This window comes from Microbulbifer harenosus, from assembly GCF_005771435.1.
Taxonomy (GTDB): domain Bacteria; phylum Pseudomonadota; class Gammaproteobacteria; order Pseudomonadales; family Cellvibrionaceae; genus Microbulbifer; species Microbulbifer harenosus.
In genome coordinates this window covers 115,344-173,014 of the sequence record NZ_VANI01000007.1, presented here as the reverse complement: position 1 = coordinate 173,014, position 57,671 = coordinate 115,344, and the positions used below count along the sequence as shown (strand labels likewise).

Annotated in this window: 37 protein-coding genes (2 of these 37 cut by a window edge); 25 read left to right on the top strand and 12 right to left on the bottom strand. The window is 58.5% G+C overall.

The annotated features are described in order from the left end of the window. From FDY93_RS07295 to FDY93_RS07270, 6 genes are all read left to right on the top strand, one after another. Nucleotides 1-9, top strand: partial view of a TonB-dependent receptor gene (locus tag FDY93_RS07295; RefSeq protein WP_138235095.1) — the end only. Its footprint begins 2,742 nt before the window's first position; the window shows 9 of its 2,751 coding nt (coding positions 2,743-2,751); its start codon lies beyond the left edge, outside the window; it ends in the stop codon at nt 7-9. A 495-nt stretch (nt 10-504) separates the two neighbouring features. Further along, complete coding sequence (locus FDY93_RS07290) at nt 505-678, top strand: periplasmic nitrate reductase, NapE protein (protein ID WP_342776605.1); 174 nt, start codon at nt 505-507, stop codon at nt 676-678. Between the two features lie 74 nt (nt 679-752). Next, nucleotides 753-1,112 carry a chaperone NapD gene (locus FDY93_RS07285; protein ID WP_138235093.1) on the top strand — a complete coding sequence of 120 codons (360 nt, stop codon included), beginning with the start codon at nt 753-755 and terminating at the stop codon, nt 1,110-1,112. 1 nt (nt 1,113) lies between these two features. Further along, nucleotides 1,114-3,618 carry a nitrate reductase catalytic subunit NapA gene (gene napA / locus FDY93_RS07280; RefSeq protein WP_138235092.1) on the top strand — a complete coding sequence of 835 codons (2,505 nt, stop codon included), beginning with the start codon at nt 1,114-1,116 and terminating at the stop codon, nt 3,616-3,618. 12 nt (nt 3,619-3,630) lie between these two features. Further along, nucleotides 3,631-4,119: a nitrate reductase cytochrome c-type subunit gene (locus FDY93_RS07275; protein ID WP_138235091.1), complete on the top strand. Its 489-nt coding sequence runs from the start codon at nt 3,631-3,633 to the stop codon at nt 4,117-4,119. A gap of 20 nt (nt 4,120-4,139) precedes the next feature. Beyond that, nucleotides 4,140-4,799, top strand: a complete 660-nt coding sequence (locus FDY93_RS07270) for a cytochrome c3 family protein (protein WP_220446129.1) — start codon at nt 4,140-4,142, stop codon at nt 4,797-4,799. Between the two features lie 229 nt (nt 4,800-5,028). Here the strand turns inward: FDY93_RS07270 and FDY93_RS07265 are convergent, their stop codons facing one another. Both FDY93_RS07265 and uxaC read right to left on the bottom strand, forming a co-directional pair. After that, complete coding sequence (locus tag FDY93_RS07265; protein WP_138235089.1) at nt 5,029-6,522, bottom strand: mannitol dehydrogenase family protein; 1,494 nt, start codon at nt 6,520-6,522, stop codon at nt 5,029-5,031. A 256-nt stretch (nt 6,523-6,778) separates the two neighbouring features. Further along, nucleotides 6,779-8,194, bottom strand: a complete 1,416-nt coding sequence (gene uxaC / locus FDY93_RS07260; RefSeq protein WP_138235088.1) for a glucuronate isomerase — start codon at nt 8,192-8,194, stop codon at nt 6,779-6,781. Nucleotides 8,195-8,685: 491 nt separating this feature from the next. Between uxaC and FDY93_RS07255 the strand changes: the two genes are divergently transcribed. From FDY93_RS07255 to FDY93_RS07205, 11 genes are all read left to right on the top strand, one after another. Then, nucleotides 8,686-9,651: a sugar kinase gene (locus tag FDY93_RS07255; RefSeq protein WP_138235087.1), complete on the top strand. Its 966-nt coding sequence runs from the start codon at nt 8,686-8,688 to the stop codon at nt 9,649-9,651. Between the two features lie 470 nt (nt 9,652-10,121). Continuing rightward, a complete protein-coding gene (locus tag FDY93_RS07250) occupies nt 10,122-11,114 on the top strand; it encodes a TRAP transporter substrate-binding protein (protein ID WP_421655125.1) in 993 nt (330 codons plus the stop codon). Nucleotides 11,115-11,302: 188 nt separating this feature from the next. Further along, nucleotides 11,303-11,881 (top strand): TRAP transporter small permease, encoded by a 579-nt coding sequence (locus FDY93_RS07245; protein ID WP_421655127.1) that lies wholly within the window; start codon nt 11,303-11,305, stop codon nt 11,879-11,881. Between the two features lie 15 nt (nt 11,882-11,896). Continuing rightward, nucleotides 11,897-13,198 carry a TRAP transporter large permease gene (locus FDY93_RS07240; protein WP_138235084.1) on the top strand — a complete coding sequence of 434 codons (1,302 nt, stop codon included), beginning with the start codon at nt 11,897-11,899 and terminating at the stop codon, nt 13,196-13,198. Nucleotides 13,199-13,625: 427 nt separating this feature from the next. After that, a complete protein-coding gene (locus tag FDY93_RS07235) occupies nt 13,626-15,245 on the top strand; it encodes an alpha-amylase family glycosyl hydrolase (RefSeq protein ID WP_138235083.1) in 1,620 nt (539 codons plus the stop codon). 476 nt (nt 15,246-15,721) lie between these two features. Next, nucleotides 15,722-18,925 carry a pectate lyase family protein gene (locus FDY93_RS07230; RefSeq protein ID WP_171018924.1) on the top strand — a complete coding sequence of 1,068 codons (3,204 nt, stop codon included), beginning with the start codon at nt 15,722-15,724 and terminating at the stop codon, nt 18,923-18,925. A 451-nt stretch (nt 18,926-19,376) separates the two neighbouring features. Further along, complete coding sequence (locus tag FDY93_RS07225) at nt 19,377-21,386, top strand: pectate lyase family protein (RefSeq protein ID WP_171018923.1); 2,010 nt, start codon at nt 19,377-19,379, stop codon at nt 21,384-21,386. A 197-nt stretch (nt 21,387-21,583) separates the two neighbouring features. After that, on the top strand, nt 21,584-24,619 hold the full coding sequence (gene pelA / locus FDY93_RS07220) for a pectate lyase (RefSeq protein WP_138235081.1): 3,036 nt from the start codon (nt 21,584-21,586) through the stop codon (nt 24,617-24,619). 236 nt (nt 24,620-24,855) lie between these two features. Continuing rightward, nucleotides 24,856-28,140, top strand: coding sequence for a pectinesterase family protein (locus FDY93_RS07215; protein WP_138235080.1), 3,285 nt, complete (start codon nt 24,856-24,858; stop codon nt 28,138-28,140). 561 nt (nt 28,141-28,701) lie between these two features. Beyond that, on the top strand, nt 28,702-31,305 hold the full coding sequence (locus FDY93_RS07210) for a fibronectin type III domain-containing protein (protein ID WP_138235079.1): 2,604 nt from the start codon (nt 28,702-28,704) through the stop codon (nt 31,303-31,305). A 63-nt stretch (nt 31,306-31,368) separates the two neighbouring features. Beyond that, nucleotides 31,369-34,374, top strand: a complete 3,006-nt coding sequence (locus FDY93_RS07205; RefSeq protein ID WP_138235078.1) for a TonB-dependent receptor — start codon at nt 31,369-31,371, stop codon at nt 34,372-34,374. A gap of 33 nt (nt 34,375-34,407) precedes the next feature. Here FDY93_RS07205 and FDY93_RS19735 read toward each other — a convergent pair whose 3' ends face one another. Next, a complete protein-coding gene (locus tag FDY93_RS19735) occupies nt 34,408-34,728 on the bottom strand; it encodes a hypothetical protein (protein WP_240913990.1) in 321 nt (106 codons plus the stop codon). Nucleotides 34,729-34,777: 49 nt separating this feature from the next. Between FDY93_RS19735 and pelA (FDY93_RS07200) the strand changes: the two genes are divergently transcribed. The 3 genes from pelA (FDY93_RS07200) to FDY93_RS07190 all read left to right on the top strand — a co-directional run bounded on the left by pelA (FDY93_RS07200) (nt 34,778) and on the right by FDY93_RS07190 (nt 39,241). Next, a complete protein-coding gene (gene pelA, locus FDY93_RS07200) occupies nt 34,778-35,758 on the top strand; it encodes a pectate lyase (RefSeq protein ID WP_240913989.1) in 981 nt (326 codons plus the stop codon). Nucleotides 35,759-35,833: 75 nt separating this feature from the next. Continuing rightward, nucleotides 35,834-36,589, top strand: a complete 756-nt coding sequence (locus tag FDY93_RS07195; RefSeq protein ID WP_138235076.1) for a rhamnogalacturonan acetylesterase — start codon at nt 35,834-35,836, stop codon at nt 36,587-36,589. A gap of 117 nt (nt 36,590-36,706) precedes the next feature. Further along, the gene (locus FDY93_RS07190) at nt 36,707-39,241 is read left to right on the top strand and encodes a glycoside hydrolase family 95 protein (RefSeq protein ID WP_138235075.1); all 2,535 of its coding nucleotides are present in this window, start codon (nt 36,707-36,709) and stop codon (nt 39,239-39,241) included. A 57-nt stretch (nt 39,242-39,298) separates the two neighbouring features. On the opposite strand, the gene FDY93_RS07185 is transcribed toward FDY93_RS07190, so the two are convergent. The 8 genes from FDY93_RS07185 to tal all read right to left on the bottom strand — a co-directional run bounded on the left by FDY93_RS07185 (nt 39,299) and on the right by tal (nt 48,519). Next, nucleotides 39,299-40,216 carry a pirin family protein gene (locus FDY93_RS07185; RefSeq protein WP_138235074.1) on the bottom strand — a complete coding sequence of 306 codons (918 nt, stop codon included), beginning with the start codon at nt 40,214-40,216 and terminating at the stop codon, nt 39,299-39,301. A gap of 42 nt (nt 40,217-40,258) precedes the next feature. Beyond that, nucleotides 40,259-40,819, bottom strand: a complete 561-nt coding sequence (locus tag FDY93_RS07180; protein WP_138235073.1) for an NADPH-dependent FMN reductase — start codon at nt 40,817-40,819, stop codon at nt 40,259-40,261. A gap of 78 nt (nt 40,820-40,897) precedes the next feature. Next, entirely contained in the window at nt 40,898-42,730 is a 1,833-nt protein-coding gene (locus FDY93_RS07175) for an IlvD/Edd family dehydratase (RefSeq protein ID WP_138235072.1), read from the bottom strand. Nucleotides 42,731-42,987: 257 nt separating this feature from the next. Next, nucleotides 42,988-43,167, bottom strand: a complete 180-nt coding sequence (locus tag FDY93_RS07170; RefSeq protein WP_138235071.1) for a hypothetical protein — start codon at nt 43,165-43,167, stop codon at nt 42,988-42,990. A 205-nt stretch (nt 43,168-43,372) separates the two neighbouring features. Continuing rightward, the gene (locus FDY93_RS07165) at nt 43,373-44,389 is read right to left on the bottom strand and encodes a LacI family DNA-binding transcriptional regulator (RefSeq protein ID WP_138235070.1); all 1,017 of its coding nucleotides are present in this window, start codon (nt 44,387-44,389) and stop codon (nt 43,373-43,375) included. Between the two features lie 309 nt (nt 44,390-44,698). Next, nucleotides 44,699-46,033: a xylose isomerase gene (gene xylA / locus FDY93_RS07160; protein ID WP_138235069.1), complete on the bottom strand. Its 1,335-nt coding sequence runs from the start codon at nt 46,031-46,033 to the stop codon at nt 44,699-44,701. Nucleotides 46,034-46,047: 14 nt separating this feature from the next. Beyond that, entirely contained in the window at nt 46,048-47,547 is a 1,500-nt protein-coding gene (xylB, locus tag FDY93_RS07155; protein ID WP_138235068.1) for a xylulokinase, read from the bottom strand. Then, nucleotides 47,548-48,519 (bottom strand): transaldolase, encoded by a 972-nt coding sequence (tal, locus tag FDY93_RS07150; RefSeq protein WP_138235067.1) that lies wholly within the window; start codon nt 48,517-48,519, stop codon nt 47,548-47,550. A 359-nt stretch (nt 48,520-48,878) separates the two neighbouring features. Between tal and FDY93_RS19440 the strand changes: the two genes are divergently transcribed. Continuing rightward, nucleotides 48,879-49,028: a hypothetical protein gene (locus FDY93_RS19440; RefSeq protein WP_171018921.1), complete on the top strand. Its 150-nt coding sequence runs from the start codon at nt 48,879-48,881 to the stop codon at nt 49,026-49,028. Nucleotides 49,029-49,048: 20 nt separating this feature from the next. After that, on the top strand, nt 49,049-49,702 hold the full coding sequence (rrtA, locus tag FDY93_RS07145; protein WP_138235066.1) for a rhombosortase: 654 nt from the start codon (nt 49,049-49,051) through the stop codon (nt 49,700-49,702). A gap of 3 nt (nt 49,703-49,705) precedes the next feature. Here rrtA and FDY93_RS07140 read toward each other — a convergent pair whose 3' ends face one another. Then, nucleotides 49,706-52,939 (bottom strand): DEAD/DEAH box helicase, encoded by a 3,234-nt coding sequence (locus FDY93_RS07140; protein WP_171018920.1) that lies wholly within the window; start codon nt 52,937-52,939, stop codon nt 49,706-49,708. Between the two features lie 190 nt (nt 52,940-53,129). Between FDY93_RS07140 and FDY93_RS07135 the strand changes: the two genes are divergently transcribed. From FDY93_RS07135 to FDY93_RS07125, 3 genes are all read left to right on the top strand, one after another. Next, a complete protein-coding gene (locus tag FDY93_RS07135; RefSeq protein WP_138235064.1) occupies nt 53,130-53,930 on the top strand; it encodes a DUF3298 and DUF4163 domain-containing protein in 801 nt (266 codons plus the stop codon). Between the two features lies 1 nt (nt 53,931). Continuing rightward, nucleotides 53,932-55,149 (top strand): MFS transporter, encoded by a 1,218-nt coding sequence (locus tag FDY93_RS07130; protein WP_138235063.1) that lies wholly within the window; start codon nt 53,932-53,934, stop codon nt 55,147-55,149. A 186-nt stretch (nt 55,150-55,335) separates the two neighbouring features. Next, nucleotides 55,336-57,671, top strand: the 5' portion of a protein-coding gene (locus FDY93_RS07125) for an arylsulfatase (protein ID WP_220446128.1). The gene runs 229 nt beyond the window's last position; only the first 2,336 of its 2,565 coding nucleotides appear in the window; the start codon lies at nt 55,336-55,338; its stop codon lies beyond the right edge, outside the window.

Genomic DNA, 57,671 nt, shown 5'->3' with positions numbered 1-57,671 from the left:
AATTTCTGATCCGCAGTGGCTAGTAAGGTAGTACTCTAGTGGTTGTGAAAAAACGACCGCCAGAGGCCTGCCAGGCCGGACACCGCACGCGTCATTTGGTGTGGTTTCCGGCGACGGAACAGGTATTTCGGTGCTGTTGTGTGGTAATACGGCGGCACCGACTCCTGTTGTTTGTAATTCTCATTTCCGCATATATTTTGCCGGGCTTCGGCCCGGCTTTTTTCGGGAAATATATTCCCCTACCCCTTCTTTTTTCTCGATTCGTTCTCCGCTCGCAGTCTGCGGCGTCAATTGCTTTATAGCTATTTTTTCCGGGACGGGTCTGCCTGTCTGGGCCGCGGATTTCTTGTTGTATCGAGTGCACTTTCTAAACTTAATTGAGGCGGTCAGCGACGGCGCTGCGCTATACCTGTATGAATTTGTAAGGGAACTGGCGTGTCAGCCGGCACTCGTCATATAGGTAAATTCCAATGATTTCATCTGGTTATGAGTGGAGAGGCTGGTTTGGCGCAGCAGAAGCCCGTTGTTATATCTGAGCAGCGGAGGCGGGAAACCCGCCTGGTGGTGTTCATCCTCGTTTTCCTTTTTCCCATCCTCGCGATCGCCATTGTCGGTGGCTACGGCTTTGCAGTGTGGATTCTGCAGATGATCTTCGGTCCGCCAGGGCCGCCTGGATGAAATCGCGTCTGTGAACTCGCAGGCTGAGCGTCTTTTCTTCCGGCCGGAGGCCGGACCTCGGGAGTAGATGAAAAATGTCGGAGCAGAGCACGAATTTCCGGAATCCAACCGCAGCCCCTTCACTGCATATCGTCAGTCTGATTGTGCATGTGAGACCGCAGAAACTTGCCGTGGTCAGCCGCTGGATCGATGACCGCGCGGAGCTACAGATCCATCTCGGCAACGGGGAGAGCAAGTTGGTGGTGGTACTGGAAACAAGAGATCATTTTCAGGTCAATGAAACTATCGAGACCATCAAGGATCAGCCCGGTGTACTGAATGTGGTAATGGTCTATCACGAAGAATTGGCGCTTGCCGATGCGGACGATGTGCTGGTGGAAATACCAGAAGCACGCAGTCCTGAGCAGCCGATAAAAATTGTGGGAGACCGCTGAGATGGCAATTACCCGGCGCGAATTTTCCACAGCGAGTGCGGTGGTTGCGGCTGCGACCGCCGCCGGGCTGGCGGCGCCGGCGGCAGCACAGAACCTGGTGAGCCGGGGTGGCGCCAATGTGCTCCAGTGGAACAAAGCCCCCTGCCGATTCTGTGGCACCGGCTGTAGTGTGATGGTGGCCACCAAGGACAACCGCGTGGTGGCGACCCACGGCGATATCAAGGCGGAGGTGAACCGCGGGCTCAACTGCGTAAAGGGTTACTTCCTGTCGAAAATCATGTATGGCAGCGATCGCCTTACCAAGCCAATGCTGCGGATGACCAATGGCAAATACGATAAGAACGGGAATTTTGTCGAAGTGTCCTGGGATCAGGCGTTCGATGTCATGGAGCAGAAATTCAAGCAGGCGATCGCCAACCATGGTCCGGATGCCGTGGCGATGTTCGGATCCGGGCAGTGGACGGTGTGGGAAGGTTACGCTGCAAGCAAACTGATGAAAGCCGGTTTCCGCACCAACAATCTTGATCCCAACGCGCGTCACTGTATGGCGTCTGCGGCCTTTGGATTTATGCGCACCTTCGGTATCGACGAACCCATGGGTTGCTACGACGATATTGAACACGCCGATGCGTTCGTGCTGTGGGGCTCCAACATGGCTGAGATGCACCCGATTTTGTGGTCTCGGGTGACCGACCGGCGCCTGTCGCACCCCGGTTGCAAGGTGGCTGTGCTTTCTACCTATGACCACCGCAGTTTTGAACTGGCGGATATCCCGATTATTTTCCCTCCACAGTCGGATCTTCTGATCCTGAACTTCATTGCCAACTACATCATCCAGAACAACCGGGTGAATACAGGGTTTGTTAAAAAGCATACCCGTTTTGTGCGCGGGGAAACCAATATCGGTTACGGCCTGCGGGACGAGCACCCGCTGGAACAGAACGCCAGTGGGCGCGCCCAGGCAAATACATGGAGCGATATGAGTTTTGAGGAGTACGCCGAATTCCTCAAGCCTTACTCGCTCCAACGCGTGTCGAAAGATACCGGCATTCCCCGGAAACGCCTGAACGCACTGGCAGAGCTGTATGCCGACCCGAAGACCCGGGTCATGTCCTTTTGGACCATGGGCTTCAATCAGCACACCCGCGGCGTGTGGGCGAATAACATGATCTACAACATCCACCTGCTCACCGGGAAAATCTCCAGCCCTGGCAACAGTCCGTTTTCGCTTACCGGGCAGCCCTCGGCCTGCGGCACCGCGCGCGAAGTAGGGACTTTTTCCCATCGCCTGCCGGCGGATCTTCTGGTGGCCAATCCCCAGCACCGCGCCACCGCGGAGAAAATCTGGCGACTGCCCGCGGGCACCGTTCCAGAGAAGCCCGGTTTTGACGCGGTGGCACAGAGCCGGGCGTTGAAGGACGGCAAACTCAAAGTTTACTGGACCCAGACAACCAATAACGCGCAGGCCGGCCCCAACCTGATGGGCGAGTTGCTGCCGGGGTGGCGCAATCCCGACACCTTCATCATCGTCTCCGATGTCTATCCCACTACCTCGGTACAGGCGGCGGACCTGATCCTGCCGTCGGCCATGTGGGTGGAGAAAGAAGGTGCCTATGGCAACGCCGAGCGGCGTACCCAATTCTGGCGCCAACTGGTCAAGGCGCCGGGAGAAAGTAAGTCCGATCTCTGGCAGCTGGTGGAGTTTTCCAAGCGCTTTAAGACGGATGAGGTTTGGCCCGAGAGACTACTCAACCAGGCAAAAGACTTTCGCGGTAAGACCTTGTATGAGGTGCTGTTTGCGAACGGCCAGGCTAATCGCTTCGCCAATACCGAGCGCGACAGTAATTTTGCCAACGACGAGTCGGATGCGTTCGGTTTTTATCTGCAGAAAGGATTGTTCGAGGAGTACGCGGCATTCGGCCGCGGACACGGTCACGACCTCGCACCGTTTGATCTCTACCACAAGGTACGGGGGTTGCGTTGGCCGGTCGTTAACGGCAGGGAAACACGCTGGCGATTCCGCGAAGGTTACGATCCCTATGTTAAAAAAGGCACCGGTGTGCAGTTCTACGGTAACGAGGACGGTCGCGCGCGCATTTTCGCGCTGCCCTACGAGCCGCCGGCGGAATCCCCGGACAGTGAGTATCCCTTTTGGTTATGCACCGGGCGCGTACTGGAACACTGGCACACCGGCTCCATGACCCAGCGGGTGCCCGAACTGTTCAGGGCCGTGCCCTTTGCGCTGGTGTACATGCACCCGGACGACGCACAGGCGCAGGGGTTTCGCCGCGGCAGCGAAATCAGGATCATCAGCCGGCGCGGCGACATGATCGGGCGGGTGGAAACGCGAGGGCGCGCGCGGCCGCCGAAGGGGCTTATCTATGTGCCGTTCTTTGACGCCCAGCGTTTGATCAACAAGGTCACCCTGGATGCGACCGACCCTATTTCCAGGCAGACCGATTTCAAGAAATGCGCGGTGAAGCTGGAATTGATTTCTCTGGCGTGACGGGAGGCGACGATGAATGGAAGGCAGGTTTTTTCGCTCGCCGCCGCGCTGATCGTGCTGGCGTGCGGTCTGGTAACCGTCGCGGAGCAGTTTCCGGATGCGCCCGGACCGGATGGCATTCGCAAGGGCGGTACCCTGTTTGAAGAACAGAGTGCGCCACCTCTGGCCGATCCGGTCAATGCCCAGGGGAAGCGCGTGCGCGCCTACCCCGAGCAGCCGCCCACTATTCCCCACACTATCCGCGATTACCAGATTGACAAAAACGTCAATCGCTGCCTTGAGTGCCACAACCGTATCCAGACCGGCGTGAGTGGTGCGCCGATGATCAGCATTACGCATTTCATGGACCGGGATTTCCAGGTGCTGGCAGATGTGGCACCGCGGCGCTATTTCTGCCTGCAGTGTCACGTGCCCCAGACCAATGCACAGCCGCCGGTGGGGAATAGCTTCAAGGATGTGGATATTCTGCTGCGCAACCGGAAGCAGCAGTCCGCCCAATAATGTCAGCCGGGAATCGAGCGATGGTGGAGTGGATAAAAGGCTACTGGCACACACTGAGCCGACCGGCGACGGCGTTCAGCCTCGGTTTCCTGTTGTTGAGCGGGTTTATTGCCGGCATCATTTTCTGGGGCGGATTCAACACCGCGCTGGAAGCGACCAATACCGAAAAATTCTGCATCAGCTGCCATGAGATGCGCGACAACGTGTATGAGGAACTGAAGGGCACCATTCACTGGACTAACCGTTCCGGTGTGCGCGCCACCTGTCCTGACTGCCACGTGCCCCACGAGTGGACCCACAAGATCGCGCGCAAGATGCAGGCCTCCAAAGAAGTGTGGGGCAAGATTTTCGGCACCATCAACACCCGCGAAAAATTTCTCGACAAGCGCCTGGAGCTGGCCCGTCACGAATGGGCGCGTCTGAAAGCCAACGACTCGCTGGAATGCCGCAACTGCCACGATTTCGAATTCATGGATTTCAGTGTGCAGAGTGAGCGCGCGCGCAAACTCCACGCCACCCAGCTCTCCACCGGCAAGGCCACCTGCATCGACTGCCACCGCGGTATTGCCCACCACCTGCCCAACATGGCAGACGAAGACGCCTGGGGCCCGGACAATCCCGCAGACGACGCCAGCCGCTTTGGTGAAGACAATCCGCTGAAGACCGAGGGCACTAAGTAAGAACCGCAAAAACCAGTAGCAACCCGAATTTTCGAGCGCACATAAAAAATCCCGCGGTGTTGGCCGCGGGATTGAAAGGTTGTTTCCTGCAAATACTCAAATCGAGGTTTGGAAACTAAGCGAGAAAAAAACAAATAGAAAAACAAAAAAACAAACTAAAAACTGACAAATTCAAACCGTGCCCCGAAAAACGAGGAGCTAATCAAAACAAAAATTCAGGCCGCTGCCATCAGCCGACAGAAGAAAAATGCTTCTGCACACACGCCAGGGTGCCTTCCGCATCCAGCTTGTCCAGCCAGCCGGCCACCGCACTGTGCAGGCGCTCACTGTTGCGCAGGTCTTCCCCGAACACCGGCGTGAACGCCAGGAACGCCGTCGCCAGTGCATCATTACCCTGAGGCTTGTGCTTGTCGCACAGTGCCTTCAGGTCCGCCGCCAACGGATCGGAAACCTCAATGGCGTTACCTTTCTCATCCACCGCCGCCACATAGCGAATCCAGTTCGCCAGCGCGAAACTCAGCACCTCAATGGGGCCTCCGTTTTCCAGCTGGTGGCGCAGGGTGCCCAGCCAGCGCTGGGGGATCTTCTGTGAACCGTCCATGGCGATCTGCCAGGTGCGGTGGCGCAGCGCGCGGTTTTCAAAGCGTTCGATCAGCTGCGCCTGGTAGGCCGCGATGTCGAAATCCGCCGGTACGTCGATGGAGGTGGTCGCTTCGCTTTTCATGAAGTGCAGCGCCAGCTTGTTGAACGCAGGCTCCGCCATCACATCCGCCACGGTTTCAAAACCGGACAGATAACCGCTGTAGGCCAGCATGGAGTGCGAGCCATTCAACAGGCGCAGCTTGATCAGCTCGTAGACTTCCACTTCATCGACAAACGTCGCGCCGGCCTTGTCCCACTCCGGGCGGCCGCGCAGGAAATTGTCTTCCACCACCCACTGAGCGAAGGGCTCCGCCATCACTGCCGCCTCATCGCGACAGCCAAGAATCGCCTCCAGCTCCGCGCGATCATTGTCGGTGGTTGCCGGTACAATGCGGTCCACCATGGTGGCTGGTGTGGTGGTGTTGTCGGAAATCCACGCCGCCAGTTCCGCGCTGACCTTTTCCGCGTACTGCACCAGCACACGGCCCAGCAGCTTGCCGTTGGACGGCAGGTTGTCGCAGGACAGCACGGTAAAGCCCGGCAGACCGCGCTCCTTACGCAGTGCCAGCGCGCCGACGATATAACCCAGCGCGGATTTCGGCGCTTGCGGATTCGCCAGATCGTGCACCACATCCGGGTGCTGCGGATTCAGGTTGCCGCTCGCCGGATCGTGGCAGTAGCCCTTCTCGGTAATGGTCAGGGAAACAATGCGCACGCTTTCCTGGGCCAGCAGTTCCAGTAATTGCTGTGGGCTCTCCGGTCCCACCAGCACATCACTTACCGCCCCCACGATCTGTACCTTGGTGCCCGCATTGGATTTTTCCACCACGGAATAGAGACCGTTCTGCGGCACTAGCTGATCGCGTACACCCGCGGAACGCAGGCTCGCGCCCACAATGCCCCAGCTTGTTTCACCGGCGGCAATACGGTTTTCGGTGTACCAGGCCTGGTGTGCGCGGTGGAAGGCGCCAATGCCCAGGTGCACGATGCCAGTGGTGACCTCGCTGCGGTCGTAGGCCGGTTTGATCACCTCTGCGGGGAGGTTTTCGAGAAGGCTGTTGTTGAGTCTTTCTTGGCTCATAAGTTTTTTACTCGGTTGAGCGAACGCGTCATCGCTTACGAAGTATTGTGCTCTGAAGTTAAGCGGGAGGGCCGGGGATCTGTTTTCAGAAGCGTCGCAAACATGGATGTTTGCGACGCAGTGCCCAGGGATGGGTTCACAGCGGTTCTGAAAACAGATACCCGGTGCTCCGGCGCCACTGAACTTAAAACAGAGCTCAGTGGGGTTCGCCTGCAAGCAGGCTCCTACAGGAGGAGCTTGCCGGCAGTGGCATTTGTCAGAGTTTGTAGGCTTTCTTCGCCAGGTTGTAGGCGAGGTCGGCGGCCAGTTCGAAGGCTTCGTCTTCCTGCAGGCGATGGTCGCTGACCAGCTGCGCCAGCCACACACAGTCCATGCGGCGCGCCACATCGTGACGGGCGGGGATGGATAGGAAGGCGCGAGTATCGTCGTTGAAGCCGACGGTATTGTAGAAACCGGCGGTCTCCGTCACCTGCTCGCGGAAGCGACGCATACCTTCGGGGCTGTCGTGGAACCACCAGCTCGGGCCCAGCTTCAGCGCCGGGTAGTGACCCGCCAGCGGGGCCAGCTCGCGGCTGTAGCTGGTCTCGTCCAGGGTGAACAGGATGATCGTCAGGTCCGGCTCGTTGCCCACCGCTTCCAGCAGCGGACGCAGCGCACGCACGTATTCCGTCGGCGATGGAATATCGCAGCCCTTGTCGCGGCCGAAACGCTCGAACACCACCTTGTTGTGGTTGCGGTAAGAGCCCGGGTGAATCTGCATCACCAGGCCGTCCTCGAGGCTCATGCGCGCCATTTCGGTCAGCATCTGACCGCGGAACAGCTCCGCATCCGCCGCACTGCCGTTGCCCGTGCTGACCTTCAGGAACAGCGCCTCGGCATCCGCCGCAGACAGGTTCGCGGTGGTGGCGGTGGGGTGCCCGTGATCGGTAGAGGTCGCGCCCATCTGCTTGAAGAATTCGCGACGGTTGCGCAGCGCCGCCAGGTAGCCCGCCCAGGTGGAGGTATCTTCGCCGGTGATTTCCGCCAGCTGCGCCAGGTTATCCACAAAGCCCTCGAAATCCGGATCCAGCACCGGGTCCGGGCGGAAGGCGGTGATCACACGGCCTTTCCAGTCGCTGTCGAGGATGGTCTGGTGATGGCGCAGATCGTCCAGCGGGGACTCGGTGGTAGCGATCACTTCAATATTGAAACGCTCGAACAGCGCGCGCGGCAGGAACTCCGGCTTTTTCAGTTCGCTGTCGATACGCTCGTAATACAGCTCGGCGGTCTCGCTGCTCAGCTGCACGTCGAGGCCAAACACATCATGGAACACGGTATCCAGCCAGGTGCGCGACGGGGTGCCGCGGAACAGGTGGTAGTTGTCTGCCAGCAGTTGCCAGATCTTGCGCGGATCCTGTTCGACCTCGGTGCCGTCCTGGGTACGGATGCCCAGGCGCTCCAGCGCAATGCCCTGGGAGTAGAGCATGCGGAAGACATAGTGATCCGGGCGAATCAGCAGGTTGGCGGGGTTGCCGAACGGCTTGTTTTCCGCGAACCAGGATGGGTCGGTGTGACCGTGGGGGCTGACGATCGGCAGATCTTTCACGCTCTGGTAAAGATTGCGGGCGATGTCCCGGCTTGCTTTATCGGCCGGAAACAGACGGTCGGGATGCAGGATCAGCGGGCGTGTCATTGTGGATGCTTCCAGATTTCGGGTTTGCCATTTGGGATCGGCTGATCGGGTTACTTGCACCGCTGCCGGCCCCGCTTATTGTTGTAAGGTTTCATCTCCGCCGCGAGCTTAGTGTTCTAAGCCCAAGCTCGGCCCCAACAAAGAAAAGCCCGGCTCGCCACCCGGTAAATACCGGAGAGGGAGCGGGCGGTATGCGCGAAACAAAGGCAAGGGGGTCCAAACCAGCCCCCTGTGCCCGGTGCGCCAGGCGATGGAGAAAACCGCGATGCTGATGCGAGGTGTCGATCAGCACCGGTTGTTGCCATGTTGCCAAAAATTGGTTATACCAGTCAACCATTCTGGTAAGGCATTTTGTGGCAGACAAGCTCACTCCGGTCGCAAGACGCGTCTGGGCTGCGAGAATCGAGGTATCTATTGATTCTGCGGCGGGTGTATCCTACCAAATAGTAATAAAGACTATTAGATAGTATTTTTGTATTTTGGAGAGTCGAGTGAAACTGGCAGCACTGGGAGAAGTCATGGTGGAGCTGGCGCCGCAAGCGGTGAGCCAGGGGAGTGGGCAGAAGGCGCTGCTAGCGCAGTCGTATGCCGGAGATACCTACAACACTGCGGTCTACATCGCCCGCGGTGGCGTCGAGGTCAGCTACGTCACCCTGCTGGGGGAAGACCCCTACAGTGAGGAAGTGCTCACTCGTCTTGCCGACGAGGGTATCGACACCAGCGCTATTGCGCGCCTGCCGGGTCGCTGCCCAGGCCTGTACATGATTCAGAACACCGCCGATGGCGAGCGCTACTTCACCTACTGGCGTGGTGAAGCGCCAGCGCGGGAGCTGTTCGCCGATCCCGCTCGTCGTGACGCACTGAAGGCGCACCTGAATCAGATGGATTGTCTGTATCTGTCCGGCATCACCCTGGCCATCATGAATCCGGAAGCCCGCGCCGAACTGTTGGCGTTTCTGAATGAGTATCGCGCGAATGGCGGCCGCGTGGCCTTCGACAGCAATTACCGCCCGCGCCTGTGGGCGTCCGCCGAGGCCGCGCGCACTGTGGTGGCGGAGTTCCTGCAGCAGGCGGACATGGCGCTGCTGACTTTCGAAGATGAGCAGGCGCTGTGGGGCGATGAGCGCCCGGGCAGCTGTCTCAAACGCAACAGCGACTTCGGCGTGGCGGAACTGGTGATCAAGCGCGGTGCCGAGCCGGTGTTGCTGCAGGTCGATGGTGTTCTGACCGCCATCGACGTGCCGCCGGTCTCCAGCGTGGTCGACACCACCGGTGCCGGGGATTCCTTCAACGCCGGCTACCTGGCTGCGCGCCTGCAGGGTGCCAGTCCACAGCAGTCGATTGCCGCCGGCAACCGCTGTGCCGCCCGTGTGATCGGCCACCGCGGCGCGATCATTCCGCGTGTGGAGTACTTTGCTGATGCGGCCGGCGGCGCGGTGGCGGAAGCGGCCTGCTGATACGATGCACAGAGTGGACTGGTCAGGCAAAGATGGTCGGGCCGGGTCCGCAATTGACGATCAAAAAAGCGTCAGTTTGGCGTAGCATCGATCGTTGCTTTTGTGGGGCATATCAACGTTCGCCTCGCTCTGTGCCCTGTAGGAGCCTGCTTGCAGGCGAATGGGGCAAGACTTCGGACTGTTCGCCTGCAAGCAGGCTCCTACGAAGTCCGCGCGAATTTCGGTGAGGAAAATTGCGCCAGTATGGCGCGTTTTTTACTGCAGCGCGGGCGCTTGACTACATGCGCCCGATACCTTGCATGATACCGGTATGCCATGCACCGCGTTGCAAACTGAAATCTCGGATTGCGCCACCTGACCGGTTGTTGTTAGCATGGTATGACCAGTTTGGTCTGCCATTGGCCCGGGTGCGTCCCGGGGGCATACCGACAAACCTGTACCCGATAAGAAATAGATCGCAGGTCAAGATGATGATAATGAGAAGATTCATACGGCAGCTGGGCGCTGCGGCGCTGGCGGGCGCCACTGTGTTGATGGCCAGCTGCGGCTTCAAAGAGGATCAGGTGGCCCTGAAATTGGCCCACACCCTCGACCAGCAGCATTCCGTGCACCGGGCCATGGTCTTCATGGACGAGCGCCTGCGCGAACTCTCCGGCGATACCATGCGTATCGACATCTATTCCGGCGGCCAGCTGGGCAGCGAGCGCGAGCTCATCGAGCTGCTGCAGATCGGCAGCCTGGCCATGACCAAGGTCTCCGCGAGTCCCATGGAGGGCTTCGTGCCGGAGATGAAAATTTTCAACCTGCCGTACGTTTTCCGCGATTCCGATCACTTCTGGAATGTGCTGCAAAGCGATATCGGCAAAGACCTGCTGCTCGCCTGCGAGCGCGCGCGTTTGCGCGGCCTCGGCTACCTCGATGCGGGCAGCCGCAGCTTTTACATGAACGATGTGGCAGTGCAGACACCGGCAGACCTGAACGGCCAGAAGATCCGTGTGCAGAACAGCCAGACCGCGATCAAGATGGTCAACGCCCTCGGCGGCGCTGCCACGCCGGTGAGCTGGGGCGAACTCTACACCGCGCTGCAGCAGGGCGTGGTCAACGGTGCCGAGAACAACCCGCCGAGCTTCTATCTCTCCAAGCATTACGAAGTTTCCAAATACTACACCCTGGACGAGCACACCTATGTGCCCGACCTGCTGCTGATCAGCACCGAGGTGTGGAACAAGCTCGAACCGCAACAGCAGGCGTGGTTGAACCAGGCGGTGGAAGAGGCGGTGGCCTACCAGCGCAAGCTGTGGCAGGAGTCCACCGAGGAATCCCTGGCCGCGGTGAAAGCCGCCGGTGTGGAAGTGATCTACCCGGACAAGCAGCCGTTCATCGATGCGGTGAAGCCCCTGCATGACAGCTACAGCGGTACCGAAGTGGGTGAGCTGCTGGAGCAGATCAAGGCAATCAATTGATACGAGTGCGTGCGCGCACTCTTGTAGGAGCCTGCTTGCAGGCGAACGGCCCGGAGCTCCGAAGGGTTCGCCTGCAAGCAGGCTCCTACAGGCGACGGGTCCAACAGAAAGAAAAATTGCAGGTTGGGCACAGCGTGTCCGCAAGAAATAAGAGCCCACTAGAAAAATAACAGTGGAAGGCAAAGATGATGCAGAAAATTGAAAAGGCGCTGGCTTTAGTGCTCGGCTCCCTGCTGGCGCTGATGGTGGTGGACGTCACCTGGCAGATCCTCACCCGGTTCCTGCCGATGCAGCCGAGTTCTTACACCGAAGAGCTGGCGCGCTACCTTCTGGTGTGGATCGGTATCCTCGGCGGCGCCTATGCGTTCCGCAAAAAATCACATCTGGGAATTGATCTGCTAACCAACGCGCTGCACGGCGCGGCGCGCAAGTCTGTACAGGTTTTTGTGGTGCTGGTGTGCTTTGCCTTCGCCGCCTCCGCTATGGTTTATGGCGGCACCAAGCTGATGCTCCTTACCTTTGAGCTGGAACAGTACTCTGCGGCGCTGAACATTCCCATGGGCTTTGTTTACAGCGTGTTGCCGCTCTCAGGCCTGCTGATCTGTATTTTCTCGCTCGACCAGCTGGTGGAGCTGCTAACGGCGAAGCAGGAATTGCCGGCGGAATTCGACTCGGGTGTGCATCCCTACACTGAAGGCGCGGATAGCGAAGCTTCCGTTGCTCAAAAAGAAAAACAAAAGCAGCCCGAAGCTGCCGTTGAAGCCTAAGCGAGGAGAGCTACTGTGGAAGTCGCCGTTATCGTATTGCTGGTCAGTTTCCTGATCCTTCTCGCCCTGAACGTACCCATTTCCATCAGTATTGGTGCGGCCACCGTGCTCACCATGCTGTGCACTATCGATTTTGATCCGGCCATGATCACCATGGCTCAGCGCATGGCCAGCGGCATCGACAGTTTTGCGCTGCTCGCGATTCCGTTCTTTATTTTCTCCGGCATGTTGATGGGGAGTGGCGGTATTGCCCGTCGCATCATTGATTTTGCACGGGTGCTGGTGGGCATGCTCCCCGGCGGCCTGGCGTTTGTGAACATCATCAGCTGCACCCTGTTCGGTTCCATTTCCGGTTCCGCAGTGGCGGCGACCTCCGCCATCGGCGGTTTCATGATTCCGTCCATGACCAAAGAGGGTTACGACAAGAATTTCAACACGGCGGTGACCGTGGCTTCTTCCACCACCGGCCTGCTGATTCCGCCGAGCAACATCCTGATCGTGTTCTCGCTGGCGTCCGGCGGTGTGTCCATCGCCGCACTGTTTATCGCCGGTTACCTCCCCGGCCTGCTGCTGGCGCTCGGTCTTATGATCGTATGCGGGATCTGGGCCAAGGCCAAAGGGTATCCGGTAGGTGAAAAGCCGACCCTGAAATTCGCCCTACAGAAAACCCTGGATGCGGTGCCCAGCCTGTTCCTTATCTTTATTGTAATCGGCGGCATCATCAGCGGTTTCTTCACCGCCACCGAGGCCAGTGCGGTCGCGGTACTCTATTCGCTGCTGCTGTCCTGCGTGGTGTACAAAGAGGTGAAGTGGGGTGAGCTGCCGGCGCTGCTGACCAAGTCCGTGGAGACCACGGCAATTGTGATGTTCCTGATCGCCGCGTCCTCGGCGATGTCCTGGATCATGTCCTACCAGAATATTCCGCAGACAATCAGCCAGGCGCTGATTACCATCAGTGATAACCCGCTGCTCATCCTGCTTACCATCAACCTGATTCTGCTGGCCGTGGGGGCGTTCATGGACATGACCCCGGCGGTACTGATCTTTACCCCAATCTTCCTGCCGGTGGTCACCGAACTGGGAATGTCGCCACTGCAGTTCGGTATCGTGATGATCCTGAACCTGTGTATCGGCCTTTGCACACCGCCTGTGGGCAGTGTGCTGTTCGTGGGGGCAAGTATTTCCAAAACATCAATCACGGCGCTGATTCGCCCGCTGATGCCCATGTACCTCATGATGTTTGTGGTGCTGGCGCTGGTCACTCTGGTGCCGGCGATCAGCGAGTTTCTGCCGCGGGCGCTGGGATTGATCGAGTAACCCTAATGGGCTGCTCACCGAGGGTGGCGATTCTCCGCTGCCCGTAACAGCGGCATGTTTCATTGATTTCCTCGCATCATCATCAGGATGGTATTGCCGGGCTTTTTGCCCGGCTTTTTTTTGTCGCCACGGTACGCGTGGTGGTGGGGGCAACTGAGGAGCGGAATGCGGCAGGAATTGAAAGCTCCGAATTTTCGATGGTGGACGTAGTGGCTGGGCCACAACGGAATCCGGCCAAACTTTCTCCTCCCCATCGAGGGAGGAGGGCCTCCATCGACACTGCTGCCACAATTCTCGCATCGCCATAATCCGTTACCTTCGGTGATCCTCACGGCTATGTCGGTATCCGGTGTAGTCGCACGGGTAATGAAAAAGCCCGAATCACGTGTCTGGTAACGCTGAAAGGGAGGCGTCTATTTAGACATCCATGGATTTACAATTCCGCACTGACCCATCCCAGCTGCCACGCGCTGTATCCGGCGGCGTGCGCTTTATCTACGATGCCGCACCCGGCGTCCGCAGTGTCGCGCTGGCGGGCACGTTCAACAGCTGGGTGGGCGACGCCTGTATGCTGGAACGCATTTCAGCCACGCGCTGGCAAACCACGCTACCGGTGCCGGCCGGACGTCACCTCTACAAGTTTGTCATCGACGGCTCGGACTGGATTGTCGACCCCGCCAATCCCTGGATCTCGGAAGACGGCCAGAACAACTCCTGTCTGACGGTGGATGAAGCGGGCGAGGTGCTGATGCGCCAGCCCGGTTTGAGCGCCGCCACACCGGGCCCCCTGCACGCGCGCCCGGCGCTGGCCAGCCCGGACTGGCTGCGCGACGGTGTGATCTACCAGTTGTCGGTACCCGCCTTCGGCGGCGACTTTGACGGCGTGCGCGCCAAACTCGCTTATCTGAGTGAGCTGGGCGTCGATGTGCTCTGGATCATGCCGGTCCATCCCATCGGCATAGAGGGACGGCGCGGCACACTGGGCGATCCTTACGCGGTGCGCGACTTCGATTCCATCGATCCCGCCCTGGGCGACGCCGCCTCCCTGCGCGCGCTGGTGGACGCCGCGCACGCGCGCGGCATGCGGGTGATCCTGGACTGGACGCTCAACCGCAGCGCCGTGGACCACCCCTTCACGCGCACACATCCGCACTGGTACACGCGCCGCGCCGACGGAAGCATCTATTACGCCGTCCCCAACCGCGACTATTTCGCCGGTTTTGACTTTGCCGAGCACGAGCTGCGGCGCTACCTGATCGGCAGCATGCGCGGCTGGATCGAACGTTTTGACATCGATGGCCTGCGCTTCGACGATTCCGACATCACGCCGTGCGATTTCCTCGAGCAGATCCGGACCGCGCTGGCAGCGGTGCGCCCGGATATCGCGCTCATCTCCCAGGCCTACGACGAGTTTCACCACCTGGCTGCCTGCGACCTGACGTACGAGGGCGGCACGCGCGAGATGCTGCGGCGATGCGCTCAAGGCCAGGCCGATGGCGCGGCCTTCGGCCGCTACTGGCGTGAGTCGACCTACAGCTTCCCGCGCGGGGCATTGCGTATGCGCTGGCTGGAAGAAAAAGAGCAGGGCCGCGTCTCTGCCTTCCTGGGGCAATCCGCCCACCGCCCGGCGGCGGCGGTGCTGCTGGCCATGGATGGGGTACCGCACATCCTGATGGGGCAGGAATTCGACGAGCCGACCTGGACTGACTGGTCCGTGCTGTTCGACGCCTACCAACTCAACTGGAAGGCCTTTGACGGCGACATCTACGCACATTACCAAACGCTGATCGGCCTGCGCCGCAGCCACGCCGCGCTACGCACCGGCGGCACCGTCTTTGTGGATGGCTTGCCCGCCGGTGGCGTCGGCTTCATTCGTCATGATGAGAGCGAGCGCATCCTTGTGCTGGCCAACTTATCGCCATCGCCCCTGGCTTTCGACGCCGGGCTAGCGCGGGCCAAACCTCTGTATGCGCAGGGCTGGGACGACGCCGGCGCCAAGCTGGCACCGTATGGTTGGATGATCGGAACGACCGTTGGTGAACCGTGAGTAGGCGCAAGGCCTGATCCGGAATGCAAGATTTTGGTCGAGCTGCGCGGATGACCACAAGACGATTTCATCTCGAAATTGGTAAATCCGCTTTGCAGAATTTTGGCGCACAATATCCTTTTGTGGTATCTGGAAATGCTTTTTGCGCCATAAGGTGCGGGTAATTGCTGGTATTTTTCGCACAAAGTCACAAAACAGAATGTTGCACCAAAGTGTCGCGTTTACTTCAGCTCTAACTTTGCCTAACCTCTCATCGCTTTTTGGTATTGCCAATTAATCATTAGGTAAAACAATAATGGCAAGCCGGACAGTCGGGATGGTATCGCGGTATCCGCCACCCACAGCGATGATGATTGGTCCTGCTATCCCTCAAGTTGTATTCCGGACAGTAGATCTGCGGTGACTCCAGTGCGGAGTGGTTCGCCGTGGCCGGTCGTCTGAAAAATCTTCTCGATAACAAAATAACGGAAGGTCACATGCAATTTGAGCTGAAGAAATCGGCAGTGCTCAGCGCGCTGCTGGGCAGCGTCATGGCCGCGGGCGCGACAGCGCAGCCCATTGGCTACGCTACCCTCAACGGAGGTACAACCGGCGGCGCCGGTGGCAGCGTGGTGTATGCCACCACCGGTACCGAAATCCACGCGGCCCTGTGCAATCGCCCCTCAAGCGATACCCCGGTCATCATTCACGTGGAAGGCACCATCAATCACGGCAATACCAGCAAGGTCTCCGGCAGCAGCTGTAATACCGCCGACGGTGTAATTGAAATCAAGGATGTGAGCAACGTGTCCCTCATCGGTGTCGGTAACGGCGCGCTGTTCGATGAGCTGGGTATTCACCTGCGCAATGCCTCCAACATCATTCTGCAAAACCTGCATGTGCGGAATGTTAAGAAATCCGGTTCGCCGACCTCTAACGGGGGCGATGCCATCGGTATGGAATCGAACGTGTACAACGTCTGGGGCGATCACCTGACCCTGGAAGCGTCCGGCGGTGAGAGTGAAGGCTATGATGCGCTGTTCGACATGAAGGCCACCACCAAATACGTAACCCTGTCGTACAGCATTCTGCGCAATTCCGGCCGCGGCGGCCTTGTCGGCTCCAGCGACAGCGACGACAACAACGGCCCGGTGACTTTCCATCACAACCTGTACGAGAACATCAATTCCCGCACCCCATTACTGCGCCACGCTACCGCGCATGCGTTCAACAACCACTACTCCGGCCTGGTTTCCTCCGGCATGAACCCGCGCATCGGCGGTGTGATGAAGGCGGAAAACAATTACTTCGAAAATTCCAAGGATCCACTCGGCACCTTCTACACCGACGATATGGGTTACTGGGAAGTAAGCGGCAATGTCTGGTCGAACATCACCTGGAGCCCGGAGGGTTCCGACTCTCACCCGGCGGGCCCCAACCCGGTGTCCACCACCACGTTGAACGTCCCCTACAGCTACCAGCTGAGCGACGCCGGTTGTGTGCCTCAGATCGTGGCCGCGACCGCCGGTGCCAACAACGGCCTGCTGGTGGATGACGGCAATTGTGAGGTGACCGGCGGCGGCAGTTCCTCCAGCTCATCGTCCGGCGGCGGCTCCAGTTCCTCCAGCAGCTCTTCCAGCTCCGGTGGCACCAGCTCCAGCTCTTCCAGTTCTTCCAGCTCTGGTGGCACCGGCAGTTCCGGCGGTTCCGTTCCCGGCGAACTGGGGGCAAACCTGTCCATCGGTGCAGGTTCCGACGGTTCCAGCAAGGGCAGCGGCAGTTACGGTGACGTGCGCGATGGCGATCTCGGCAGTGCCTGGCAGCCGTCTTCCAGTAGTGGCGAGCGCGTCTCCATCAAGTGGAGCAGCGCCACCAGCTTCAATACCGTGATCATTCGCGAGAATGGCAACGCGGTACAAAACTGGCGTCTGGTGAACAACGACACCGGCGTGGAACTGGCATCCGGTAGTGGAATTGGCAGCGCATTGCAGGTGTATCTGGGCGATGTGTCCATGTCCAAGATCAACCTGGAAATCGACAGCGCCAGCAGCGCGCCGTACATCGCGGAATTCGAGGTGTACAACGCCACCGGTGATGTGGGCTCTTCGTCTTCCAGTTCTTCCTCCAGCTCTGGCGGTTCTTCTTCCGGTTCCTCGTCCAGCAGTAGCTCGTCTTCCGGTGGCACAAGCTCTTCTTCGAGCAGCTCTTCCGGCGGCAGCAGCTCCAGTTCGTCTTCCAGTGGCGGCACGTCTTCTTCCTCTGGTGGCGCCTTCCCATCCCCGGAAGTGAGTACGGCCTGCTACACCCTGGCCGCTGACCCGAACGTAAACTGGCGCGACTCCAGCGAGCTGGATACCGATCAGGAAATTGTCGAGTGTCTGTTCAAAACCCTTGGCCGTGCGGTGGGCTACGGTGAGAACGCCATGGGCGGTTACGACCCGAATGGCAACAGCAAGCTGACCGTCATCACCAAAAACGACAGCCAGGGCCGCTCCGTTGAACAGCAGCTCCTGGATGCGGTAACCGGCAATGAACCGAACTGGATCGTGTTCGACAAGTTCGATTTCGCAACCGAAACCGAAATCTCCATGCACCGCAATCACTGTGCCGACGCTTCCGTGCAGGCGGCCATCGGTGGCAGCGAAGCCCAGTGTATCGACTACCGGCAGTGGTGTGCCGATAACGGTGTGTCCGAGGCGAACTGTGCGGTGGAATTCTTCAACGACCGCCTGAACGACAAAAACCTGCCGATCCGCAACACCAAGATCGGCTCGCACAAAACCCTCGACGGTCGCATGAGCAACGGCTACTTCCGTTTCAATGGTTTTGCCATCGGTGCCGACAGCAGCGGCACTCCGACTATGACCAGCGAGCATGTGATCCTGACGCATCTGGACTTCCGCGGCGCCGGCCACACGGAAGACCACGGTCTCGACCCGGACATGATCCGCAACACCGGTGCGTCGCACGACATCTGGATTCACAAGAACACCTTCGACACCACTGGTGACGCGGCGTTTGATGTGAAAGTGGGTGCCTATGACATCACCATCAGTTTCAACAAACTGATCAATGTGAAGCGCGCGGCCCTGCACGGTTCCAGCGACAGCCGGACCATCAACGAGCAGATTCGCACCACCATGCACCACAACGCGTTCATCACCACCGACGACAGCTACAGCAGCCTGGGCAACACCCTGCGCCGCATACCGCTGATCCGTCGCGGCACCACGCACATGTTCGACAACTTCTTCATGAACTATCGCAAAGACATCCTGAGTGTACGTGTCGGCGCGAGCGTGCTGTGGGAAGACAACATGTTCCTGATGAACAGCATCCACCAGGAGAAAGATGACGTGGTGCAGGCGCTGAACGAGCGCGGCGATGAATTGGCGCGCGATGTCGACGACGGCAACTTCCGCTCTGAGGGCAGCAAGGTGTGGTTCTCCGACGCGGCGTGCAACCTCGATCCATCCCTGGTTTATGAAATTGCCAACGCGTCCGGTTCCGTCGCCGATCTGAAGCAGGATTACTCGCAGTACTCCCGCGATGTGATCACCGCCGAGCGCCGCCCGGCCGGCCAGGCACTGGCGGACTACGTCATCGCGACCGCGGGTAAAAACGGTGAGATTCCGTTCAGCTCGCCGCTTGGTTACAGCCAGGATTACGTGATTGGACTGGGCGAAGTGGCCTGCCAATAAGGTTCTGCACTAACCTGACTTAACTTAATTAAAAGCCCGCGCATCGGCCGATGCGCGGGCTTTTTGCAATCCGCTTTACGTGAGCAAACCGAATCGCAGATGAATCCGGTGCGCGATTCTGCGGCATATCGGTGCATGCTACGTGGGGAATCACGCCGTATGCCCCACAATGGGCTGCAACAGGCTTTACATAAAATCTTTTTGTGACTAACCTCTTTCGATGTATTGGTATTGCCAATTATGGCTTTCATTGAGCCGAACAAAACAATAATGGCAAACCAATATCGAAGCCGCCTGTCCCTTGGCGGCAAATAGCGATGATGATTAGTCCCTTTGTTGTTCCCGTTAGCCCCGAATGAAGGGTGAGCAATAGGGCGTTGTTTCCGGGTGTTGTGCCTGTGACTGGTCGTCTGACTTCAATCTTCTAATAAACATAAATATGGAAGGTCACATGGAATTCAGACTCAAGAGAACAGCAGTGCTGGCCGCATTGCTGGGCAGTTTCGCGGCCGCGGATGTCTCCGCGCAGGCCACGGGCTTTGCCACCCAGAACGGCGGCACCACCGGCGGTGCCGGCGGCAATGTGGTGTATGCCACCACCGGAACCCAGATTCACCAGGCGTTGTGTAACCGCGCTTCCAGCAGCACTCCGATCATCATTCACGTCGAGGGCACCATTAATCACGGCAATACCAGTAAGGTATCCGGCAGCAGTTGCAATACCGCCGACGGCGTGATTGAGCTCAAGGAGATCAGTAACGTTTCCCTGATTGGTGTCGGCAACGGCGCGCTGTTTGATCAGCTGGGCATCCACATCCGCAGTTCTTCCAACATCATTTTGCAGAACCTGCATGTGCGGAATGTGAAAAAATCCGGTTCGCCAACCTCCAACGGTGGTGACGCGATTGGTATGGAAAGCAATGTCAGCAATGTGTGGGCGGATCACCTGACACTGGAGGCCTCCGGTGGTGAAAGCGAGGGGTACGACGCACTGTTCGATATGAAAGCTGACACCAAGTACGTCACGCTGTCGTACAGCATTCTTCGCAACTCCGGCCGCGGTGGCCTCGTCGGTTCCAGCGACAGCGACCTGAACAATGGCCCGGTGACCTTCCACAACAACCTGTACCAGAACATTGATTCGCGCACGCCGCTGCTGCGCGGCGCCACCGCGCACGCGTACAACAACCATTATGTGAGCATCAACAGCTCAGGGATGAACCCGCGGATCGGCGGCAAGATGCGTGCGGAGAACAACTACTTCGAGGATTCGAAAGATCCGCTCGGTACCTTCTACACCAATGACATGGGCTCGTGGCAGGTAAGCGGCAATGTCTGGTCCAATATCCAGTGGACTTCCGAGGGCGACAAAAATCACCCCGCCGGCCCGAATCCCACCTCTACCACGTCCATCAGTATTCCCTACAGCTACTCACTGTGTGATGCCAATCTGGTGCCGCAGATCGTTGCGTCTACCGCTGGCGCCAACAAGGGGCTGGCGCGCGCGACCAACTGTTCTGGCGGCTCGTCGTCCGGGGGCAGTTCCAGCTCAAGTTCGAGTTCCAGCTCCAGCTCTTCCAGCAGTTCCGGCGGCTCCGGCAGTGGTTCCTCCGGTGGCGGCGGCGATCTCGGCACGAACCTGGCGCTTGCCGGCGGCGCGGACGGCAGCAGCAAGGCGAGCGGCTCGAGCTACGGCAATGCCATTGACGGCGACACATCGAGCTATTGGCAGCCCGCCTCCAGCAGCGGAGAGCGCATCTCCGTCAAGAACCTGAGCGGCACCTTCAATACCGTGGTGATCCGAGAAATCGGCAACCGCGTGCAGTCCTGGCGTCTGGTGAACCACGACACCGGCGCGGAACTGGCTTCCGGCACCACCATCGGCTCCGCACTGCAGGTGTATCTCGGCGATGTGAGCATGAGCAAGATCAACCTGATGATCGACTCCGCCAGCAGCGCACCGCAGATTGCCGAATTTGAAGTCTACAACGCGAGCGGCAGCGGTTCGTCTTCGTCCGGAGGTTCTTCCGGTGGCAGTGCCAGCGTCACCCTGCAAGAAAATGCCAGCGGCTTCTGCGGTGTGGATGGCGCGGTTGAATCCGAGCACAGCGGTTTCACCGGAGCCGGTTATGCCAACACCGACAACGCCAGCGGCGAGGGGGTCGATTGGTCCGTAACTGTGCCGGCTGCCGGCAACTACAGCCTGAAATGGCGCTACGCCAACAGTGGCAGCGACCGCCCGGCGGCAGTGCTGGTGAACGGCGGAAACCAAGCGTCGCTCAGTATGGGTAGCACCGGCGCCTGGAGCAGTTACAGCGATAGCAGTGCGGTAACCGTATGGCTGAACGGCGGCACCAACAGCATTCGTCTGCAAGCCACTGGCAGTAGTGGTCTTGGGAATATCGACAGCATGTCCATTACCGGCGCGGCACCTGCTGCCGCTAACTGCAGTGGAAGCTGAGAAATGGCGGGTGGCAACTAACACTCTGAAAGCGCAACGCAATTAGTGTTCGCACCCAGCCTCCCGCGCGAGGCTGGGTGCTTTGCATGTACTTTGATGTGGGTGTGATCTCCATTCTGTGTTGTCCGGCCGCGGAGCGGCATTGTTCCCTCAGGCAGGCGCGAGACATTAATAAATAACGATAAAGAGAGAAGAGAATGATCAAGTTGGGAAAGAATGCCATGTTGGGCATCGGAGTGGGGTTTTCTCTGCTTGGATCTGTCTGCGCCAACGCACAGACGCAAAGCAACCTGTCGCTGACGGCTGGAGCAGACGGGTCTTCGAAGCAAAGTGGTTCCAGTTTCGCGAATGTCGTAGATGGCGATATGGCAACCTATTGGTCACCACAGGACAGCACCGGCCGCATTTCGGTTAAGTGGTCCAGTGCAACCACCGTCAGCAGCGCTGTGATTCGCGAGGCCTCGGGCTTTGAGGGTAACATCGGCGATTGGCAGATGGTCAATCACCAGACCGGTGATGTGCTCGCCCAGGGCACAGGCGCAGGCATCATAAGTTTCGCAAGTGTCAGCCTCACCAAGATCAATTTTGAAATCCTGAGCAGCAGTGGAACTCCGGCGGTTGCCGAGTTTGAAACCTACGCGGGCAGTTCTACCCCGGTAACCGGCAACGTCAACCTGGCGGTAACGGTTGCGGGGAATGATGCCGGCCTGACGTGGGATGCAAGCAATATCGATGTTGCCTACCAGTCGATTTATCGCGACACAGACCCAAATCCACAAGGACGTACCCGCATCGTTGCCAGTATTTCGGGCAACTCATACACAGACAACGACCTCGCTGATGGTACCTACTATTACTGGATCAAGATAACCGACACCGATGGCAGCGTATTCAATTCCAATGCCGATGATGCCGTAATATCAACCAGCACCACTCTGGTGCTGCAGGAGAGTGATGGTTTCTGTGGTGCCGATGGAACTATCGACAACAACCACGCCGGATATAGCGGCAGCGGATTTATCAATACCGATAATGTGACGGGCGCCGCAGCCAGCTACAGTATCGATGCTGATTACGCTCACAGCGCACTGGTCGATATTCGCTATGCCTCGACCACAAGCCGGCCCGCCGCGATTGAGGTAAATGGTACAGTGGTCGCGAACGCCTATTTCAATGGCTCAGGCGCCTGGACCACTTGGAGTAATGAGAGCGTTGCGGTGCCGTTGCAGGCGGGCAACAACCGGATTCGTCTGGTGGCACAAACCGCCGGAGGCCTGCCCAATATAGATTCGCTGACCGCAAGTGGCAGCCGCCTGGTGGTCGGCGCCTGCGGGGTGACGGACGATACCGTTCGCGACTGCAATGACATTACCGGTGTGCCGGTCATCACCGTTGCCAAAGACGGTAGTGGGCAATTCAGCAGCGTGCAGGCGGCGATCAACAGTGTCTCCGCATCCAACAGCCAGCCGATCCAGATTCGTATTCGGCCGGGCGTTTATTATGAAAAGCTGCTGATCGATAGACCTAAACTCACACTGTGCGGGGAAAAGGGGCAGGCTGCCGCGACGGTGCTGACCTACAACGACACCGCCGATACATCGAATGGCAGTGGCGGTACGCTGGGCACCTCCGGCAGTACCAGTATCTCGATTACCGCCGATGATATTTCGGTGGAAAACCTCACCATGGAAAACAGCCACGGCCCGGGAATTCAGGCCGTAGCGGCGCGCATTGCTGCCGAGCGGGTGCAGTTTCGCAATACCCGTTTCCTCGGTCACCAGGATACTTTGTATGTGCACAGCGGTTCGCAGTATTTCAAGGACTGTTATGTAGAAGGCACAGTGGATTACATTTTCGGTGGTGCCACCGCCGTGTTCGACAACTGTGAAATTCGCAGTGTAGGAAACGGCAGCGCGATCACCGCTCCCAGTACCGAACAGACCCAGCCCTACGGCATCGTGTTTCTCGGCGGGCAGGTAACTGCGTCATCTGCCGTCAGCGCAGACAGTGTCGCCCTTGGCAGAAACTGGCGGCCCTACGGCGCGACCACGTATCTCGGTGTCAACCTCGGTGAACACATACTGCCGGCCGGCTGGCGAGCCATGGGCGGCAATACCCTGGATACCGCGCGTTTTGCCGAATACCAGAACACCGGCCCCGGTGCAGATATCGCCCAGCGTGTTGCCCAGTCCAGTCAGCTGTCCGACGCGCAAGCGCAAAGTTACACCGTGGAAAATCTGTTTGGTTCCTGGGTGCCAAGCTACAGCGGTGTTGCGCCACTGCTCGCGCAGGAAGGCAATCCGGTGCACAACCGGTTCAACAAATATCTCACGGAGTGGAGCCTCAGCTCGACGCAGGCAGACATCATTCTCTCCCATCAGTACGACAATGGTGGCTGGCCGAAAAACCAGGCCTACAACAGTGCGGGCAATGGCGGCAGCGGTTCCGCCACCATCGATAACGGTGCGACCACCACAGAGATGACGTACATGGCGGAAATGTACAAACGCACGGGAAATGCCGCCTACCGCGATGCCGCTCGAAGAGCGATGGATTACCTGCTGGACATGCAGTACCCATCCGGTGGCTGGCCGCAGTTCTACCCGCGGACGGGAGGCTACGCAAATCACGTCACCTTCAATGACGATGCCATGTCGCGTGTACTGACTGTGCTTTATCACGCAGAAAAGGGGGCAGCCCCGTTTGACTCTGACGTGTTTAGCAGCAGTGATCGCGCGCAGTTCCGCGCGGCGATCGATCTGGGGGTGGAATACATCCTGCGCGCACAGTGGAAACAGAATGGTGTCTTGACCGCCTGGTGTGCCCAACACGGCGCTACGGATTATCAACCCAAGGCCGCGCGCGCCTACGAACTGGCGTCGCTCAGCGGCAGCGAATCCGCAGAGATCATCGGCTTCCTGATGACCCAGCCGCAGACGCCGGAAATCCAATCGGCAGTGAAAGCGGCCCTGGCCTGGTATCGCAGCCCGAATACCATTTTGGAAGACCATACCTACGATAAATCTACCAGGGAGAAAATCGTCTATTCCCCTGGCGATAGAATGTGGTATCGCTTTTACGACCTCTACACAAACACCGGTTTTTTCAGCGATCGTGATGGCGGAACCTACTATGACCTCATGGATATCTCCGAAGAGCGGCGTGAAGGATACAGCTGGGGCGGTGCCTACGGCGAAAAAATTATTTCCTATGCCGAGAGTGTTGGCTACTGAGGTATGGGATCGCCTGTGTACCGTGGTGTCCGGTGAAAATCCGAAAACTGGTCGGGAAATAGTTCGGTAAAAATCCGGGCTCGTAGTTGAGTGTGTCTACGGCCCGGTTTTAATTGTGCAAAAGATCATTTGTCTTACCTTAGGTCTTATTAGGGATTGGTTCGGCAATGAGTGATGTACCGGCGGTTCTTGAATCCGTTGGGTAACAACAATAAACAACAAATCAGGAGTATTTGATGAGAGTACATGGCGCACTGATGGCCGCGCTGCTCAGCAGCCTATTGGCGGGCTGTAGCGACGACGGCAGCAAAAAAGAACTGGTGGAACTCAATCCAATCGTGACACCGGAGCCAGAGCCGGAAGAACCTACAGAACCCGAGGAGCCGACAGAACCCGAGGAGCCAACAGATCCGGAAGAGCCCACCGAACCCGAAGAGCCAACAGACCCGGTAGATCCTGTTGATCCGGAAGAGCCTCAGTCCAGTGTATTCACCTGTCCGGAAACCGGCCTGTATTTCTGTGACGACTTTGAAGACGGTGAATTTGAAAGTACCTGGGACGCGGTGATCGATGGCTACGGTCTCAGTGACCCGGGCGTCTTCGACATTCTTGACGAGGGCGACAAAGGCAAGTCTTTGATGTTCACTGCCGGGATCCGCGGAGAAAACTTGCGGGAGGGCGAACTGATTTTGGTGAAAGAGGGGGCGTTTGGCAGTGTGCCTGCGGATTACTTTGTAGAGTACCGTATTCGTCCGCGCGCCAATAGCAATAACGGCAATAAACAGATATACGGTATTGGCCGCTATCAGGGACCTCTGCAGTGGTATTTCGGTGGCCTGAACATGCAGGGCAGCCCCGAATCCACGCAGGTGGAAGCGGGTTACGCCAGCAGTGATGACAACGGTGCGACTGGTTCTGTCAGTCGTGAAGTGCAGGTCAAAAAGCCGCTGCTTCTAGGAACCCAGGATGCCATTGACGGCAGCTGGTACACCGTGCGCTACGATATGGTGGGCAACCAAGTAACCGTGTATCTAGACGGCGAGGAGCTTGGTACATATACGGATGCCGACAGCAAATACACTACCGCGGGCCGTATTGGCTTCTTCACTTACAACCGCTCCTTCGAAGTGGACTACGTGAAAGTGGGAGATCCCGCGGTGAAGCCAGTGCAGCTCACCATCGATTATGCCGAGTCCACCTGGACCGCCACGGCGGGTGATCCGGCCCTGGAAATTAATGTCACCGCGATACAGAGCGATGGCGTCACTCCGGATACCTTTGAAGCGGTATCCAGTGACACCAATGTGGTTTCTGTCGAGGTCGTTGGCAACCTTGTAAAGCTATCGCCGCAGTCACAGGGCTCTGCGGAAATTACCTTCAGTAGCGGTTCCGACGGCAGCTTGCAGCGGACCATCAGCGTAGAAGTGGCCAAGGCATTTGAAATGCCCACTGCGACATATGGCGATATCAGTGCGAGGGTTTCACCGCTACCCGGCGCTACCGGTGAGTACGAGGATACCCGCCTCAGTATCACCTTCGACAATGCGCCGGCCCTGAATGAAGCCGTTGGTTCCGTACGGATTTTCCGCGTAGACAATAATGCCGAGGTGGATGCTATCCGCGCCGGTGGTGAAACCGATACCCTCGGTTACAAAGGGCAGACCCAAACCCGCACACTGAACACTACACCCTTCACCGTCAGCGGTAATACGCTCACCATAGCGCCGCACACCGATGTGTTGGAACCCGGTGTGGAATACTTCGTGGCGATCAGTTCCGACCTGGTACAGGGCGCGAAGTTGAATGGCAGCGATTTTATCGGACTAGGTAAAGCCACCGGCTGGACCTTCACCACCCGCGCGGCACTGCCTACCGGTGCCGATGTCACGGTGGACGACGACGGCGCTGCAGATTTTCGTACCGTGCAGGGCGCTCTCAATCACGTGATGGAGAATGTCGCGGCGGACGAAGCGGCGAGCATCACGATCGCTGCGGGCGATTACCGTGAAATGCTGTATCTCTCCAGTAAAAACAATCTCACCATTCTGGGTGCCGGGGCTGACCAGACGCGTATTCATTACGAGAACTATGAAGGGTTGAATGGCGGCAGTGAAGGTCGCACCCTGTTCCTGGTGAAAGGCGGTGACATGCTCACCCTGCAGAATCTCAGCATCGAGAATACACATCTGCGCACCGGTGCTGGTGATCAGGCGGAAACCCTGTACTTCAACAGTGAAGGGCGGTTGGTTGTGCGTGATGCTGCCTTCTATTCCGAGCAGGACACACTACTGCTGAAAGGCTACAACTGGTTTCACAATGCGCTGATCGTAGGCAATGTGGATTTCATCTGGGGCTACAGCACCGCCACCGTATTTGAAAATTCGGAAATTCGCTCGGTTGGTGATTCCAAAAGCGCCGAGGCTACCAGCAGCGGAGGCTACCTGCTGCAGGCGCGCACGCCAGATCCGAGCGCACCCGGCTTCGTATTCCTGAACTCGAAGCTCACCCAGGGAGCGGGCCCCAAAGGTGTCACCATCCAGCCCGGCACCACCTACCTGGCACGCAGTGGCGGCAGCAGCAGCTACTACGACAATGTCACGTTCATCAATACCGCCATGGACACCCATGTGTCCGCGGAGGGGTGGGCGTATGAAGGAATCAACAGCCAGCCCGCGCCCAATCCCAAAATTGCCAGCGCGGATTCCGGCTGGCGTGAATACGGCAGCACTGATCTCGCCGGCAGTCCGCTGGATATGAGCAGCCGCTGTGGCACTTCCGGCAGCTGTTATCAACTGACTGAAGAGGAGATGTTGAGCCGCTTCTGTTCCCGCGCGCAGATTTTTGCTAGCTGGAACAGCGGTGAAGGCTGGGATCCGTACCCGGAAGACACCGGTGACGATCACTGCGTGGTGACCGAACTACCGTCAGAGTCCTGGAGCGGCGCCGGCCTGCTGCTGGGCACTCAGGGTTCGATTACTCCGGCGAGCGGCAGTATTACCAAGCAAACGGACACCGCTGTTACCTTTACAGCGAGCGACGGTAAGTTTGAAAGTGGTATGTCTTTCTATTTGGTTTCCCAGCAGGTAACCGGCGACTTCACCTTTACTGCGAAGTTGAAAAGTGCAGGCGTACCTTATGCGGCCAATCAGTTCCCGGTGGGGCTGATGATGTGTGAATGCGATGTAAGCAGCGGCAGCAACTCACCGCTGGCACATGTTGGCATGTACATGTTGGGCGCCGAATGGGTAACCCAATACGGTCATGTCCTGGCCGATGGTGGTGGTTGGGGCAAAAGCGGTGATGGGACTGTACTAACCCCGGGTGACAATCTCTACTTCAAACTGCAGCGGGTAGGGCAGCAGTACAAGGCCTATTACTCTACCGATGGCGGTGTCACCTACTCCAGCGGATGGGGCAACACCTTCACCGACATGCCAGATACGATCAAGGTCGGCCTGTTCGCGGCGCCGTATTACGACGATCAGTCCTTCACCTTCGAAGATATTCAACTGACCCAGTAAACACACAGGCCCTGCGCAAGCGTGCGCAGGGCCCTGTCTTTCCAGAGCAGATAGTGATTCCAGTAAAAATACCCGAAGGAAAAGGTTGGGTGATCGGCCTGGCCTTTCTGTTGATCATGGCGGCCACCGATACTCGTGCCGCGGTTCTAGACGACCGGGCGCAACCTGGCCTCACTGCAAGTGGGGCCAGGACTTCGCTATCTGGTCTGGCCACTTTCTGAAACTTACCGCGCCGCTGCAGCGGCAAATCCCCTGCGATATGCATCACAATCCTTGTAGGAAAACTACAAAAACCCTCTTGTTTGAGTGTTTTTTGAACACATTTGGCGCCAAATGATTCTTGTAAGACCGGTTACCAATCTGTTCATTTCTAGTTGGTACAAATGGTTGAATATGCCTAACCAATCTGTTTTCATTGCCAAACCAATAAGTGTCAAGGCTGGGCCTGGGTGGTAACCGCGCACTCAATAATTCAAACAGTGCCGCCATCAGGAAGCTCTCCGGGCGTATGACCCGGGCTCATAAAAATAACGATTTAAAAAAGAGAGAGAAGGGGTAAGTATGAAACCTTTACCTTGGGCGAAATCTGCACTTGCGTTGTGCATTATGGGAACACTGACTGCCTGTGGCGGCGGTGGCACCGATGCGAACAATGAAGGCGATGTGGTTACCACGCCGCCACCGGTATCCAGCAGTTCTTCCGGTGGCAGCTCATCCAGCAGTAGCTCTTCCGGCGGTGGCAGCACCGGCCCGATTCTCTCGGAAAACTTTGGTGACGGCCTGTTTGTAAACTTCGACGAGGCCGATACGGAGTTTTTCTTCAGTCAGGAATACAAGGCACTCAGCGCCAGCAATTCCAATGATGCCTTCCCGTCCTTTTACTATCCCACTTGTTGTTTCTTCCTGAACGACACGCCGACGGACGGCCCCGCGGTCAATCTTGCGCAGATGGGGATCGTCAGCGACAACGGCAACCCGGCGCTGCTGCTGGACACTGGCCGTTTCACCGCCGGCCAGACGCGGCCGGAAAAGGATGCCAAGGATCCGAAGAAAGACACCACCAGCAGTAGCGACCTGGCCACCTGGGGTGAGCTGGATCTGGGCCGCCCCTATCGCATCTCCTTCTGTGTGAAGGAGGCCGTATCCGGCGGCAGAAACATGATGGTGTTCGTGGACAATAACACTTCCAACGCAGGTAACTCCCTGTGGACCGGCAACAACTCGCGCATCTTCCAGGCACCAGTCAGCCAATTGGAAGCCGGCAAGCGCGTGGAGATCAACGTGCCCGGCAGCCCCCGTATGGGCGGCGAAGTGATAAGTGACTGGGCTTCGGTCGATGAACTGGTTGGCGAGGGCACCTCTTTCCTGCAGTTCCGTGTCGAGGGTGGTAACACGGTGATCATCGATGACCTGCTGGTGGAATATCAGGACGAGAATGGCCAGGCGGCGCTGCCGGCCTGTAACGTGTTCACCCCGGCTACCGCGCCGGACGCCCCGGAAGCCCCCACCGTCTTGACCGGGGATGCGCAGCTCGGTGTCAGCTGGGGCAGCATCGTGGGTGCAGCCACCTACGATCTCGCCTACAGCACCAGCGACGACATCACTGGCGCAACCCTGGTGGAAGGCCTGACCGAAACCAGCACTACCCTTACCGGGCTGACCAATGGCACGGACTATTACGTCTGGGTGCGTGCGACCAATAACGTTGGTGACAGCGACTGGAGCACCTCGGCCAGTGCCACTCCCGTTGAGCCCCTGGGCTGCAAACTCACCACCACCAGTGACATAGGTGCGGATGTTGCCTGGAGTGTGTGGGACGGTTGTGTGTCTCCGGATACCAGTGGTGCCCTGATATTGAATGCTGCCAGTGCTGGCCAGCTCAGCTATCCGGACGGCAACGTGCTGTTCGCCAGTAACAAAAACGGTACATCGACACTCAACACCACTGCTGACGCTGGTGCGCGCAGTAAGGGCGATCTGACCGGCATCTTCGCCGAGCAATATCCGCAGCACTTCACTCTTATTGCGCGTGTGGACGTGTCCAAAAGCACTGACCGCGGTATTGAAGTGGAAACCGTGTTCGCAAGCCCCAGTGACAGCCGCGTAAAACTGCTGCTGCGTCCCAATGACGGTACCCCCAAGGATGGCGGTAAAGGTCGTATTCAACTGGAGCGCTTCCTGAATGGTGTGGCCGGTGACTCCAGCACTGGTGAAACCGCCCAGGCGGATGTGAGAATGACACTTGCAGACGGTGAAAAGCAGCGCTACCACATCTATCACGTGAGCTACACGGTGGAAGATCCCGCCGTAGCCGGCGCGAACAACATTACCGCTGTGATCTACCGCGATGGTGAGAACATTACCGACCTGTTTACCCCCTCCGATGACGGCGTCGTCGACGCCGCAATCAAGGGTACCGGCCGCGCCGGTGGCGGAGGTGCAAACCGCATTCGCATCGGAGAAGACTCCAGTTCCGGTCATTTCGCCGAAGTGGACTGGATGCTCTGGAGCGCCGATCCGCTGGTGGCGGCCATGAGCCCTGCAGAACTTAAAGGCAAGCTACCAGCCACAATCGGCGAGCTGGGTGCTTATGCGGGCAGTGGTGACGGCAGCTCCAATGTGATTCTCAGTGAAAGTTTTGCAGCTACGGATGGCGATGGCTCGTCCAGTAACTTCTTCACCACAGCCTACAAGAGCATCAGTGTCGACAGCACTACTGAAGTGCCTTTCTACGCAGTGAGCGGTGGGGGCTCAAACATGCTCATCGCAAGCGGTGCCCTCAGCCTGACCAATGCGCGTTTCACAATTGGTGACAAGTCACCGGAAACCCCCACGGCGAGTACTGACACCGAAGCCGCTCTTGATGGTGTGTTGGATCTGAGTCAGCCCTACCGTATTCGTTTCGATGTGCTGGCCAATAGTACTCCGAGTGAAACCGGCAGCAAGAAGTGCCAGATCCAAGTGGATAACAACACTACCGGTGCGGCCAACTCAATCTGGCAGGAAAGCGCATCCCGTATATACAGCGTTGAAGCGGATTCCATCGCCGTCGGCACCGTCACCGTGGAAAGTAGTGTGGGCACCGATCACTCATCGTTGTTGTTCCGCTGCGAAAACGGCGCCGGCCCCATAACCATCGACAACCTGGTAATCGAGCGCCAGTAACGGAATGCGCGCAGGCCAAATAATTTGGCCTGCGCCACACAATAAAAAGATGGGAGACAAATAATGAAAATGCATAGCAAAAAAATTCTGGCCTTGGCCATCGCGTTAGCCGGTGCCCCGGCGTTCGCCCAGGAAGAAAACAAAGAAGTCGAAAATGCCCAATACGATGCGGCCATGGAAGAGGTCCAGGTAGAAGGGGTGCGCGCAGCCGATATCAACGCGCGCGCGGCGGAACGCAGTAAGGACAACTTCAGCTCCGTCGTCACTCAGGACGATGCCGGTAACTTCTCCGACCAGAACGTGGCGGAACTGCTGCAGCGTATGCCGGGTATCACCCTGCAGCGCAGCGAAGGTGAGGGCAAGTTCGTCAACCTGCGCGGCCTCGGCGCTGGTATGGTGAGTGTGCGCATGGACGGTGGCGTCATGGCGAACGCCGGCGGTGGTACCAATGAAACCCTGGAAGACCGGGCCTTTTCCCTCGACAGCCTTCCGTCTGATGTCCTGCAGTCCATCGAAGTGAACAAATCCCTGACGCCGGATATGGACCTGGACGCGATTGGTGGCTCCATCAATGTGAAAACCCTTTCCGCACTGGACCGTGGCAGGGACAGCTACAAGCTCACGTTGCAGAACTACTATCAAGACCAAGTGGCAGAGAATTCTCCCAAGGCGACTCTGCAGGGCACCAACCTTTTCCTGAACGAAACCATTGGTGTCGCCTTCACCGGTTCCTGGGAAAAACGTAAAACCCAGGGCTTTCAGACCAGCCACCACAGCAACACACTTCCCAGTTATGTGACGATGGGTGGCGAGCAGATGATTATTCCGTGGGAGTTCACCACCTTCCAGGAAAATGCCGAGCGGGAACGCGTGGCGGGTCTGCTGAATTTGGAATACCAACCCAATGACAACAGCCGTTATCACCTGAAGATAAATCACACCAGCTATTCGGATGATGACATCGCATTGCGCGAGTACTATCGCTTCAACTACGCCGACGGCGACGAAGACCTGGTATTCATCGATAAAGACAATCGCGTATTCGGTGGCGGTGATGTCGATCTGCAGCAGCAGTACTTTATCCAGGAATCTGAGGTAGAGACCAATACCTTTGCACTCGGCGGCGAGAACCGCTTTGGCGAAGGCTGGGAAGTGGACTACGAAGTGGTTTCCTCACGCAGTACCAACGAGAAGCCCGACGGACGCCGGGTACAGTTCCGTCTGCAGAATATTCCCGCTGCCATTGCGCAGTTTGGTGAGGATTCTCTGAACGGGCAGATCATCTCCGATGCCCAGCTCGCCGAGCTGGTGGAGACCGGCAGCATCTCCTCCGGTGCGATTTCAGGTCGCAATGGTTACCAGTACGGCGAGGTGTCCCAGGCCAATATGATCTACGACAACCTCTTCCTGGAGGATAACCTCCGCGAAGATGAAGTGGATCAGTTCTCCCTGAACCTGCGCAAGGACTGGGACAATGGCGGCATGCTCAATTACGTGAAGGGTGGTATCAAGGCCAACCAGCGTAGCCGTAGCAACGACAAAAACCGCGTGAGTATCATTCCCGATGATCGCAAAGAAGCCGGCTGTAATGGCGATGCGGTGTGTCTGGATCTCGCCAAATCCACCTTGGGTGATTACGCGACCTTTGTCACGGAGAATCCCAGTTTCGATCACGCATTTATTACCCGTGCCGAGGCGGAGCGTCTTATCGAAGCCACCCGTGCGATCGGCGACAACTACGACGTCGACCAAAAGGAAATCGATTCCACCAAACTCGACTATGAGCTCAGCGAAGACACCGCGGCGGCCTACTTGATGGCCGAACTACAGGTGTTGCCGGAGGCCACGCTGATTGCCGGTGCCCGCTATGAGCACACCAAGTTCGCTTCCACTGGTTACATGGCTCTGCGCAATGACCGCAATGAAGAGTCTGATGGCCTCGCGTCTCTGGACATTGCCGTACCTCTGGAAGAAACCGGAAACGACTACGGGCTGTTCCTGCCGGCATTGCATTACCGCCACCAGCTGAGTGAAAACCTGCTGGGTCGTGCATCAATCTGGACCAGTTTTAGCCGTCCGGATTTCGGCAAGAGTCGCGGTTTCTTCGAAGTGACCGATCGGGTGGAGTTCTGTAACACCGATCCGGCCTATACCGGTGAAGTGAAGTGTTCCGATGATCCCAATCAGATCGGTGGCGCGCGCGGCGAGCTGGATTACCAGGCCCAGTGGTTCACCGTTTCCCCGGAAAATACCGTCCGTATCGGCAATCCCGGTCTCGATCCCATGCGTTCGACCAACCTGGATATGTCACTGAGCTACTACGGTGAAGATACTTTTCTGGAAGCTGCGCTGTTCTATAAGGACATCTCTGATTTTATCGTCGATGCCAACGGTGTGAGCGTGAACATCAACAGCGATCTACCGTTCGTGCTGCCGACGGATCAGATCACAGCGTTCCAGATTCCGGCGGATACCACTTTTACCAACGTCAATACCTACCTCAATGGTGAAGGTGCATCGGTGTATGGTCTCGAACTGAGCTACAGCCAGTACTTCGAAGGCCGCTGGGAAAACCACAATGTCGGTCGTTGGCTGGACAACATCTTCATCCAGTCCAACCTCACCCTGCAGACCAGTGACGGCAAGGTGGGCGACAGTGTGCGCGTGGGTTCTATCCAGTTGCCGGAAACTGCCGATACCGCGGCTAACCTGACGCTGGGTTGGGAGAATGACGACTTCTCCATCCGCTTTATCGCCAACTACACCAGCGAGATTCTGAAGCGCATCGGTGGCTGTACTGCCGACGACATCGCGAAGGATGCGGCGCAGGGCTATGCGGCCAATTGCCGTACCTGGGGCGATATGTACCAGGATGAGGCGCTCACCTTCGACATCAAGGCGACGTATCGCGTGATGGATGGTGTGCGTGCCTACTTCGACGCGGTCAACCTCACCGACAACGTGGATCAGTACTACTTCGCGGGTAACAAAGATTCCGGTGGCCGTATGTTGTTCAACGTCGAGCAGTACGGCCCCGCAGTGCAAGTCGGCCTGAATATCGACTTCTAAGCACTGATTTCCTCTTTGCCATTTTTGCCCCGCTCAGCGGGGCTTTTTTTCCCAAAAAAATAATCGTTTTACTGAGGGTTTTCCCATGAAGTGTTCAGCGGCCCTGCTGGCTCTCACGACTTCTCTGCTACTGGCTGCTTGCGGTGGTGGTAATTCTAACGAGACGATTCCGCCTGCAAATGGCGGCAGCAGTTCTTCGAGTTCTAGCTCGTCTTCCAGCTCTTCATCATCCAGCAGTTCGTCTTCTGGAGGCAGCTCGAGCTCCAGTTCTTCTAGCAGCTCGTCCTCCTCCGGCGGCAGTTCCAGTTCTTCCTCGTCCGGTGGTGAAGCACCGACACTGTCGCAAGCCGGCAACCCAATTTACGGCGAACTGAACAACTACAAGTCATGGCTTGGCAGCAGCTTGGCGGCCGACCAGACTCTGGCCGATAACATGATCACCTGGCAGATGCCGCATGGGGGTTTTTACAAATACGGTGTATCCAAATACGCCTCGGCCTGGGATGGCAGCAGTGCCCGCTCTGACTGGACCGGCGCGGACGGTGTTGAGCTGGGTACCATCGACAACGATGCCACCGTGACCGAGTTGATGTTCCTGGCCGATGTTTATCAGCGCAGCAATGACAGCCGCTACCGCGATGCCGCGCGCAATGCGCTGGAATTCCTGCTGACAATGCAGTACGAATCGGGCGGCTGGCCGCAGGTCTATCCCGCGCGCACCGGCACTACCTACTCGAACTACGTCACCTTCAACGACGGTGCTATGGCTAGGGTGCTGATCCTGCTGGACTACGTGCAACGCCAGGAGGCGCCGTTGAACGGTGATCTGTTCAGCGATCAGCAGCGCGCGCGCGTGGCTACCGCCATCGACAAGGGTGTTGAGTTTATTCTCAACGCGCAGATTGTGCAGGCAGATGCCAAGACCGTCTGGTGTGCCCAGCACGACCCGGTGACCTACGCCCCGCGCCCCGCGCGCTCTTACGAGCTGGCTTCCAAGAGCGGCAAGGAATCCATGCTGGTGACCGCGTTCCTGATGTCACAGCCGCAAACCGCTGAGGTGGAGGCCGCAGTGCGTGCCGCGCTGGCGTGGTATCGGAGTGAAGTGGTGAAAGAGGTGGATACGGCCTACATCAAGCGCTCCAGTGGCAGCGACGACGACACGTATAATCCCATCCAGGCCAAAGCCGGCAGTACTATGTGGTACCGTTTCTACGACCTGGGCCAAGATGTCGGATTCTTCAGTGGCCGCTCCGTTGAAGAGGGCGGGGCTGGCAAGCAGTACGACATCATGGACATCGAGCCGGAGCGCCGCTACGGCTACGAGTGGGGCGGCAATTATGGAAGCGCGTTGATCAGCTACGCCGATGGCGTGGGATACCACTAACGCGAGTTGTTTTCAGGTTTGGAGCCCATACGCTCGAAAATGGGCTAAAGGGCTCCAACAAGAGAGGTATATAGAATGAGAAAAGTATTTTTCTTCGTCGCGGCATTACTTCCTTTTATTGCCAACGCCCAGACTGTTTATATGGCCGGCGACTCCACTATGGCGATAAAACCAGAGATGAGCTTTCCCGAAAATGGCTGGGGTATGCCGTTCGCACGTTTCTTTGATGAAAGTATAAAAGTGGAAAACCGGGCGAAGAATGGTCGAAGCACACGCACGTTCATTGAAGAAGGGCGCTGGGCTAGTATCGAAGAGGCGCTGCAGCCCGGGGATTTTGTTATCATCCAGTTTGGTCACAATGACGAATCGGAAAGCAAAAAAGACCGCTACACCTCACCGGAGCAGTACAAAGCCAATCTGGCGCGCTTTATTCGCGAGTCTCGCGCCAAAGGAGCTCAGCCGCTGTTAATGAGCCCTATTACCCGGCGCTATTTCAATGAGGATGGCACCGTTAAACATACGCATCCTTATGCGCCGCTAAGCCGGGAGGTGGCAAAAGAAGAGAAAGTGGATTTCATTGATATGGAGCTGGTCACGCGGGAGCATTTCCAGCAGCAAGGCGACGAGAACTCGGCACTGCGATTTCTACATATCAAGCCTGATACCCACCCTAATTACCCCAATGGCGTGCGCGATGACACGCATCTGAACCAATTGGGCGCACGGGAAGTTGCTCAGTTGGCTCTGCGGGAAATGAAAAAGATGGGGCACCCCCTGGCTAAGAAACTTCGTGCACCCAGGCCAAAGCACTTGACCTTCAGCTACGACTGACGCTGGTCAGGGCAATCGTAAGTGGCTAGATTATCGTTGCAGACACTCCCCTCCTTTCCCGGCTGATTGTTTGTGGTTGGGCTTTGTATTCTCCGGTCTAAGATTGGTAAGCGCATTATGAGAAAAACTGTTCAAGTCATAAGGCATTCGGTCTGGTTTGTTGTATTGCTCTACAGCTTGGGATCCGTTTTGTCTCAGGGTGCGTTTGCCGGTATTCCGGAGTCCCGAACGGCGGCTGATAAATCTCTTACCCTCTGGTACGACCGTCCAGCGGATAACTGGAATCAGGCCCTGCCGATAGGTAATGGCCGCCTGGGAGCAATGATTTATGGTGGCGTGGCCCGCGAAGAATTGCAGTTAAATGAAGATACTGTCTGGGCCGGTGCGCCGAATAATAACGTGAACCCGGAAATCGCCCCTTATATCAGCAAAGTGAACGAGGCGCTTTTCAAGGGCGAATTCACTGAGGCTCAGCGTTTGGCCGATGCACATCTGCATTCAAAAGCCAATCACGGCATGCCCTATCAAACGGTCGGCAGTCTGCGGCTGAATTTCCCCGGTCACGATAAATACCTCGACTACCACCGGGAACTCGATATCGGCAACGCGCTGGCCAAGGTTTCGTACCGTGTGGGAGATGTTCGATATGCACGCGAGGTATTTTCGTCTCTGACCGACTCGGTGATTGTGGTGCGTTTGACCGCGGACAAACCGTCGAAAATCGACCTCGATCTGTCCTTTGATAGCCCGCAGCAACACGGTGTCGAAATTGACCGGAAGCAGTTGTTGGTGCGTGGACGTGGCGGCGATCACGAGGGCCTGGAAGGCAAAATTCGCTTCAGTACTATCGTGCGGCCCAAGATGGAGGGGGGGCATCTGGATGCGACGGCTAAGACCCTTAGAATTCGCGGCGCAGATGCGTTGACGCTATTTATCGCTACGGCGACTAATTTCAATAACTATCAGGATATCAGCGGCAATGATCTGGAGCGCGCTAAAGTTCAGATTGAATCGGCAATAGGAAAAAGTTACGGTCAGTTAAAGCGCGCCCACACCGATTTCTACCACGCGCAGTTCAAGCGGGTTACACTGGATCTCGGAAATACGCCGAACAGCACACTGCCCACTGATATTCGTGTAAAACGATTTTCTCAGGATTATGACCCGGCACTGGCAGCGCTCTACTTTCAGTTTGGACGCTATCTGTTAATTTCCAGCTCCCAGCCCAACACCCAGCCGGCCAACCTGCAGGGTATTTGGAATCCTCACGTCAACCCGCCCTGGGAAAGTAAGTACACAGTCAACATCAATACCGAAATGAATTATTGGCCGGCGGAGGTTACCAATCTGTCGGAGTTGCACCAACCGTTGTTTTCCATGTTGCGGGAACTTTCCGAAACCGGGCGTGAAAGTGCGAGCAAAATTTATGGTGCTCGCGGCTGGATGATGCACCACAATACCGACATCTGGCGTATCACCGGGCAGGTGGATCCCGCCTTTTACGGCCAGTGGCAAGGCGGCGGTGCGTGGCTGAGTCAGCACATCTGGCAGCACTACCTGTATACCGGCAACAGAGAATTTTTACGCGACTACTATCCGGTATTACGTGATGCCGCACTCTATTTTGCCGACAGCCTGCAGAGAGAGCCTGAGACGGGGTGGTTGGTGGTGGCACCATCAAACTCCCCGGAGAACGCGTACCGGAATCACGAAATCCCTGTTTCGGTTTCTGCGGGTACCAGTCTGGACAATCAGCTCGTGCACGACCTTTTTTCTGCCGTGATCAGTGCGGCGTCCATACTTGAAGTCGATCGAGAGTTTGCCGGAGAACTTTTGCGGAAGCGTGAACAGTTGCCGCCCTTACAGATCGGGCGTCTCGGTCAATTGCAGGAGTGGTTGTGGGACTGGGACGATCCAGAAGACCGTCATCGACATGTTTCTCATCTGTATGGAGTTTATCCCGGTAACCTGATTTCTCCTTTCCGCACCCCGGAATTGTTTTCTGCCGCGAAAACCTCATTGGAATACCGAGGGGATATTTCTACCGGATGGTCCATGGGGTGGAAGGTAAATCTCTGGGCACGTTTCCTGGATGGCAACCGTGCGTACAAGCTGCTGCAGGATCAATTGACTCTGGTTGAGGCTGAGGGAAAGGAAATAGCCGAGAAGGGGGGCACCTATGCCAATCTATTTGATGCTCACCCGCCGTTCCAGATCGACGGTAACTTCGGTGTTACCGCTGGGATAGCTGAAATGCTGGTGCAGAGCCACGATGGCGCCATTCACCTGCTACCGGCATTACCGGACGCCTGGCCAGAAGGTAGCGTAAAGGGGTTAGTGACCCGCGGCGGATTCGTTGTAGACATGACCTGGAAATCGGGAGCCGTAGAAAGCCTCGCCATCACTTCGCGCCTCGGTGGCGATTGTCGACTTCGCCTGCCTTCATCACTGAGCGCAAAGGGAAAAGTGGATGTGCGTGAAGTGGATCGGAAAAATGCTAGTTCAAATTTCTTCTTTTCGGTACCGGAACTGCGCGACCCAAGGATCGTTGCGGAAGCCACTCTGGAGACGGTGGCTCCGCCTGATGTTCAAGAGCTTGAGTTTTCCACCAGCGCTGGTGAAACCTATCGGTTCAGCTTTATTAAAAAATAAATAATGGGAGTGCCCTCTACACCGGGAGGGAGGGCCGGCACGTCCGGCCCTTGAGTATCAACCCCCGGGATAGGGAATGAATTCCTCGGTATCGCCGGGCACCTTATCAAAGCGTCCGGCCCTCCAGTCTTCGATTGCCTCCGCGATGCGCTCTTTGCGGCTGGATACAAAGTTCCAGTCGATAAAACGCTGCCCCAGAGACTCGCCGCCGATAATGGCAATGCGGCACTCTTCCACGGCTTCCACTTCCACACCTGGTTCGGGATCGAATACCGCCATGGCATATTGCGGAATTTCGGTGTCGCGTGCGCGCAGCGCGCCACTGGCGACATACACGCCGCGCTCGGGAGAATCAGGTAGCGTCAGACGCTGGCCCGGTTTCAGGTGCGCTTCAACATACAGGGTTTCTGCGAAGGTTTTTACCGGTGAGCTACAGCCGTAGGCGCTGCCCATCATGACTCGCACTGGCACGCCGCCCACGTCGGTGGTGGGGATTTCTGCGGCGGGGTAGTGGTAGAACGCGGGCGGGAGCTCCTCATCGGCTTCCGGCAGCGCCAGCCACAATTGCAGGCCGTGCAGTCGGTGGTCCGAATTGTGCAGTTGTGTGGTCTCGCGCTCCGAGTGCACGATACCGCGCCCCGCGACCATCAGGTTGATATCGCCCGGGCGGATGGCCTGCAGGCTGCCGAGCGAGTCGCGGTGCAGGATTTCGCCTTCAAACAGATAGGTGACGGTGGCGATGCCGATATGCGGGTGCGGGCGCACGTCGATGCCACTGCCGGCGGCGAATTCCGCGGGGCCCATATGGTCGAAGAAGATCCACGGGCCGACCATTTTGCGCTCGCGGGTGGGCAGCGCGCGGCGCACAGAGAAGCCGCCCAGGTCTTTTTCCCGCGGCTCAATGATGATGTCGATGGCTCCGCAACCGGAGATCACGTCGCACGCCTGAATCGCGTCCTGTGCCAGATTGCTCATTATTATTGCTCCGATGGTCAGTATTAGCTTGGGTGTGCCTTGTCAGCGCTGCAGGCGCCGCGCCCAATCGATGAGCGCGCTGACGAGTTTGCCGATAAAGGCGCGAGTATCCTGATCGGCGAGATTACCATCACCGTCGAATTTTTGGTGGGCAAAGGCGATCATCACTTCTGGTTTGTTCACAAAATGCGCGTCCAGGTAAATCAGGATACGCCGCAGATCGTACTGAGCCCGCGCGCCGCCGAACGCGCTCATACTGGCGCTCATCACCGCCACCGGTTTGTCTGCGAAGGGCTGCGGGTCGAGGCGGGAGAGCCAGTCGATGGCATTTTTCAGCACTCCGGACACCGAGTAATTGTATTCCGGTGTGGAGAACAGGATGGCGCCGGCGGCCAGTATCTGGTCGTTCAGAGTCTGCACCGCCTCGGGTACCTGTTTGTCGCGCAAGTCCTGGTCGTAGAGAGGGATAGTGGAGAGATCGGCGAAGGTGAAGGTTGCACCGTCACCGGCGAGTTCTTCCGCCACTTTCAGCGCGGCGCTATTGAACGAGCTTTTGCGCAGGCTGCCGGAGATGGCGAGGATCTTGAGTGGGGTGGATGCCATGGCTGCTCCCGAGGTGGTTTTGTGGACGAACCTCAAAGATAGCAGCCTGGCGCCGGACCGCCGGCTGCAGAAGGGGCTCTAGTGGGAGTGGCGCCCCACCGGGTGGTTATCGAGAATCCGCACAAATTCCTCGTCGGTTTCCAGCACTGCCCCGGTGTCCAGCTGGCTTACGGTGCGGCGATAGATCTCCTGCCACGGGGTCTGGTTGACCAACGAGGGTGCCTTCACGTGTTTGCGGCGCTCGGCCAGTTCCTCTTCCGTCAACAGTACATCGACCCGATGGTCAGCGAGATTTACGCGAATTCTGTCGCCGGTCTGCAACAGGGCTATGCCGCCGCCGGTGGCCGCTTCCGGTGCTATATGCAGGATCGACGGGCTACCGGAAGTGCCGCTCTGGCGACCGTCGCCCATGGTGGGCAGGCAGGTGATGCCCTGCTTTACCAGCCGCCTGGGTGGCAGCATGTTCACCACTTCTGCGGAGCCCGGGTAACCCACCGGACCGACATTGCGGATGATCAAAATGCAGTGTTCGTCGATATCCAGCGCCGGGTCGTCGATGCGCGCGCGGTAGTCCTCCGGGCCTTCGAACACGATGGCGCGGGCGGTAAAGCATTCCGGGTGTTCGGGGTTGACCAGGTACTTTGCCCGGAAGGCCGGGCTGATAACGGATTTTTTCATCAGTGCCGAGTCGAAAAAATTGCCGCGCATGATGGCGAAGCCGGCCTTCTGCATCAGTGGTTTGTCGGTCGGGAAGATCACGTCGCGATTGCGCACAGGGAAAGGTTCGCAGTTGTGTGCGAGTGAGTGGCCGGTGACGGTATTCTGGCTGCCGTCGATCAGGCCGTCGCCGATCAGCTGGTTTAACAGCGCGGGCACGCCCCCGGCGCGGTAGAATTCTTCGCCTAGATACTTGCCCGCGGGCATACAGTTCACCAGGAGCGGAACGTCCTCACCGTATCGCTGCCAGTCGTCCATGCTGAAGTCCACACCTTTCAGCCCCCGCGCCAGTGCCAGCAGATGCACCACGGCATTGGTGGAGCCACCCAGAGCACTGCAGGCTACCACCGCATTGAGGAAGGACTGGCGGGTGAGAATGTCCGATGGCTTCAGGTTTTCAAACGCCATTTCCACAATCCGTCGGCCGGTGTGATAACCCATCTGCGCGCGCTCTTTGTAGGGCGCGGGAATAGCGGCGCAGCCCGGCAGGGACATACCGAGCACCTCCGCCAGTGCATTCATAGAGAGTGCGGTGCCCATGGTGTTGCAGTGACCGACGCTGGGCACGGACTCCGCCGAGGCGTCCATAAACCCCGCATAGTCCAGCTCCCCCCTCACCAGCCGCTCGCGGTTCTGCCAGATGGCCGTGCCGGAACCGACGCGCTCTTCCCTGTTGTCATTGTCTGTGCCGCCTTCACAACTTACCGGCCGCCAGCCGTTCAGCATGGGGCCACCGGAAAAAACGATGGCGGGAATGTCGAGCTGTAGTGCGGCCATTAACGTGGCTGGCGTGGTCTTGTCGCAGCCGGTGGTGAGCACAACCGCGTCTATCGGGTAACCGTGCAGCGTCTCAATCAGCCCCAGGGTGGCGAGGTTGCGGTCGAGCGCTGCGGTGGGGCGGCGGCCCTGCTCAAAAATGGGATGCACCGGGAATTCCATGGGAATGCCGCCGGCATCGCGGATGCCGTCTTTCACCCGCTGCGCCAGCTCCCTGTGGTGGCGGTTGCAGGGGGTGAGATCACTGCCGGTCTGGGCGATGCCGATAATCGGCTTGCCGGACTGCAGCTCCTCCCGGGTGAGGCCAAAATTGAAATAGCGCTCCAGGTACAGGGCGGTGTGATCCGCGTGCTCCCGGTTGTCGAACCAGCGTGCGCTACGGAACTGAACAGACGGTTTTTTATTGGAATCGGTCATGGTTGGTGAGGATTTTTCGTTATCGAAATTTGTTATTAAAACGATGATTGAAATTTGTTATTCACATCGTTTATGACGGATCTCGCTTTAAAGCCTTTGATTTTGAAGGCGCCCATAAAGCGCGGCTGAGATTAGGACGGCCAGACGTGGCAAAAACTCCCCGCGTTGCAGAGAGTTTTTGCTTAAAACGGACAGATGGGAGTCGAAATCACTGTAAAGCGATACGGAGCCGCTCGGGGCTCCGGGACAAGCGCTGTTCAGTTATTCCCCAGCACAAAACAGCGTTCCAGGTCCTTCGGATATCGCAGGCCAGCGTTTGCAGCACTTTTGCCGGTCTTGGTCTGCGAGTTCTGCTGCTCCTGCGCGGATTTCTGTTGCGCGGTGAGCAAAACGGGTTTGGAAGAACTCTCGGGTTTTACCGACAAATGCGTATTCATGGTGGCGACCTCGACTGCGTATACGCTGCTGTTTATATCCCTGCTGATCTCAGAGTAATGCGGTGGGCCCGGTAGGCGGGCTGGATTCGGCGCGGTTACTGATTTAACTGTAGTGTAAAACCGGCTGAATCCGCCGCCTTTTGTGAACTTTGCGCGCAAATTCCGGTCGCCGTGAGACACCGCGCAAGTTCCCGCAGTGAGATGGTCAGCCGGGGGCCTTGCCGGTGGACTTGCGAACAATCAGATTGTGCGGAACGATCTCCGGTGTGCTGTCGCCATCGCCAGCGTCGATGGCCTGGCACAGACGGCGCATGCTGCGCTCGCCGATCTCCTCCGCCGGCTGGGCAATGGTGGTCAGCGGCGGATCGGCGATCTCCGCGTAACGGATATCGTCGAAGCCGATGACGGAGATATCCCGGGGGATTTTCAGGCCGGCGCTCTTGATTTCGTGCAGGGCACCCAAGGCCATTTCGTCGTTGGCGCAGAAGAGCGCCGTAGGGCGTTGGTCCAGCTCCAGCAGGCGGCGGGTGGCGCGGCGGGCGCCGTCGATGGTCTGCTCCCCTTCCACAATCCAGTCACTGGAGATCGCCAACTTGGCCTTGCGCATGGCCTTGCGGTAACCCTTCTCGCGGTCCTTGGTGAGCAGGGAATCCCGCTTGCCGGCGATAAAGCCAATGCGTTGGTGGCCGAGCTGGATCAGGTAGTCGGTGCCGTCGGCGGCGGCGGTAATATTGTCCACACGCACGCTGGGGAAGTGGCTGAGCTCCGCACTTACACTTTCCAGCCCCAGTACCAGAGGCGGGTGCGCACGCTCGCCGCCGCGGTTAGGGGCTGCCTCGTGGAACGGCGAGATACTGGCCAGCAGCAGGATACCGTCCGCCTGCTTGGAGAATACCATTTCGGTGTATTCGTCGAATTCGTGGGAGTTGGATTGGGTATCGCGGATCAGGATGCTGTAACCCTGCTCATCCGCCACTCTCCAGATGCCGCGCATCACCTTGTCGAGAAACGGATCGCCGATAGCCGGCAGTACCACTACGATCAGGCTGGTCTTGCCGCGACGGAAGTTGCGCGCCAGGGCATTGGGGGCATAGCCCACCTCGTCGATGGCCGCCTGCACCTTGTTGCGGGTTTTCTCTTTAACCTGCTCGGGGCTGTTGAGGTAGCGGGAGACGGTGGCGGTGGAGACACCGGCGAGCTTGGCGACTTTTTTTATGGACACTGGTCAGTCCTCTGATTTGTCGTTCTGATGGTACCAGCGTGTCCTGGCAGGCGAAGCGCAAGATGGTAGCGCCTGTGCAGGCCGAATGGTATCCACATATAAAAAAGGGCCTGCAATTGCAGGCCCAAACCAGAGTCATCTGACGTTTAGGTTGAACATCAATCAAATCTGGGATTACTAGAAATCGTAACGAGCGGGTACCTGGCGGTGTCCGCCAGCGCGCAGGAAGCGCAGTGTACATAAGTACATGAGCATTCTGAGCACTGCCGGACGCCACCAGGTGCCCGCGCAGTAGATTTATAGTGATTCTCAGAGGTACTGATTGATCAGGTTCTCGTACAGCTCCTGCTTGCCGCTCGCGGGCTGCGGTTCGCCGCTTTCCGCCGCCAGGTTGCGCAGGTCTGCCAGGCTCAGTTTACCTTCGGTAAACGCCTTGCCGTTGCCCTCGCTGTAGCTGGCGTAGCGCGCGGCCTTCCAGCTCTGGTAGGGCGATTCGGTGAGAATTCTGTGGGCCACTTCAAGGCCGCGGGCAAAGGTGTCCATGCCGCCGATATGGCCGAGGAAGATATCTTCCATGTCTACGGATTCGCGGCGCACTTTGGCGTCGAAGTTAAGACCGCCGGACTTGAAGCCGCCGTTTTCCAGCACCACCATCATGCCGTGTACCGCATCGTACAGATCGGTGGGGAACTGATCGGTGTCCCAGCCGTTCTGGTAGTCGCCGCGGTTGGCATCGATGGAACCGAGCATATCGGCGTCGGCACACATCTGCAGTTCGTGGGCAAAGGTGTGGCCGGCCAGGGTGGCGTGGTTGGCTTCGATATTGAGTTTGAAATCCTTGTCCAGACCCCAGTGGCGCAGGAAGCCGATCACGGTTTGGGCATCGAAGTCGTACTGGTGCTTGGTGGGCTCCATGGGCTTCGGTTCGATCAGGAAGGTGCCTTTGAAGCCGATGGAGCGGCCGTAGTCCCGCGCTGCGGTGAGGAAGCGCGCAAGGTTTTCCTGTTCGAGTTTGGTGTTGGCGTTTTGCAGGCAGATATAGCCTTCGCGGCCGCCCCAGAACACGTAGTTTTCACCACCCAGTGCCACGGTGGCATCCAGTGCGGCTTTCACCTGGGAAGCGGCGTAACTCAGAACTTTGAAGTCCGGGTTGGTGGCGGCGCCGTTCATATAGCGCGGGTTTGAGAACAGATTGGCGGTACCCCACAGCAGTTTCATGCCGGAGGCCTTCTGCCGCTCCGCTGCCAGCTCCACCATTTTCGCGAGGTTGCTTTCGTACTCGCTGATGGAGTTGCCTTCCGGTGACATATCCACATCGTGGAAGCAGTAGTAGGGTACACCCAGCTTGGTGGAGAACTCGAAGATGGCGTCCATGCGCTGGCGCGCTGCAGTCAGCTCATCGGCAGCGTCATCCCAGGCAAATACCTGTGTATTGCGGCCAAACGGATCGGCGCCCTTGCCACAGAAGGTATGCCAGTAACACACCGCGAAACGCAGGTGCTCTTCCATGGTCTTGCCGCCGATCACTTTATTGGCGTCGTAGAATTTGAACGCCAGCGGGTTGTCGGAGTTGCGGCCTTCAAAAGGAATCTGGCCGATACCGGGGAAGTATTCTTTGTCGCCGATGAAAAGGCTTCTGCTCATGATGTTCTCCAGAGTTATTCGACTGGTTGTACGCTCGGATACTGCTGGCTGAGCAGTTCCAGAAATGATTGGTAGTGGGTTTGGTAAGCCGCTGAGGATTCTGCATCCGGGGCGCAGCCAAGACTCGTATCCACGGCCAGGTGTTCCTCGGTCAGCGCGGCGAGGTCCGCGTTTTCGCTGCAGGCCCAAAGTGCCTGCATGGCGGCGCCAAAGGCGGCACCTTCCTGCTGTGCAGGTACTTCCACCGGCAGGTTGAACACATCCGCGATCATCTGCCGCCAATGCGGACTTTTGGCTCCACCGCCGGTGAGGCGGATGGCAGTGAATGTCTGCCCTGCACGGGCGAAGGCATCGAGGCCGCGGCGCAGGGTAAACGTCGCGCCCTCCATCGCTGCGCGATAGAGATTGGCCGGCGTCATGTTGCTGTCGTTCAGGCCGTGCAGGCTGGCGCGGGCGTGAGGCAGATTGGGGATGCGCTCGCCGTTGTAGAACGGCAGGCTTTGTATGCCGCCGGCACCGGGTGTGGATGCCGCCAGCAGCGCCTCGCATTCCTCAATGGATTTCCCCAGCGCCTTGCGCGTGCGCTCTGTGGCCACGGTGCAATTCATGGTGCACAGCAGCGGCAACCAGCCGCCGGAGGAGGAGCAAAAGGCGGCGAGTTCACTGCCCGGATCGATGGCCGGGGCGTCGCTGTGGGCGAAGAGGGTGCCGGAAGTGCCGAGACTCAGGGTCAGCACGCCGGGGGTTACTGAACCGGTGCCAAACGCAGCCATCATATTGTCGCCACCGCCGGTGGAGACTTTTACACCGGTTGGCAGGCCGAATTCGGCGCGCGCGGTTTCGCCTAGTGGAACCGTGGCATTGGCTTCCAGCAGCGGCGGCAACATTGGCAGTAGATCGCGCTCGGGGTCGAGTGCCTGCAGCATATCGCGGTCGTATTCCCGGCGCAGAATATTCAGGTAGCTGGTGCCGGAGGCGTCGCCGTACTCGGTGAAGATTTTTCCTGTGAGATGGAAATTCAGATAATCGTGGGGCAGCAGGATATGCGCGAGCTCCCCATAGGCCTGTGGATTATTTTTCTTCAGCCACAGGATCTTGGAAATCGTATAACCCGGCAGTATCGGGTTGCCCACCGCGTCGATGCAGCGCTCCACGCCGCCAAAGCGCTCGGTAATTTCCGCACACTCGGCGATGGTGCTGGTGTCGCACCAGAGTTTCACCGGCGCGATCACTTCTCCGTTCTTGTTCAGCGGCACAAAACCGTGTTGTTGTCCGGATACGCCAATGCCGCGCACACGGCGTTTGATGTCATCCGGCAGCTCGCTCATGCACTGGCGCAAAGCGGCGAGCCACCACTCGGCCAGCTGCTCGCGACTGCCGTCATCGCGGCTGATCAGCTCCAGGGGTGCGGCGGAAACGTGCAGGATTTTTTTCAGTCCGGCGTCGTAGGCCAGCAGCTTAAGACTCTGGGTACCGGCGTCTATGCCCAGAAATACCTGTTCTTGCGCTCGCATTTACACCGCCTCCAGATTTTTGGCGCGGGCCTGCAGCTGGCTTTCCAGTGCGTACTGGTCGGCTACGAATTTGCGGATGCCTTCACCGAGTTTTTCATGGGCCATGGCATCGTCGTTGTGTTCGAAGCGGAAATCGCACTCTGAGATTGGCGCCGCGGCGCAACCCGCATCTGCGCTTGTCGTCAGCGCGCGTGGCAACGGTCCCTTGTCTTCGGCGAGTTGTGCCAGCAGATCGGGGCTGATGGTGAGGCTGTCGCAGCCGGCCAACGCTTCGATTTGACCGGTGTTGCGGAAGCTCGCTCCCATGACGGTGGTGCGGTAACCGTGCTCTTTGTAAAAGTGGTAAATGCGGCGCACGGACTGTACGCCCGGATCCTGCTCCGGCGCGAAGCTGGTGGCGTCGGTGTTGTGCAGATACCAGTCAAGAATCCGTCCCACAAATGGAGAGATCAGGGTAACGCCGGCATCGGCGCAGGCGCGCGCCTGAGCGAAGCTGAACAGCAGGGTGAGATTGCAGTGGACACCCTCGCGCTCGAGAATTTCCGCCGCCTTGATACCCTCCCAGGTAGAGGCAATCTTGATCAGCACCCGCTCCGGTGCCACGCCCATTTGCGCGTACAGGTCCATAAGCCGGCGGGCACGTTCCAGCGTTGCCGCGCTGTCGAAGGAGAGCCGGGCATCCACCTCGGTGGAAATGCGCCCGGGCACGATCTGCAGAATCTCGCGGCCGATACTGGCGGCCAGGTGATCGCAGCAGAGCCCGACCTGTTCACTGTCGCTGCCACCCTGTTTTGCGGCAAACGCAATGGCGCGCTCAATCAGCGGTTGGTATTCCGCCTGTTGTGCGGCTTTCAGCAGCAGGGAAGGGTTGGTGGTGGCATCCAGCGGGGTGAACTGGCGGATGGCGTTGATGTCACCGGTGTCCGCCACTACAGCGGTCATTGCCCGCAATTGACTGAGTTTGTCCATGATTTATTTGCTTTCCCCATCTCTCGCGCAATTCCGGTTGGTGTTCCCAATCCAGAAATGTAAACGTTTTCATTTTGCGTAGTTTGCCCCAGCTGAGGCGGGAATACCAGAGGAAGAGGGTGCGGGATTTCATAATGCGCAACGATCACATCTATCAGTGAGGTCATTTTGATAGTTTTCGATAGTTATTGTTGATCTGGGCCAGAGATTTATTTGATTTCAACTATGTCTGCCCCCGGATTACCTTTTCCCCGTACCTCAACAACCAATAGGAAAAACAGGATGAAAAGTCGAAACGCAGAAGCCGCGCAAACGCCGGTGCTTGAGTGCAACTACGCAGACAACTACTACGGTGATCAGGTGTGTGTGCTGAAAAAGCCGTAACCGGGCTGGTTACCAGGCTTCTGCTGCGCGCGCTGAACAACCATGCACTGCTGCGGGAGCCCGGGGAGGAGGCGGGAAAGGAAATTGCTATTCCGGCGCCGCTCGCCGATAGTGCGTATCGACACTGACTGCCCGATACGTTGACTCGATGACCAGACCGCCGAAACCATTTCTCCCCGGCCGTGGCTTTGGCGGCCCGCTGCTGCTGGTGCTGATCTGTGGCCTGCTGCAGATGCTGCAGGGAATGTACCCGGACTGGTTCCTCTACGATCGCGGCGCGATCAGTCATGGACAGTGGTGGCGCCTGCTCAGCGGGCATCTGGTCCATACCAATGCGGCGCACCTGATGTTGAACGGTGCCGGGGTGATTGCACTCTGGTTTGTGTTCGGCCGAAGTGTGTTATTGGGCGCGCGCTACGCGGTAGGGAAATATCTCGGCTTCGTAGCTCTGCTGTCGATAGCGATCAGTGCCGGGCTCTGGTTGTGGTTTCCCGATGTGGAGTACTACTACGGTCTTTCCGGTGCGCTGCACGGGGTGTTCTGCCTTGGCGCGGTGGGCGATCTGTCCCAGCGCCGCTGGTCCGGCGCACTGTTACTGGCGGGCTGCGCACTCAAGGTGGCGTGGGAGTGGGTTGTGGGTCCGAGCGCGGCGACCGGCGCATTGATCGAGGCGGAAGTCGCGATTTCCAGTCATCTGCTCGGGGCACTGCTCGGCACATTGCTGGGGTTAGTGCTGTGGATGCGCCAGGCCCGGGCTGCCCCACCGATCCGCCGCGCCGATGGCGCACGGTCTCAACAGTAGGGGTCACGACAATAGCGCCAGTAAATCCTCACTGCTGCCCGGCAGCTTGCTGGATTTGGTGGCGTCAAACAGGGAGTCTGCCAGTGCCTGTTTCTGTTGCTGCATCTGATTGATGCGCTCCTCCACGGTGTTTTCCGCCACCAGCTTGTAGACGAATACCGGTTTGTCCTGGCCGATGCGGTAGGCGCGGTCGGTGGCCTGGTTCTCCACCGCGGGGTTCCACCACGGGTCCATGTGGATGACCACATCGGCGGCGGTGAGGTTGAGGCCGGCGCCGCCGGCCTTGAGGCTGATCAAAAACACACGCACCTCGCCACTCTGGAAGCGGTCGATGGCGTCCTGCCGTTTGCGGGTTTGGCCGGTGAGTTTGGTGTAGTCGATGTTCTGCGCCGCGAGCTGCTCCTCGATCAGCTTCAGCACCTGGGTGAACTGGGAGAAGATCAGGATGCTGCGGCCTTCTTCCAGCAGCTGCGGCAGGGTTTCGGCAAGCCATTCCAGCTTGGCGCTTTCCCGGATGTTCGCGGCCTTGTCCAGTTTGACCAGGCGCGGGTCGATACAGGCCTGGCGAAGTTTCAGCAGTGCGTCGAGAAACTCGATATGGCTTTTCGCCATGCCCTGGCTCGCGACCAGATCGCGGATGCGCTTTTCCATGCTCGCGCGCACGCTTTCGTACAGTGCGCGCTGTTTGTCTGCCAATTCCACGTATTGAATGCTTTCGGTTTTCGGCGGCAGCTCTTTCACCACGTCGGTCTTGGTGCGCCGCAGCATGAACGGGCTGACCTTGCGCGCCAGTTCCCGCTGGCGCTCCACATCGCCGTCGTTCTCGATCGGATTGCGGTAGAGTCGGTTGAATGTCTTGCGCCCGCCCAACAGCCCGGGCAGTGCGAAGTCCATCAGCGACCACAGTTCCCCCAGATGATTTTCCAGCGGTGTACCGGAGAGGCACAGGCGGAATGTGCTTTTGATGGCGCGCACACACTCGGCGATTTTGGTGGTGGGGTTTTTGATGGCCTGGGCTTCATCCAGCACCATCAGGCTGAATTTGCGTTTGTCGTAGCGGGCCTTGTCGCGCACCAGAAGTGGGTAGGTAGTGATGACCAGATCGCTTTTGGCGATCTGCTTGAAGGCGGGATCGCGGTTCGGGCCGTGAACCAGCGTGACCTTCAGCTCAGGTGCAAACTGCGCCGCCTCGTGCATCCAGTTGCCGGTGAGGCTGGTGGGCGCCACCACCATTGCCGGCTTCTTCAGCTGGCCGGCTTCTTTCATATGCTGGATCAGCGCCAGCGTCTGCAGGGTTTTGCCGAGACCCATATCGTCCGCGAGAATGCCGCCGAATCCGTAGCGCTGTAAGAACGCCAGCCAGTTCAGGCCCTCCTGCTGATAGCCGCGCAGGGTGGCATCGAGACCGCGCGGGGCGGGAATTTTTTCCAGGCCGGAGAAGTCGCGCAGCGATTGCGCCAGTTTGCGGGTGAGGGGCGCCTTGCGCTGGTCGAGGTCGGGGAGTTCTGCGAGCTGCGCCGCCTGGAAGGCCGGCAGCTTTATTGGCCCATCGAGCTTTTTCTGCTGCAGCAGATCCACCAGCAGGGTGCGAATGCTCTGCAGTGGCCGGGTGTCGATCTGCACCCAGTCCCCGTTCATGTTCAAGGTCAGGTCGTCTGGGGTGCCGGACTCCAACCAGTGCTCAAGCAGGGCGGCCGTCTGCAGCCGGGTGCCGTCGGCCAGGGTCAGATCCAGTCCGAGCTCAAACCAGTGGTTGGGCGCATCCGCGACACTGAAGGCGAAATTCGCGCGCTTGATATTGAAGGCGTAGCTGGGATCAGTGTCGATGATCCAGCCGCGCTGCTCCAGCTCACGCAATCCGTTGTCGAGAAAGGCATTCCACAGTGGCGGGACCTCGTCGGGGCCGTGGGCATCGGGAAACCAGATTTCCTCATGGCCACCCAGCTCCTCGTACATGAGGACCAGGCCCATCTGGTGAATTTCGTCGCAGCAGGCGTGCTCCGCGTCGACGTCGCGGTGGATCAGGTAGTGGTGTCCGTCGCGTTCCAGAAGCTCTTCCCCGCCGGTAAACGCGTGGCTGTACGGGGCTGGCAGGCTGATTCCCGCGTAATCGAACTGCAGCTTGAGGGCCGGCAGCCGAAAATTCTGCAGCTCGCAGCCAACCAGTGTTATCCGCGGGGTGAAGGTGTTGACCTCGGTGAGCGCGGGTTCCACCGGCAGCGGCAGCTGGTCCTGTGGGATCAGCTGGCGCAGCTGCAGCGACATCCGGGTGAACTCGGTTTCCGCCACCGGCGGCATGGCCATCAGGTGAGGGAGCTGGTTGCTGGCCACCGGGGTGAGGATATCGCCGATGGTTGCGCCTTCCATATCCAGATAGCACGGCGGCGTGACCGGAATGGGCAGCCAGTGCGCGGCGTCCGCCATTCCTTCCAATTCCGCGGTCAGTTGCCGCTGTTGGTGTTTCAGTTGCCGCCAGTGCCACTGCAGGGTTCTGGCGGGGCCGCGCTGGATGGCGTCTTCGTCGAGATAGAAGCGCCCGCAGTTCAATAGGTGCACCAGCGCGCGATGGCCGGACTCGCCGCGCAGCTCCAGCTGCCCGGTCGCATTGGCACGGGACAGCAGTTGCAGGATATTGACGTCGTCATCGCGCAGGTGGCTGGGGCGGTTCCAGCTAAGGTTACTGGTATCGGGCTGGTAATAGCGCAACTGGCTCCAGCTGCCGTCTTTTTTCAGGTAGCCCTTGCGGATATTGAGCCGCAACCGCGGCGGAGAAAAGCGCGTGTCGGGTTCCAGAAAATACACCAGGTAGTGGCGCCCGTTTTCCAGTGGCTCCGGCTCCCGCTGCGGTGCCGGCGGCAGATCCGCCAGCCACTGCTGCCAGCCTTCGGCGCTATGCGCCTTCTGTACGCCGGGAACCGGCGGCGCCGCGGGGGCGAACAGGTCCAGTGTGCTTTCGGCAATCCGCGCATCCTGATGCAGCTTCAGCGCCGTGGCTACGGCGTGTTTGCAATTGAGCCCGACCGGGCAGGAACAGAGGCCTACCAGCAGGCCGCGCTCCACGTCCAGTTCCACCCGGTACACATACCGGGCCGAACCCTTCACTGTGCCGCGATAAATATCCGCTTCGTCGTCATAAGACGCGTTCAGCACGCGCCCGCGATCAAAGTAATCCTGGCCGCGGGCAAATGTGCGGGGATCGGTCATTTTGCGGATATCGCTGATGGTGAACGTAATCAAGCAGCACTCCGGGAATACGGAAGAAAACTTCGCAAGCGCGGGGGAGGGGCTGCGCAATTGCGCTCGGCCCCGATTGCAAACCGCGCACTCTACCATGCTGCGCAGGGGGATTGAACGCGGTAGCGGGGTTCGATGCGTCTGTGCAAAGGAGTATGCTGTGGCGTCCGCCAACAGGAATGAGGAACTCTGAATGGACACTCTGAATCGCCTTGGGATGCAATCTCGGCTTGCCACTACGACGGCCGTGCTGTGGGCCCTGCTGGCGCTGATCGCCTGTGACAAACGCGAACCCGCGCGCGCGGCGCCCCTGGCCTCAAATGTAGAGACGCGGGAATGGCGCACACCGGGCTGCGATGCCGAAGAGCGCTGCACTTCCGTAGTGATAAAGCGCGAAGTGTTTGCCGAGCGCCCAGCGCTCAACGATGCGGTGCGCGTGCAATTGCTTGAGCAGTTGCAGGGCAATGGCGAGGCGCCGGGCTCCACTGCCAGCAACTTCGAACAAGTGGCGAAAGCATTTATCGCTGACGCTGCGGAGGCCTCCGAAATATCCAGCGCGGCCTGGCAGCTGACCGGCGATGCCAAGAAGCTTGCGCTGCACGACAACCTGCTCACCGTTGCCATCAGCAGTTATATATACAGCGGAGGCGCCCATGGAATGCCGGTAACCCACTGGCTAAACTGGGACCTGGCGGAGAATCGGCAAGTTGCGCTTGCCGATGTGATAGCACCGGGTGCGGAGGAGCGGTTCTGGTCGCTGGCGCAGACTGCCCACAAGCAGTGGATGGAGGCGCAGGAGGTAGACGTGGACTTCCGCGAGAACTGGCCCTTTGTGCGCAGTGACGATTTCCGGCTCACCGATAGCGGGCTGAAATTGCTCTATGGCGTTTACACCCTCGCCCCCTATTCCATGGGCGAGATTGAACTGACCTTGCCGCGGGAAAAGCTTACAGGCTTGCTTCGCGAACCCTATCTGTCCGAGCCAGAAAACTGATATGCAGGAATTAAGCGCGCGCGAACAGCGCAATAACATTTGGCGGCTCGCTGTCGCTCAGGCACTGGCTGGGGCGAACTCCGTGGTTGCTTACGCCACCGGTGCCATTGTCGGTAACAATCTGGCGCCGACGCCGCTGCTGGCAACGCTGCCGCTGTCGATCTTTGTGGTGGGTATGGCCCTGTGCATTTTACCCGTGGGGGCAATTGCCGGGCGCTACGGTCGCCGCGCCGCGTTTCTGAGCGGCGCCGGCGCCGGTGTACTCGCCGGGCTGCTGGCGGTGGTTGCAGTGTATGTGGATGGGGCGAGCGGCTTCTGGCTGTTCTGTTTGTCGACGTTTTTCGGTGGCGCCTATGCCGCGGTGGTGCTGTCTTTCCGCTTTGCCGCGGCGGATGCGGTGGAACCCGCGCGCAAGGCACAGGCGCTGTCGATGGTAATGGCCGGTGGCGTGGCCGCGGGCGTCGTAGGTCCGCAGTTGGTCAACTGGACCATGGACCTGATGCCACAGCCGATGTTTGTCGCCACCTTTTATGCGCAGGCCGCCGTTGCGGCGCTATCAGCATTCATTTTGATTGGGGTGCGCCTGCCCAGGCCGGTCGCCACGGCGCACCGCGGCGGGCGTCCTCTGGCTGTCATCGTGCGGCAACCGCGCTTTATCGCCGCCGCCACCTGCGGGGCCATCTCCTACACACTGATGAACTTTCTCATGACCGCCGCCCCGCTCGCCATGCACATGCACGGACACTCCACCGCGTCGTCCAATCTCGGGCTGCAGTGGCATGTGATTGCGATGTTCGCGCCGAGTTTTTTCACCGGCAAATTCATTGCGCGCTTCGGCGCCGAGCGTGTGATGCTGTTGGGGTTACTGTTGATCGGCGTCTCCGCGGCGGTGGGTCTTATGGGCGCGCAGGTGCCGCACTTCTGGTGGACACTGATTCTGTTGGGGCTGGGTTGGAACTTCGGCTTCCTCGGTGCATCGGCGCTGGTGCTGGAGTGCCACAGCGACGAGGAGAAGACCCGGGTGCAGTCTATGAATGACTTTATCGTGTTTACCCTCATGGCCCTCGGCTCGTTTGCCTCCGGCGGCATCCTGAGTGTGTATGGGTGGAATACCGTACTGTGGGTGTCTTTCCCGCCGCTCGCCATCACCGTCATCGCGCTCGCGATACTGCGGCTGCGCGCCAAGCCCACTCCCTCTCCGGCGGAACCCGTCGGCTGAAACGGACCCTGTAGTGGATGACTGCCGCAGGGTTTTCTCTCCGCCATGTCCGCTCCCTGCTCGTTGACCATTGCGACGGTATCGTGCCCGATTGGTAGTAGCAGGCAATCTGTTAACTAGCCTTATAGGGGGCGCATACCGCCAACCCTTTTTCATATGTTGGTAAACAGGTTTCGAGGACGGCTCATGAAGCTCATGTCATGGATGGCGGCTATTGCCGCGCTCGCAATCACCATTCCAGTGATGGCACAGCAGGAGACCGGCAAGCCCGGCTCCCCAAGTGCCACCACCACTATTCCCGGTGACCAGCTACCGCCCCCAGCACCAAAATTCGGCGGTGTCATTAAGGAGGGCGCACTGCAATCCACGCCGTGGTGGCCGCCACGGGTGGTACCGCCGAAAGACGCGCCCAACGTCCTGCTGATCATGACCGACGACGCCGGCTTTGCCATCAACAGTGTATTTGGCGGTGTGATTCCCACGCCCTCCATGGAGCGCATTGCCGAAAACGGACTGCGTTACAACCGCATCATGTCCACTGCCCTGTGCTCGCCCACACGTGCGGCGCTGATCACCGGGCGCAACCATCATTCTGTGGGATTCGGCGTTATCGCCGAGCAGGCCACGGGCTTTCCCGGTTACGACAGCGTTATCGGCGTGGACAACGCCACCATAGGCCGCATCCTGCGCGACAACGGCTATGCCACCAGCTGGTTCGGTAAAAACCACAACACGCCCACCTATCAGGCGAGCCAGGTGGGTCCCTTCACGCAATGGCCCACGGGCATGGGCTTTGACTACTTTTACGGTTTTGTCGGTGGCGACGCCAACCAGTGGGGGCCGAACCTGTTCCGCAACACCACGCAAATCTACCCCTGGATCGGTCACGAGGGCAGCCTGAAGATGGACCGCTCGGACCCCAATGCGAAGATCTGGCCGGTCACCGGGAAAGAGCCCTCCTGGAACCTGATCACCGCCATGGCGGACGATGCCATCGACTGGATGACGCGTATCCACCAGACCGATCCCAACCAGCCGATCTTCTTGCACTACGTACCCGGCGCAACCCACGCGCCCCATCACCCCACCAAAGAATGGGTTGATAAAATTCACGCGATGCACCTGTTCGACGACGGCTACGAAAAACTGCGCGAGCGCATTTTCGAAAACCAGAAAAAACTCGGGGTGATTCCGCCCGACCAGAAACTCACTCCCTGGCCCAAAGACATACTTCCACCCTGGGACACCCTCAGTGCAGATGCCAAGAAACTGTATATCCGCCAGGCCGAAGTGTTCGCCGCCTACGTGGCCTACAGCGACCATGAAATCGGCCGGGTGATTCAGGCCTTCGAGGATTTGGGCAAGCTCGACAACACCATCGTCATCTACATTAATGGCGACAACGGCACCAGCGCCGAGGGCGGTCCGGAGGGGACCTTCAGTGAGGTCGCATTTTTCAATGACGTGCTGCCGCCGATCGACGTGCAGATGAAGTATTACGATGCCTGGGGCACCGAGTTTGCCTACAACCATATGTCGGCGGGCTGGTCCTGGGCCTTCGATACCCCGTTCGACTGGTTCAAGCAGAACGCCTCCCGGCTTGGCGGCATCAACCAGAATATGGTCATCTCGTGGCCCAAACGTATCAAGGACAAGGGCGGGCTGCGCGAGCAGTTTATGCATGTCATTGATGTCACGCCCACACTTCTGGAAGTCATCGGCATACCCGCGCCGGAATATGTGGATGGCATCAAGCAGAAGCCCATCGAGGGCACCAGCTTCGCCTATACCTTCGACGCAAAAAATGCCAAGGCCGAGTCGCGCCACAAAACCCAGTACTTCGAAATGATGGGGCAGTGGGCGCTTTACCACGAAGGCTGGCTGCTGAGTACCAAGGTTAATCGCGCGCCCTGGGATGCCTTCGGCGAGGCCAACACAGACCCGCTCAATAACCAGACCTTCCAGCTCTACAACCTGAACGAGAGCTGGAACCAGTCGGAAGACATCGCGGCTCAGCATCCGGACAAGGTCAAACAGTTGCGGGAATTATTTGTTGAGGAGGCCAAAAAATATCAGGTGTTCCCGATGAACGCCTCGGTGGCAGCGCGGGTCGCAGCCGCGCGCCCGAGCCTTACCGCCGGTCGCAATGAGCTGGTCTACACCCATCCCATGACCGGTACGCCCCAGGGCGATGCCCCCTTCCTGCTGAACACCTCCTACACCATCACCGCGGACATCACCGTACCCGAGGGCGGTGCCGAGGGCATGATCGCCACGTCTGGCGGACGCTTTGCGGGCTGGGGTTTCTATCTGCTCAAGGGCAAGCCGGTATTCAACTGGAACCTGCTCAACCTCGACTGGGTGAGATGGGAGGCGCCGCAGGCACTCTCGCCCGGCCAGCACACCATCGTGTTCGACTTCAAATACGACGGCCTCGGATTGGGCACCATCAAATACAACAGTTTTGCCGGCGTCGGCAAGGGCGGTACCGGTACCTTGAAAGTGGACGGCAAGGTTGTTGC

Coding starts and splice junctions, on each gene's coding strand:
- FDY93_RS07130 (WP_138235063.1), top strand. CDS start 53,932: ATGCAGGAATTAAGCGCGCGCGAACAGCGCAATAACATTTGGCGGCTC.
- FDY93_RS07135 (WP_138235064.1), top strand. CDS start 53,130: ATGGACACTCTGAATCGCCTTGGGATGCAATCTCGGCTTGCCACTACG.
- FDY93_RS07230 (WP_171018924.1), top strand. CDS start 15,722: ATGCAATTTGAGCTGAAGAAATCGGCAGTGCTCAGCGCGCTGCTGGGC.
- FDY93_RS07205 (WP_138235078.1), top strand. CDS start 31,369: ATGAAAATGCATAGCAAAAAAATTCTGGCCTTGGCCATCGCGTTAGCC.
- rrtA (WP_138235066.1), top strand. CDS start 49,049: ATGACCAGACCGCCGAAACCATTTCTCCCCGGCCGTGGCTTTGGCGGC.
- FDY93_RS07175 (WP_138235072.1), bottom strand. CDS start 42,730: ATGACCGATTCCAATAAAAAACCGTCTGTTCAGTTCCGTAGCGCACGC.
- FDY93_RS07190 (WP_138235075.1), top strand. CDS start 36,707: ATGAGAAAAACTGTTCAAGTCATAAGGCATTCGGTCTGGTTTGTTGTA.
- xylA (WP_138235069.1), bottom strand. CDS start 46,033: ATGAGCAGAAGCCTTTTCATCGGCGACAAAGAATACTTCCCCGGTATC.
- FDY93_RS07270 (WP_220446129.1), top strand. CDS start 4,140: ATGGTGGAGTGGATAAAAGGCTACTGGCACACACTGAGCCGACCGGCG.
- pelA (WP_138235081.1), top strand. CDS start 21,584: ATGATCAAGTTGGGAAAGAATGCCATGTTGGGCATCGGAGTGGGGTTT.
- FDY93_RS07180 (WP_138235073.1), bottom strand. CDS start 40,819: ATGGCATCCACCCCACTCAAGATCCTCGCCATCTCCGGCAGCCTGCGC.
- FDY93_RS07235 (WP_138235083.1), top strand. CDS start 13,626: ATGGATTTACAATTCCGCACTGACCCATCCCAGCTGCCACGCGCTGTA.
- FDY93_RS07225 (WP_171018923.1), top strand. CDS start 19,377: ATGGAATTCAGACTCAAGAGAACAGCAGTGCTGGCCGCATTGCTGGGC.
- FDY93_RS07185 (WP_138235074.1), bottom strand. CDS start 40,216: ATGAGCAATCTGGCACAGGACGCGATTCAGGCGTGCGACGTGATCTCC.
- FDY93_RS07250 (WP_421655125.1), top strand. CDS start 10,122: ATGATAATGAGAAGATTCATACGGCAGCTGGGCGCTGCGGCGCTGGCG.
- FDY93_RS07285 (WP_138235093.1), top strand. CDS start 753: ATGTCGGAGCAGAGCACGAATTTCCGGAATCCAACCGCAGCCCCTTCA.
- FDY93_RS07170 (WP_138235071.1), bottom strand. CDS start 43,167: ATGAATACGCATTTGTCGGTAAAACCCGAGAGTTCTTCCAAACCCGTT.
- xylB (WP_138235068.1), bottom strand. CDS start 47,547: ATGCGAGCGCAAGAACAGGTATTTCTGGGCATAGACGCCGGTACCCAG.
- napA (WP_138235092.1), top strand. CDS start 1,114: ATGGCAATTACCCGGCGCGAATTTTCCACAGCGAGTGCGGTGGTTGCG.
- FDY93_RS07215 (WP_138235080.1), top strand. CDS start 24,856: ATGAGAGTACATGGCGCACTGATGGCCGCGCTGCTCAGCAGCCTATTG.
- FDY93_RS07265 (WP_138235089.1), bottom strand. CDS start 6,522: ATGAGCCAAGAAAGACTCAACAACAGCCTTCTCGAAAACCTCCCCGCA.
- FDY93_RS07210 (WP_138235079.1), top strand. CDS start 28,702: ATGAAACCTTTACCTTGGGCGAAATCTGCACTTGCGTTGTGCATTATG.
- FDY93_RS07195 (WP_138235076.1), top strand. CDS start 35,834: ATGAGAAAAGTATTTTTCTTCGTCGCGGCATTACTTCCTTTTATTGCC.
- FDY93_RS07275 (WP_138235091.1), top strand. CDS start 3,631: ATGAATGGAAGGCAGGTTTTTTCGCTCGCCGCCGCGCTGATCGTGCTG.
- FDY93_RS07245 (WP_421655127.1), top strand. CDS start 11,303: ATGCAGAAAATTGAAAAGGCGCTGGCTTTAGTGCTCGGCTCCCTGCTG.
- uxaC (WP_138235088.1), bottom strand. CDS start 8,194: ATGACACGCCCGCTGATCCTGCATCCCGACCGTCTGTTTCCGGCCGAT.